The organism is Flavobacterium sp. W20_MBD1_R3 (assembly GCF_052119725.1).
Lineage (GTDB): Bacteria > Bacteroidota > Bacteroidia > Flavobacteriales > Flavobacteriaceae > Flavobacterium.
Window position 1 is genome coordinate 57,672 of the sequence record NZ_JBGQOR010000008.1, and the last position, 57,671, is coordinate 115,342.

General features: G+C 34.4%; 54 protein-coding genes and 3 tRNA genes (1 of these 57 only partly in view). 27 read left to right on the forward strand and 30 right to left on the reverse strand.

Annotated features, from left to right (window positions below; translation table 11 throughout):
* The 3 genes from ACEN2F_RS11315 to ACEN2F_RS11325 all read right to left on the reverse strand — a co-directional run.
* Window positions 1–277 carry the 5' end (the start) of a T9SS type B sorting domain-containing protein gene (locus tag ACEN2F_RS11315; protein ID WP_441739143.1) on the reverse strand. The gene continues 4,211 nt to the left of window position 1, outside the view, so only the first 277 of its 4,488 coding nucleotides appear in the window; the start codon lies at window positions 275–277; its stop codon lies beyond the left edge, outside the window.
* A 42-nt stretch (window positions 278–319) separates the two neighbouring features.
* On the reverse strand, window positions 320–856 hold the full coding sequence (locus ACEN2F_RS11320; protein ID WP_441739145.1) for an RNA methyltransferase: 537 nt from the start codon (window positions 854–856) through the stop codon (window positions 320–322).
* A 68-nt stretch (window positions 857–924) separates the two neighbouring features.
* Window positions 925–1,365, reverse strand: coding sequence for a DUF1573 domain-containing protein (locus tag ACEN2F_RS11325; protein ID WP_441739146.1), 441 nt, complete (start codon window positions 1,363–1,365; stop codon window positions 925–927).
* A gap of 159 nt (window positions 1,366–1,524) precedes the next feature.
* Here ACEN2F_RS11325 and mutS point away from each other — a divergent pair, with 159 nt between their 5' ends.
* The 4 genes from mutS (at window position 1,525) to ACEN2F_RS11345 (ending at window position 4,932) form a co-directional block, all read left to right on the forward strand.
* Complete coding sequence (gene mutS / locus ACEN2F_RS11330) at window positions 1,525–4,131, forward strand: DNA mismatch repair protein MutS (protein WP_441739147.1); 2,607 nt, start codon at window positions 1,525–1,527, stop codon at window positions 4,129–4,131.
* Between the two features lie 148 nt (window positions 4,132–4,279).
* Window positions 4,280–4,352: transfer RNA gene (locus tag ACEN2F_RS11335), tRNA-Gly, on the forward strand.
* A gap of 15 nt (window positions 4,353–4,367) precedes the next feature.
* A tRNA-Leu gene (locus tag ACEN2F_RS11340) sits at window positions 4,368–4,453 on the forward strand.
* 131 nt (window positions 4,454–4,584) lie between these two features.
* The gene (locus ACEN2F_RS11345) at window positions 4,585–4,932 is read left to right on the forward strand and encodes a DUF1508 domain-containing protein (protein WP_441739149.1); all 348 of its coding nucleotides are present in this window, start codon (window positions 4,585–4,587) and stop codon (window positions 4,930–4,932) included.
* A gap of 184 nt (window positions 4,933–5,116) precedes the next feature.
* Here the strand turns inward: ACEN2F_RS11345 and ACEN2F_RS11350 are convergent, their stop codons facing one another.
* The 4 genes from ACEN2F_RS11350 to ACEN2F_RS11365 all read right to left on the reverse strand — a co-directional run bounded on the left by ACEN2F_RS11350 (window position 5,117) and on the right by ACEN2F_RS11365 (window position 9,374).
* Entirely contained in the window at window positions 5,117–5,308 is a 192-nt protein-coding gene (locus ACEN2F_RS11350) for a hypothetical protein (RefSeq protein ID WP_441739151.1), read from the reverse strand.
* Between the two features lie 193 nt (window positions 5,309–5,501).
* On the reverse strand, window positions 5,502–7,676 hold the full coding sequence (locus ACEN2F_RS11355; protein ID WP_441739153.1) for a S46 family peptidase: 2,175 nt from the start codon (window positions 7,674–7,676) through the stop codon (window positions 5,502–5,504).
* A gap of 23 nt (window positions 7,677–7,699) precedes the next feature.
* Window positions 7,700–8,146: a GNAT family N-acetyltransferase gene (locus ACEN2F_RS11360; RefSeq protein WP_441739154.1), complete on the reverse strand. Its 447-nt coding sequence runs from the start codon at window positions 8,144–8,146 to the stop codon at window positions 7,700–7,702.
* Entirely contained in the window at window positions 8,139–9,374 is a 1,236-nt protein-coding gene (locus ACEN2F_RS11365; RefSeq protein ID WP_441739304.1) for a 3-deoxy-D-manno-octulosonic acid transferase, read from the reverse strand. The genes ACEN2F_RS11360 and ACEN2F_RS11365 overlap by 8 nt, the downstream gene beginning before the upstream one ends.
* 228 nt (window positions 9,375–9,602) lie before the next feature.
* On the opposite strand from ACEN2F_RS11365, the gene ACEN2F_RS11370 reads away from it, so the two are divergent.
* Both ACEN2F_RS11370 and galE read left to right on the forward strand, forming a co-directional pair.
* Window positions 9,603–10,733, forward strand: coding sequence for a DegT/DnrJ/EryC1/StrS family aminotransferase (locus ACEN2F_RS11370; protein WP_441739156.1), 1,131 nt, complete (start codon window positions 9,603–9,605; stop codon window positions 10,731–10,733).
* A gap of 81 nt (window positions 10,734–10,814) precedes the next feature.
* Complete coding sequence (galE, locus tag ACEN2F_RS11375; protein ID WP_441739158.1) at window positions 10,815–11,828, forward strand: UDP-glucose 4-epimerase GalE; 1,014 nt, start codon at window positions 10,815–10,817, stop codon at window positions 11,826–11,828.
* Window positions 11,829–11,992: 164 nt separating this feature from the next.
* Here the strand turns inward: galE and ACEN2F_RS11380 are convergent, their stop codons facing one another.
* Genes ACEN2F_RS11380 through ACEN2F_RS11400 form a run of 5 tightly spaced genes read right to left on the reverse strand, consistent with a single transcriptional unit; the run spans window position 11,993 to window position 20,118 of the window.
* Window positions 11,993–13,300 (reverse strand): TolC family protein, encoded by a 1,308-nt coding sequence (locus tag ACEN2F_RS11380; protein ID WP_441739159.1) that lies wholly within the window; start codon window positions 13,298–13,300, stop codon window positions 11,993–11,995.
* On the reverse strand, window positions 13,293–15,719 hold the full coding sequence (locus tag ACEN2F_RS11385) for an ABC transporter permease (protein ID WP_441739160.1): 2,427 nt from the start codon (window positions 15,717–15,719) through the stop codon (window positions 13,293–13,295). The genes ACEN2F_RS11380 and ACEN2F_RS11385 overlap by 8 nt, the downstream gene beginning before the upstream one ends.
* A gap of 2 nt (window positions 15,720–15,721) precedes the next feature.
* Window positions 15,722–18,139, reverse strand: coding sequence for an ABC transporter permease (locus tag ACEN2F_RS11390; RefSeq protein ID WP_441739162.1), 2,418 nt, complete (start codon window positions 18,137–18,139; stop codon window positions 15,722–15,724).
* A gap of 4 nt (window positions 18,140–18,143) precedes the next feature.
* Window positions 18,144–18,857, reverse strand: coding sequence for an ABC transporter ATP-binding protein (locus tag ACEN2F_RS11395; RefSeq protein WP_441739164.1), 714 nt, complete (start codon window positions 18,855–18,857; stop codon window positions 18,144–18,146).
* A 22-nt stretch (window positions 18,858–18,879) separates the two neighbouring features.
* The gene (locus ACEN2F_RS11400; protein WP_441739166.1) at window positions 18,880–20,118 is read right to left on the reverse strand and encodes an efflux RND transporter periplasmic adaptor subunit; all 1,239 of its coding nucleotides are present in this window, start codon (window positions 20,116–20,118) and stop codon (window positions 18,880–18,882) included.
* Window positions 20,119–20,258: 140 nt separating this feature from the next.
* On the opposite strand from ACEN2F_RS11400, the gene ACEN2F_RS11405 reads away from it, so the two are divergent.
* Entirely contained in the window at window positions 20,259–21,608 is a 1,350-nt protein-coding gene (locus ACEN2F_RS11405) for a sigma-54-dependent transcriptional regulator (RefSeq protein WP_441739168.1), read from the forward strand.
* A gap of 1 nt (window position 21,609) precedes the next feature.
* Window positions 21,610–22,944 (forward strand): sensor histidine kinase, encoded by a 1,335-nt coding sequence (locus tag ACEN2F_RS11410; RefSeq protein ID WP_441739170.1) that lies wholly within the window; start codon window positions 21,610–21,612, stop codon window positions 22,942–22,944.
* Between the two features lie 75 nt (window positions 22,945–23,019).
* On the opposite strand, the gene ACEN2F_RS11415 is transcribed toward ACEN2F_RS11410, so the two are convergent.
* The 7 genes from ACEN2F_RS11415 to ACEN2F_RS11445 form a co-directional block, all read right to left on the reverse strand.
* A tRNA-Val gene (locus tag ACEN2F_RS11415) sits at window positions 23,020–23,094 on the reverse strand.
* Window positions 23,095–23,179: 85 nt separating this feature from the next.
* On the reverse strand, window positions 23,180–24,400 hold the full coding sequence (locus tag ACEN2F_RS11420; protein WP_441739172.1) for a bifunctional folylpolyglutamate synthase/dihydrofolate synthase: 1,221 nt from the start codon (window positions 24,398–24,400) through the stop codon (window positions 23,180–23,182).
* Window positions 24,401–24,426: 26 nt separating this feature from the next.
* Window positions 24,427–25,284: an energy transducer TonB family protein gene (locus tag ACEN2F_RS11425; RefSeq protein WP_441739174.1), complete on the reverse strand. Its 858-nt coding sequence runs from the start codon at window positions 25,282–25,284 to the stop codon at window positions 24,427–24,429.
* A 165-nt stretch (window positions 25,285–25,449) separates the two neighbouring features.
* Entirely contained in the window at window positions 25,450–25,845 is a 396-nt protein-coding gene (locus ACEN2F_RS11430) for an ExbD/TolR family protein (RefSeq protein WP_441739176.1), read from the reverse strand.
* A 5-nt stretch (window positions 25,846–25,850) separates the two neighbouring features.
* Complete coding sequence (locus ACEN2F_RS11435; protein ID WP_441739178.1) at window positions 25,851–26,555, reverse strand: MotA/TolQ/ExbB proton channel family protein; 705 nt, start codon at window positions 26,553–26,555, stop codon at window positions 25,851–25,853.
* Window positions 26,556–26,771: 216 nt separating this feature from the next.
* Window positions 26,772–27,998 (reverse strand): Glu/Leu/Phe/Val dehydrogenase dimerization domain-containing protein, encoded by a 1,227-nt coding sequence (locus tag ACEN2F_RS11440; protein ID WP_441739180.1) that lies wholly within the window; start codon window positions 27,996–27,998, stop codon window positions 26,772–26,774.
* Between the two features lie 67 nt (window positions 27,999–28,065).
* A complete protein-coding gene (locus ACEN2F_RS11445; protein WP_441739182.1) occupies window positions 28,066–29,136 on the reverse strand; it encodes an anhydro-N-acetylmuramic acid kinase in 1,071 nt (356 codons plus the stop codon).
* Window positions 29,137–29,224: 88 nt separating this feature from the next.
* Between ACEN2F_RS11445 and ACEN2F_RS11450 the strand changes: the two genes are divergently transcribed.
* From ACEN2F_RS11450 to ACEN2F_RS11505, 12 genes are all read left to right on the forward strand, one after another.
* A complete protein-coding gene (locus ACEN2F_RS11450) occupies window positions 29,225–30,364 on the forward strand; it encodes an acyl-CoA dehydrogenase family protein (protein ID WP_441739184.1) in 1,140 nt (379 codons plus the stop codon).
* Window positions 30,365–30,451: 87 nt separating this feature from the next.
* Entirely contained in the window at window positions 30,452–31,129 is a 678-nt protein-coding gene (locus ACEN2F_RS11455; RefSeq protein ID WP_441739186.1) for a Crp/Fnr family transcriptional regulator, read from the forward strand.
* An 80-nt stretch (window positions 31,130–31,209) separates the two neighbouring features.
* Window positions 31,210–31,809 carry a peroxiredoxin-like family protein gene (locus ACEN2F_RS11460; protein ID WP_441739188.1) on the forward strand — a complete coding sequence of 200 codons (600 nt, stop codon included), beginning with the start codon at window positions 31,210–31,212 and terminating at the stop codon, window positions 31,807–31,809.
* 2 nt (window positions 31,810–31,811) lie between these two features.
* Complete coding sequence (locus tag ACEN2F_RS11465) at window positions 31,812–32,270, forward strand: YHS domain-containing (seleno)protein (protein ID WP_441739190.1); 459 nt, start codon at window positions 31,812–31,814, stop codon at window positions 32,268–32,270.
* Between the two features lie 14 nt (window positions 32,271–32,284).
* On the forward strand, window positions 32,285–32,665 hold the full coding sequence (locus ACEN2F_RS11470) for a DoxX family protein (RefSeq protein ID WP_441739192.1): 381 nt from the start codon (window positions 32,285–32,287) through the stop codon (window positions 32,663–32,665).
* A 9-nt stretch (window positions 32,666–32,674) separates the two neighbouring features.
* Window positions 32,675–33,163, forward strand: a complete 489-nt coding sequence (locus ACEN2F_RS11475) for a DinB family protein (RefSeq protein WP_441739194.1) — start codon at window positions 32,675–32,677, stop codon at window positions 33,161–33,163.
* Window positions 33,151–33,861, forward strand: a complete 711-nt coding sequence (locus tag ACEN2F_RS11480; protein ID WP_441739196.1) for an NRDE family protein — start codon at window positions 33,151–33,153, stop codon at window positions 33,859–33,861. The genes ACEN2F_RS11475 and ACEN2F_RS11480 overlap by 13 nt, the downstream gene beginning before the upstream one ends.
* 10 nt (window positions 33,862–33,871) lie before the next feature.
* Window positions 33,872–34,906: a D-alanine--D-alanine ligase gene (locus ACEN2F_RS11485; protein WP_441739198.1), complete on the forward strand. Its 1,035-nt coding sequence runs from the start codon at window positions 33,872–33,874 to the stop codon at window positions 34,904–34,906.
* Window positions 34,907–34,910: 4 nt separating this feature from the next.
* Window positions 34,911–35,558 carry a hypothetical protein gene (locus ACEN2F_RS11490; protein ID WP_441739200.1) on the forward strand — a complete coding sequence of 216 codons (648 nt, stop codon included), beginning with the start codon at window positions 34,911–34,913 and terminating at the stop codon, window positions 35,556–35,558.
* A gap of 55 nt (window positions 35,559–35,613) precedes the next feature.
* The gene (locus tag ACEN2F_RS11495; protein WP_441739202.1) at window positions 35,614–36,585 is read left to right on the forward strand and encodes a M20/M25/M40 family metallo-hydrolase; all 972 of its coding nucleotides are present in this window, start codon (window positions 35,614–35,616) and stop codon (window positions 36,583–36,585) included.
* Between the two features lie 241 nt (window positions 36,586–36,826).
* A complete protein-coding gene (locus ACEN2F_RS11500) occupies window positions 36,827–37,504 on the forward strand; it encodes an SDR family NAD(P)-dependent oxidoreductase (protein ID WP_441739204.1) in 678 nt (225 codons plus the stop codon).
* A gap of 26 nt (window positions 37,505–37,530) precedes the next feature.
* On the forward strand, window positions 37,531–38,133 hold the full coding sequence (locus tag ACEN2F_RS11505; protein ID WP_441739206.1) for a SprT-like domain-containing protein: 603 nt from the start codon (window positions 37,531–37,533) through the stop codon (window positions 38,131–38,133).
* A gap of 14 nt (window positions 38,134–38,147) precedes the next feature.
* Here ACEN2F_RS11505 and ACEN2F_RS11510 read toward each other — a convergent pair whose 3' ends face one another.
* The 6 genes from ACEN2F_RS11510 to gcvP form a co-directional block, all read right to left on the reverse strand.
* Window positions 38,148–38,909, reverse strand: a complete 762-nt coding sequence (locus ACEN2F_RS11510) for an ABC transporter ATP-binding protein (RefSeq protein WP_441739208.1) — start codon at window positions 38,907–38,909, stop codon at window positions 38,148–38,150.
* Entirely contained in the window at window positions 38,906–39,655 is a 750-nt protein-coding gene (locus ACEN2F_RS11515) for an MlaE family ABC transporter permease (RefSeq protein ID WP_441739210.1), read from the reverse strand. Before ACEN2F_RS11515 ends, ACEN2F_RS11510 begins: the two co-directional genes overlap by 4 nt.
* 79 nt (window positions 39,656–39,734) lie before the next feature.
* A complete protein-coding gene (locus tag ACEN2F_RS11520) occupies window positions 39,735–40,583 on the reverse strand; it encodes a glycosyltransferase (protein ID WP_441739212.1) in 849 nt (282 codons plus the stop codon).
* Window positions 40,583–41,107 carry a methyltransferase gene (locus ACEN2F_RS11525; RefSeq protein ID WP_441739214.1) on the reverse strand — a complete coding sequence of 175 codons (525 nt, stop codon included), beginning with the start codon at window positions 41,105–41,107 and terminating at the stop codon, window positions 40,583–40,585. Before ACEN2F_RS11525 ends, ACEN2F_RS11520 begins: the two co-directional genes overlap by 1 nt.
* A gap of 239 nt (window positions 41,108–41,346) precedes the next feature.
* A complete protein-coding gene (locus tag ACEN2F_RS11530) occupies window positions 41,347–42,405 on the reverse strand; it encodes a 3-oxoacyl-ACP synthase III family protein (protein ID WP_441739216.1) in 1,059 nt (352 codons plus the stop codon).
* A gap of 283 nt (window positions 42,406–42,688) precedes the next feature.
* The gene (gene gcvP / locus ACEN2F_RS11535) at window positions 42,689–45,538 is read right to left on the reverse strand and encodes an aminomethyl-transferring glycine dehydrogenase (protein ID WP_441739218.1); all 2,850 of its coding nucleotides are present in this window, start codon (window positions 45,536–45,538) and stop codon (window positions 42,689–42,691) included.
* 147 nt (window positions 45,539–45,685) lie between these two features.
* Here gcvP and ACEN2F_RS11540 point away from each other — a divergent pair, with 147 nt between their 5' ends.
* Both ACEN2F_RS11540 and ACEN2F_RS11545 read left to right on the forward strand, forming a co-directional pair.
* Window positions 45,686–46,498, forward strand: a complete 813-nt coding sequence (locus tag ACEN2F_RS11540; protein WP_441739220.1) for a hypothetical protein — start codon at window positions 45,686–45,688, stop codon at window positions 46,496–46,498.
* 126 nt (window positions 46,499–46,624) lie between these two features.
* Window positions 46,625–47,740 (forward strand): ATP-binding protein, encoded by a 1,116-nt coding sequence (locus tag ACEN2F_RS11545; protein WP_441739222.1) that lies wholly within the window; start codon window positions 46,625–46,627, stop codon window positions 47,738–47,740.
* A 31-nt stretch (window positions 47,741–47,771) separates the two neighbouring features.
* Here ACEN2F_RS11545 and ACEN2F_RS11550 read toward each other — a convergent pair whose 3' ends face one another.
* The 3 genes from ACEN2F_RS11550 to ACEN2F_RS11560 form a co-directional block, all read right to left on the reverse strand.
* A complete protein-coding gene (locus ACEN2F_RS11550; RefSeq protein ID WP_441739224.1) occupies window positions 47,772–48,227 on the reverse strand; it encodes an SRPBCC family protein in 456 nt (151 codons plus the stop codon).
* A 5-nt stretch (window positions 48,228–48,232) separates the two neighbouring features.
* A complete protein-coding gene (locus tag ACEN2F_RS11555; RefSeq protein WP_441739226.1) occupies window positions 48,233–48,940 on the reverse strand; it encodes a YqjF family protein in 708 nt (235 codons plus the stop codon).
* A gap of 86 nt (window positions 48,941–49,026) precedes the next feature.
* Complete coding sequence (locus tag ACEN2F_RS11560; protein ID WP_441739228.1) at window positions 49,027–51,054, reverse strand: M3 family metallopeptidase; 2,028 nt, start codon at window positions 51,052–51,054, stop codon at window positions 49,027–49,029.
* Between the two features lie 225 nt (window positions 51,055–51,279).
* On the opposite strand from ACEN2F_RS11560, the gene ACEN2F_RS11565 reads away from it, so the two are divergent.
* Window positions 51,280–51,951 (forward strand): hypothetical protein, encoded by a 672-nt coding sequence (locus tag ACEN2F_RS11565; protein ID WP_441739230.1) that lies wholly within the window; start codon window positions 51,280–51,282, stop codon window positions 51,949–51,951.
* A 50-nt stretch (window positions 51,952–52,001) separates the two neighbouring features.
* Here the strand turns inward: ACEN2F_RS11565 and purE are convergent, their stop codons facing one another.
* Together purE and ACEN2F_RS11575 are read right to left on the reverse strand one after the other, a co-directional pair.
* Complete coding sequence (gene purE, locus ACEN2F_RS11570; RefSeq protein ID WP_441739232.1) at window positions 52,002–52,484, reverse strand: 5-(carboxyamino)imidazole ribonucleotide mutase; 483 nt, start codon at window positions 52,482–52,484, stop codon at window positions 52,002–52,004.
* Window positions 52,485–52,527: 43 nt separating this feature from the next.
* Complete coding sequence (locus tag ACEN2F_RS11575) at window positions 52,528–53,694, reverse strand: 5-(carboxyamino)imidazole ribonucleotide synthase (RefSeq protein WP_441739234.1); 1,167 nt, start codon at window positions 53,692–53,694, stop codon at window positions 52,528–52,530.
* Between the two features lie 214 nt (window positions 53,695–53,908).
* On the opposite strand from ACEN2F_RS11575, the gene hpt reads away from it, so the two are divergent.
* The 4 genes from hpt (at window position 53,909) to obgE (ending at window position 57,599) form a co-directional block, all read left to right on the forward strand.
* The gene (hpt, locus tag ACEN2F_RS11580; RefSeq protein WP_441739236.1) at window positions 53,909–54,439 is read left to right on the forward strand and encodes a hypoxanthine phosphoribosyltransferase; all 531 of its coding nucleotides are present in this window, start codon (window positions 53,909–53,911) and stop codon (window positions 54,437–54,439) included.
* Window positions 54,440–54,452: 13 nt separating this feature from the next.
* The gene (locus ACEN2F_RS11585) at window positions 54,453–55,025 is read left to right on the forward strand and encodes an adenylate kinase (RefSeq protein ID WP_441739238.1); all 573 of its coding nucleotides are present in this window, start codon (window positions 54,453–54,455) and stop codon (window positions 55,023–55,025) included.
* 224 nt (window positions 55,026–55,249) lie between these two features.
* A complete protein-coding gene (locus ACEN2F_RS11590; RefSeq protein WP_441739240.1) occupies window positions 55,250–56,524 on the forward strand; it encodes a hemolysin family protein in 1,275 nt (424 codons plus the stop codon).
* A 73-nt stretch (window positions 56,525–56,597) separates the two neighbouring features.
* The gene (gene obgE, locus ACEN2F_RS11595) at window positions 56,598–57,599 is read left to right on the forward strand and encodes a GTPase ObgE (RefSeq protein WP_441739242.1); all 1,002 of its coding nucleotides are present in this window, start codon (window positions 56,598–56,600) and stop codon (window positions 57,597–57,599) included.
* Window positions 57,600–57,671: the final 72 nt, after the last annotated feature.

Here is a 57,671-nt window from a genome sequence, read left to right on the forward strand (position 1 = left end):
TAGTTACATCTAAACTCGATAATCTATTGCGGGAACACTCTAAAGAAGTCAAACTTACAAAATCTTGTATTCCGGTTAGATTAGTGATATCGTTAGCCGAAATGTCCAAGCTCGTAATTCCGCTTATATTAGCAGTAAGTACTTTCCCATCAATAACACCGCTATCAATGCCTTTATTAATCAGTGCACTTTCAAAATTCACATCTGGAATCAAAGTATTTTGGGCACAGCAAAAAAAAACAGAGAATAGTGTAATAAGAGGGTATAGCTTTTTCATAAAATGATAGAAAAAAATTGAAAAAATCAATTTAAAATAAACTTACAGATTCCAATTCATCTTTTTAAACAAATCCCAAACCACAATTCCAGCACTTACGGAAATATTCAAGGAATGTTTGGTTCCTAATTGTGGAATTTCGATACAGCCATCGCATAAAGCAACAGCTTCTTGTGCTACGCCAAATACTTCGTTACCAAAAACCAGAGCATATTTTTTGTCTTTTTCAACAATGAAATCTTGAAGAAAAACAGCGCTTTGAACCTGTTCTATGGCAAGCACGGTTACGTTTTCTTTTTTCAAATTTTCAATGACTTCGAGTACATTTTTATTATGTTCCCAAGCCACAGTTTTTGTGGCGCCAAGAGCAGTTTTATGGATTTCCTTGTTTGGAGGTGTAGCAGTAATACCACACAAGTATATTTTTTCAATTAGAAATGCATCGGCAGTTCTAAAAACAGAACCAATATTATGCAAGCTGCGAATATCATCCAGTACTAAAATAAGGGGTGTTTTTTCAGATTGTCTAAAAGCCTCAATAGATTTCCGATCTAGTTCGCTGTTTTCAAGCTTTCTCATATTTGTGAATTATTCAAAAAAAAAGCTTCCGAAATGAATGGAAGCTTTTTGTGTATTTAATTATAAATTTAGCTTTTTGATGAACCAACTGCTAAAACATTTCCTTTTATCGTAAGTGTTTTACTTGGTACAACTGCATTAGTTGTCAAAGTAACGGTTTTTGTAAAAGCTTGGCCTGCTCTTGAAGTATCATATTTAACTCCAATAACACCTTGTGCACCTGGAGCAATTGGTGCTTTTGGATACGTTGGTACAGTGCAGCCACAAGAACCTTGGGCATTAGTAATGATCAATGGTTTGTTTCCATTATTCGTGAAAACAAATTCACGACGACCATCAGAATTGTACGCAACGGTGCCGTAATCAATAGTCTCAGTAACGAAAACCATTCCTGCGCCATTTACTTTTGCAAGTGTGCTGGTCGCTTTTGTTTTTTTTGATGTTTCTTGTGCGTTAGAAGTGGTTATTCCTAAAACAACTAGTAAAGCTAAGGTAATTATCTTTTTCATGTGTATTTCAATTTAATAGAGTTACAAAACTAAAAAAAAATTAGAAAATACACTCTAAATATTTCTTAAAAAAAAGGTTAATTTTTTGAGGAGGTTATTTATTTGTTTTAAAATCTATAAATTCGCTAATATATTTTTCATTTTTTAAACATAAAACCATTGGCATCTAAAGATAAAGTAGTTAGGGAAACACCATTAATGAAACAGTACAATGAGATCAAAAGGAAGTATCCTGATGCTTGTTTGCTATTTCGTGTAGGCGATTTTTATGAAACATTTGGAGAAGATGCTGTTCGTGCCTCTAAAATATTAGGAATCGTGTTGACCAAGCGTGGAGCCGGTTCGGAGACAGAAACTGCCCTCGCCGGTTTTCCGCATCATTCCTTGAATACGTATTTGCCTAAATTAGTCAAAGCGGGACTTCGTGTAGCAATTTGTGACCAACTTGAAGATCCTAAAATGACTAAAAGCATCGTAAAGCGCGGTGTTACAGAGCTTGTAACTCCCGGAGTTTCTATGAATGATGAGGTTTTGCAATCAAAAACTAATAATTTTTTAGCATCTGTTTTCTTTGCTAATAAATCTATAGGAATTTCCTTTCTAGATGTTTCTACTGGAGAATTTTTGACAGCTCAGGGGAATGCTGAATATATTGATAAACTGTTGCAAAATTTTAATCCAAGTGAAGTTTTGATTCCTAAAAACAGTAAGAATGATTTTAGGGAAATTTTCGGGGACGATTATCACAGTTTTTATTTGGAGGACTGGGTTTATAAGGAAGATTACGCATTTGAAACCCTAACTAAGCATTTTCAGACGGTTTCTTTGAAAGGTTTTGGAATCGAAGAATTGAAAGAAGGAATTATTGCTTCTGGAGCCATTTTATATTATTTATCCGAAACACAGCATAATAAAGTACAACACATTACAGCAATTCAGCGCATTGCCGAAGATGCTTATGTTTGGATGGATCGATTCACCATTCGCAATCTAGAACTATATCACAGTTATAATCCAAATGCAGTGACGCTGCTGGATGTGATTGATAAAACGCTTTCGCCAATGGGCGGTCGTTTGCTGAAACGTTGGTTGGCGTTACCACTAAAAGACAGTCACAAGATTCAAAGTCGACACCAAGTGGTTTCTTATTTAAAAGAGAACCAAGGCGTTTTGAAAAATATCCAAAATCAAATCAAGCAAATTTCTGATTTGGAACGACTGATTTCGAAAATTGCAGCCGGAAAAGTGTCGCCTCGCGAAGTAGTCTATCTAAAAGAATCATTAGAGGCTATTATTCCAATAAAAACTTTGGCATTAGAAAGTCCGCAAGAAGCCGTAAAAGTAATCGGTGATAGTTTGCACAGTTGCGAATTGCTGCGGGAGAAAATCAAAACTGTTTTAAATCAAGATGCGCCTGTGGCTATTGCCAAAGGAAATGCGATTGCCAAGGGAATCAATGCCGAATTAGATGATTTACGGGCAATATCAACTTCTGGGAAAGAATTTCTAGAAGGAATCGAAAAACGAGAATCACAACTGACGGGAATTTCTTCGTTGAAAATTTCCTTTAATAACGTTTTTGGGTATTATATCGAAGTCAGAAACATGCATAAGGATAAAGTTCCAACAGAATGGATTCGAAAGCAGACTTTAGTCAACGCGGAACGTTATATTACCGAAGAATTAAAAGAATACGAAACTAAAATTCTAGGTGCTGAAGAGAAAATCCACAAAATAGAAGTAGAATTATTCGAGCAATTAGTCAGTTGGATTGCTACGTATATCAAGCCAGTTCAAATGAATGCTAATTTGGTGGCGCAACTGGATTGTTTGTGTTCTTTCACGCAGTTAGCTATCGAAAATAAATATGTTTGTCCTGAGCTTGATGAAACATTTGAACTGGAAATTAAAAACGGAAGACATCCTGTTATCGAAAAACAGTTAGCGGTTGGGATGCCTTATATTGCCAATGATATTTTCTTGGATAGAGAAACACAGCAACTAATTATGATTACGGGTCCAAATATGTCTGGAAAGTCGGCTATTTTGCGACAAACAGCTTTGATTGTACTCTTGTGTCAAATGGGAAGTTTTGTTCCGGCAGAAAGTGTTAGAATGGGAATTGTGGATAAAATATTTACTAGAGTAGGAGCGAGTGATAATATTTCGATGGGAGAATCTACTTTCATGGTTGAAATGAACGAGACGGCTTCTATCTTAAACAATATTTCCGATAGGAGTTTAGTGCTTTTAGACGAAATTGGAAGAGGAACAAGCACCTATGATGGGATTTCCATCGCATGGGCTATTGCCGAGTTTTTGCACGAACATCCTTCAAAACCTAAGACCTTGTTTGCAACGCATTACCACGAGTTGAATGAAATGAGTGAGTCTCTACCCAGAATTCAGAATTACAATGTGGCTGTCAAAGAATTGAAAGATACCGTACTTTTTATTCGGAAATTGGTAAAAGGCGGAAGTGCGCATAGTTTTGGAATACATGTGGCGAAGATGGCCGGAATGCCTCAAATTGTAATTTTGAAAGCGCAAAAGCTTTTAAAGAAATTAGAAAAGAATCATTCCAGCGATGCGCTGAATGGCATCAAAGCTGCGAAGGATGAGATGCAAATGAGTTTCTTTAATTTGGACGATCCATTATTGGAGGAAATCAAGGAAGAGATCTTAAATCTGGATATAAATACCATCACGCCAATGGAAGCATTGATGAAATTGAATGAAATTAAAAGAATGTTGACTAGAAAATAATTTATTTTGTTTTAAAGTTTGGGTTATCAGAACATTAACTTTAATCTGTAATTTTTTTATAAAAAAGGCTTGTGTAATTCAATAAATGTCCTAAATTTGCATCCGCAATACAGAACAAGTATCGCGGTTCTTTCTAAGAATTGAAAATGCGAAAATAGCTCAGTTGGTAGAGCGCGACCTTGCCAAGGTCGAGGTCGCGGGTTCGAGCCCCGTTTTTCGCTCTGACACCACATAATGCTCGGATGGTGAAATTGGTAGACACGCTGGACTTAAAATCCAGTGAACAGCAATGTTCGTGCGGGTTCAAGTCCCGCTCTGAGTACTAAAGCCTCTTCAATTGAAGAGGCTTTTTTTTGTTTTAATAGTTTTCAAGAAATGACTAAATCTGTTGAAACTAGTATTTACTCCTTTTTTATGATTTGTAATTTGAATTGTTTGTTAATTTAATAGACTATGGGTGCTTTTGTAATTAGTAAAAGATATAATGACCAATATAAGTTTGTTTTTACATCCAGAAAGGGCAAGGTTGTTTTTACAAGTTTGAGTTATGAACTTAAATTTGAGTGTGAAGAAGCTATTGAAAGATTTAAAACAGATATTGAGTCGGCAAGTTTTTTAAAGTTTAAATCCTCTGGTGGGAAATATTATTTTAAATTAATAGTAGGAGATAATCACTTTGCAACGAGCAGAAAGTATACCACTTCATTGCGTTTGCAAAAAGGAATCGATGAAATTGTTCGCTTTGGATCAATATCAGAAATATTAGATTTCTCAGCAAACGATTTTATATTTTTTGATTAATTTTTTTTTGATAGTAAATAAAAAGAGAGTCGCAGCACCTAGCTTACGACTCTCTTTTTTATTTTTAAACAATAGCGAATCTTACTTTAGAACTAAATACCTTTAATATTCCGAAACCTTTTCAAATAAAAACAAAAAAAAAGCTACGCAATGCGTAGCTTATTTTTTTTCTGTAATTTAAAAATTACTGAACTTCTGGAGTAACTGCAGTTGTGTCAGTAACAATAGTTGTAGAGTCTGTAACTACAGCAACAGTGTCAAGAACTACAGCAGTAGTGTCTACAGCTACAGTTTCTTCAGCAGCAGCGTCAGCTTTTTTACATGATACAACAGTCAATACAGCAACAGCAGCTAAACTTAAAAATACTTTTTTCATCTTAATTTAATATAAAAGGTTAATTATTAATTCGGGGCAAAGATATAAATTTTTTAATATGTAAAATATTTTTTTATTTTTTTTTTAAAAAATATTATTTTTTGACAACCCAGGTTTAAATTACAAAGAGTATGCCAGTTTAAGCAAACAATTAAGGAATGTTTAATAACAGCATTTAACGTCTGTTTATAGCCTATTTTTTCTTTATGTTTTTCTTTGTCAAGGGTTTAATTTTTTTTGGGTGCACTAATTTTAATTCACTGATTAGGTTTTTTGCACCTGCATATTTGTCCATAATAAACAATACGTAACGGATATCTACCATGATGTTTCTGCAAATACTAGGGTCGTAATAAATATCACTCATAGTTCCCTCCCAAGCTCTGTCAAAATTGAGTCCAATTAGGTTTCCATTTGCGTCAACTGCAGGACTTCCTGAATTGCCTCCTGTAGTATGATTAGTACCAATAAAGCAAACTGGCATTTTGCCGTTTTCGCCATATTGTCCATAATCTTTGGTGTTGTATAAGTCCACTAATTTTTTAGGAACATCAAATTCATAATCTCCGGGGATGTATTTTTCCATTACGCCGTCTAAATAGGTAATTGGGGTATAAACAGTTGCATCTTTAGGCTCATATCCTTTTACTTTTCCGTAGGTTACTCGTAATGTGCTGTTGGCATCAGGAAATATGCGGTTTTCTGTATTCAATTCTAATTGGGCTTTCATGTATGTGCGTTGTAAAGCAGTAATCCTTAAGTTAATTTCATCGTATTTTGGTGCAACTTCTGTCGCATATTTATCGGCTAATTCTTTTACTAGAAGGAATCCAGGATCATTATTTAAATTTGCTAAAACAGTTCGTGCGTCACCGGCAAGCAGTTCTTTTAAGCCCGCATAACTCTGAAGTTTAGATTTGGTATAAATTTCTGTCGTTAAATTTTTCGAATTCAAATTCACTAATTTTTCTGGTAAAAATTGTTTTGGAGATTTTTCTGCATATAATTCGATCAATTGCTCAAAAACTTTTTCATCAACCGTCGCATTAAAATTTTTGTAAAAACTAGCCATTCCGCTTATTAAGTTGTTTTTGCGGTCTGTAAACGACTGTTCTCCTTTGCTTTTGAAAACTTGTTCTAATTGGTACAATCGGTAGCCTACACTCAGCAATTCGGTATTGCGCTGTACCACTTCCGTAAAATAGTCTCTAGCTACTGCGTAAGGCGCGATTTCTACGTAATTTTTGTCAAATTCAGATAGAAGCGTACCATACTCTTTTTCTTTGCCCGCTTTTATTATTTTTTGTTGAAATAATTTTTCAGATTCTCTTTTTACCGCAACAGCATTTGATTTTTTTAATCCTTGTGTTTCTCCAATCCATTTTTTCCAATAATTGGCGATACTCGCATATTTTGAAGCATATTGAATTTTAATTGCATTGTCTTTTCGCATAAACCCATCAGCAACTTTTAGCGCTTTGTCTCTGATTTCTATTTTGGCAGGATTCAATTCGTTTGCAATTTGTTCAATGGCAACAGCAGGTAAATATTCGTTTGTTTTTCCCGGGTATCCAAAAACCAATGTAAAATCATCTTCGGCTACGCCATCAAGCGAAATCGGCAAGAAATGTTTGGGAGTGTATGGAACATTGTCTTTTGAATAAGCAGCCGGATGATTATTTTTATCGGCATAAATTCTAAACAATGAAAAATCTCCGGTGTGACGTGGCCAAACCCAATTGTCAGTATCGGAACCAAATTTTCCAATTGCAGTAGGTGGAGCTCCTACTAAACGTACATCGGTAAAGGTTTCCGTCACAAAAAGCATATATTGATTTCCTTCGTAAAAGGTACGAATTTTATTTTCCTGCCAATTTTCCTTTGGCAATGAACTTGATAAGGCTGTAATATTCTCTTGAATTTTATTCTGTTTTTCGGCTTCATTGCTAAGGGAAGTGGTTCCTTCTAGAACTTGTGTTGTTACATCCTCAATTTTCACCATGAAAGTAACGGTCAAGCCATCGTTTGGCAGTTCTTCTTCCATTTTGTAAGCCCAAAACCCATCGGTCAGGTAATCATGATCAACGGTTGAATGCGATTGAATTTGTGAATATCCACAATGATGATTGGTTAAAATCAATCCTTTTGCAGAGATAACTTCAGCGGTACAACCTCCGTTAAAATGTGGAACCGCATCTTTCATGCTCGACTGATTCACATCATAAATGTCCTTGACAGACATTTTCATGCCTAGATTTTTCATTTCGGTTTCATTCATTCCTTTGAGCAGCGAAGGAATCCACATGCCGCCTTGCTGGGCTTGCGTCTGAATGAAAAATAGTAATAAGAATAATTTTAAAAATTTCATGATATTAAATTTAGAGTGTAATTTTATTTGATTTTGTACTTCATCAATTGCCTTTTGTGAGATTCGAAACCGCTGGCAAGATACAATTTTTGTGCTTTTTCATTGTTCGGCTCCACTTCCAGATAAATCTGTTTTAACAATAATTGGTAACTTTCATTTTTAATAAACGAAATGGCTTCCTTGCCAATTCCTTGTCCTCGTGCTTTTTCGGTTACGTACAATTCATCTAAAAAAGCAATTCTTCCTTGGTATTCAAAACTAAAAACGAATGTCAAAATAATGTATCCTACAATTTCATGGTCGGATACAATCAGCCAAGCTTTTCCCAGATTATCATGGGAAATAAATTCTTGAAATAAAGTTTTGGATACGTCAATGGAAATGGGATAATTATCGATAGCATAAAATTTCTGCATCATTAAAACGATGGTGTCGATATCAGTAGCAGTAATTAGTTTGAATTTAATCATTCACGATGTTTTTTAAAATAATAGCAGTAGCACCCTTGTTCATTTTTACAAAAGTGCTGCACATGTGTCCCTTTTCGTTGCGGATGTCATCATTTCGAATCAGGTTTTCCAGCGCTTCGTTTAATTCTTTTTGATTGGCAACCGACACACAGGCGTCCATGTTGACCAGTGCAGTTGCTTCTGCAAAATGGGAATAGTTGGGACCAATAAGGATAGGAACACCAAAAGTTGCGGGTTCCAATACATTGTGAACTCCGGGATTCCCAAAACCGCCACCCACATAAGCAATATCCGCATAACTGTATATTTTTGTCAAAATACCAATTGTATCAATAATAAAAACATCGAAATCAGCCAATTGCTTTCCTTCTTTTGCAGAGAATAAAACAGTTTTTTTGGTGATGCTGTTTTTTAATTGTTGAATTTGTTCCTCTTTAATATTATGTGGCGCAATTATAAACTTAATGTTGAAAGTGTTTGAATTAATAAAATTAACTAACAAATCTTCATCTTTTGGCCATGAACTTCCCACGACAATAATCAATGTGTTGTCTTTAAAATCAGAAATAAAATCGAGTGAATTGTCTTTTTCTAAAATTGAGCCCACTCGGTCAAAACGGGTGTCTCCGGAAACGGCAACATTGGTTTTATCTAACTGCTGCAGTAGTTTTTTGGAAGTTTCATTTTGAACAAAAAAGTACGTGAAGGCATCCAGAGCTTCTCTGTAAAAACCACCGTACCATTTAAAAAACAGTTGATTCTTTCTAAGAATTCCAGAAATCAGGTAAGTTTTAGTATTTGATTTTTTGAGTTCAAATAAATAATTGGGCCAGTATTCATATTTGATAAAAAATACCAAATCCGGATGAATGAGTTTTAAAAATTGTTGGGCATTTTTCTTGGTATCCAAAGGCAAATACACCGTAACATCAGCAACAGTATTATTTTTGCGAACTTCATAACCTGAAGGGGAGAAAAAAGTTAATACGATTTTATGCGTGGGAAATTGTTCTTTAATCTTTTCAATCACCGGTAAGCCTTGCTCGTATTCACCCAAAGAAGCGGCATGAAACCAGATTGTTTTGTCAGTAGGTTTTATTTTTTGTTCCAAAACAGGAAAAACTACTTTCCTGCCATCTACAAAAAGTTTCATTTTTGGACTGAAAAGCGCAGTGATTTTTAAAAAAAACCCAGCAAGATGAACCATTAAATTATATATAAAAAGCATCATTGAAATTTTGTGGCTAAAATACGTTTTCTTTATTTTAATTTCTTCCGCAGTAATATTTAAATTTTGACGACAGGAACTTACTTTTTATTTCATTGGAATATTATCTTTTTTTACTGTGGGTTGCATTGGTTTCAACTCATAAATAACTATTTTTGTTCTTCGTTTTAAGAAAGTATTTACTTCATTTAGAATAAGTAATCTTTTGAACATTAAACAAAAATTGCAATGAAAAAAATCCAAATGGTTGACTTAAAAAGTCAATATGAAAAAATAAAAGACAGCGTTAATATTTCTATTCAGGAAGTTTTAGATACTAACACTTATATTAATGGACCTCAAGTTCATCAATTTCAGAAATCATTAGAAGAATATTTGGACGTAAAACATGTAATTCCATGTGCTAATGGAACCGATGCGCTACAAATTGCGATGATGGGACTGGATTTGAAACCAGGAGATGAGGTAATCACAGCTGATTTTACTTTTGCCGCAACAGTAGAAGTGATTGCTTTATTACAATTGACACCCGTTTTAGTCGACGTCAATTTATACAACATGAACATTTCCATTGAAGGAATTAGAAAAGCGATTACGTCAAAAACAAAAGCAATTGTTCCGGTACACTTGTTTGGTCGTGCTGCCAACATGGAGGCTATTATGGCCATCGCCAAAGAATTTAATCTATATGTGATTGAAGATAATGCACAAGCGATTGGCGCCAACTGTAAGTTTTCAGATGGTACTAAAAAGAAAGCGGGAACGATTGGACATGTAGGAGCGACTTCTTTTTTTCCTTCTAAGAATCTAGGATGTTATGGAGACGGTGGAGCGATTTTTACCAATGATGATGCTTTGGCACACAAACTTCGCGGTATTGTAAATCACGGAATGTACGAACGCTACCATCATGATGTTGTAGGTGTAAATTCTCGTTTAGACAGTATTCAGGCAGCGGTTTTGAACGCTAAGTTGCCTTTGTTAGATGAATATGGAAGAGCCAGACAAGATGCAGCCAGAAAATATTCAGCAGCTTTTGAAGGGCATAAAAATATAGTTGCACCAAGCATTTGTGATATCTGCGACTGTCACGTTTTTCATCAATATACATTGCGAATAATTGATGCTGACAGGAATGGTTTGATGCAACATTTACTGGACAAAGGAATTCCATGTGCTATTTATTACCCAATTCCGTTGCATTCGCAAAAAGCATACGCTGATTCCCGTTACAAAGAAGAAGATTTCCCGGTAACCAATCAATTAGTTACGGAAGTACTTTCGTTGCCGATGCATACCGAATTAGATGACGAGCAAATTAAGTTTATTACGGATTCGGTTTTAGAATATTTAGGATAATTTTAGTAGAGACGCGGTTTATCGCGTCTTTTTTATAAACGACAACACGCAATAAATCGCGTTTGTACAAAACAAGAAATCATGAAAATATTAGTCACAGGAGGGTTGGGTTTCATAGGATCTCATACCGTGGTAGAATTGCAAAACGAAGGATTTGAAGTTATTGTTGTCGATAATTTATCAAATACTTCTTTGACTGTTTTGGACGGAATCCAAAATATTACTGGAAAGATCCCAGCTTTCGAAAAATTAGATTTACGCGAAAAAGAGAAGGTACAGGATTTTTTCAAAAGGCATCATGATATTTCGGGCGTTATTCATTTTGCAGCTTCAAAAGCAGTGGGCGAAAGTGTAGAAAATCCGTTATTGTATTATGAAAATAATATCAGTGCATTGATTTATGTTTTGCAGGAATTGCAGCAAAAACCGGAGGCTAACTTTATTTTCAGTTCTTCTTGTACGGTTTATGGTCAAGCCGAAACCATGCCAATAACGGAGAATGCATCGATTCAAACAGCCATGTCTCCTTATGGAAACACGAAGCAAATAGGAGAGGAGATCATTACTGATACTGCAAAAGTTACTAATATCAATGCTATTTTATTGCGCTATTTTAATCCAATTGGAGCGCATCCTTCTACTGAAATTGGAGAATTACCTATTGGAGTTCCTCAAAATTTAGTCCCTTTTATTACCCAAACCGGTTTTGGATTGCGAAAAGAGCTTTCGGTTTATGGAGATGATTATCCAACTCAGGATGGAACGGCAGTGCGCGATTATATTCACGTAGTAGATTTGGCGAAAGCCCATGTAATTGCTTTGCAACGCTTACTGAATAAAAAAAATACGAACAAAGTAGAAACTTTTAATCTGGGAACGGGAACGGGAAGCTCGGTTTTAGAAGTCATTCATTCTTTCGAAAAAGTGAGCGGTAAAAAACTGCCTTATAAAATTGTAGGCCGCAGAGAAGGTGATATTACTTCGGCTTACGCCAATACGGATAAAGCGAATGATATTTTGGGATGGAAAGCGCAGTCTACGCTCGAAGAAGCGATGGCAAGTGCCTGGAAATGGGAACAGAAAATTAGAAAATAAAAAAAGAATCTCTTTTTAAAATCATAAAAAAACCTCCAAAATCAAATGACTTTGGAGGTTTCTAATTTTTAGTGGGCAATGAGGGGTTTGTTTACGAATCATTTCATGTTGGTTAAAAAAGATAGCATTACAATTTAAATGGGCTTTAATTTCATCCTAAAAGTTTAAAGACTATTCTTTTGTAACAAATTTATCTTCAGGTCTATATATTGCAACTGAAGTTCGTTTTTTAACACCTCATATTGTGCTGAAATAAATTGATTTTTCACCGAAGAATATAAAATAGCTTCCACTTTTCCGCTTTCAAATTTGGCTTGGGCAGTAGCCAAAGACGCTTTAGCATAAGACTGTTTTTCGTTCAATTTATCCTGAAACTGCCTATAATTTTTTTTGTTTTTATGCTCTAATTCAATTTGATTGCGCAAGACTTGTTTTGTCTTTTCAATAACCAACTTTGATTTTTCACTTTCTACTTTTGAAGCACTAAATTTTTTAGTATTCCTAAATCCATTGAAAATCGGAATTGTCAATTGCATCCCAATCTGATGGCTTTTATTAGCTTCTAGTTGCGTAAAAAAAGCATCCGTGTTTGAATTTATCTGATTCAATGTTTTATAATAAAAAGAGGAAAACCCATAATAGGCTGTAAGCATCGGTAAATTAAGAGCACGTTCTACACGAATCGATTTCAAACTGTTTTCGTATTGGAGTTCCGCAAGCTTTATTTTAGGATTATAGATTCCTAGATCTAAATCTTCAGTGTCTCTTTCGTTAAAATAAGACTCCAATACAATTGCATCCGAAAGACTCGCATCGCTAACATTTATCAATTGGAATAATTCCATTTTTTTAATAGCATACAATTGTTCGGTTTCTAAATTTCGGTTCTCTTCCTCCGAGAAACTCAATTGCATATCATACAAATCACTTTGTGGCTTACTGCCAATGGATACCTCTTTTGTTACTCTGTCCAAATTAAAAGTGGCTTGCACAAATTGCTCTTCTTGAATTTTTGATAACTCCTGAGTGTAAAGTGCCTGATAATAGCTTTCTAAAATTTGTAATTTATATTCGTTTTCAACCACTTCTTTCTCGGCTTTGGCCTGCTCAATATTGAGTTTATCCTTTTGAGCATTTGCAAACGCGCCGAAATCAATTAAATTAGTTCTGGCATTGAGATAGAAATTATCACTTTGAAAATTGGAACTTACCCTCGCATTCGTCGCGGGATCAATGGTGGAACCAAAAATATAACCTTGTTGTCCATTTAAATCGATAGTAGGCAATATTCGATTTAAAACCGAATTTTGTGATTTTTCTGTTCTTTTTATTTCCAGCTGTCTGATTTTTATTTCAATAGTATTCTGCAAACCGGTTTCCATACAGCGGCTTAGCGACCAAGAAGTTTCCTGAGCACTTGCCAAAGCACAAAAGGTAAAAAAGACAACGGTTAAAACGATTTTTTTATTCATATTTTAAATATTTCAAAACATCTGTTTTTGTTGCTTGATAGGCTCTTGACAAAACGATGATTAACGTTAAAACCAATAATATTATAAAACCAAAAAGGAATGGAAACAAGGTCATTTCAATTCTAAAAGCAAAATTCTCTAACCACATATTCAATAAATAATAGGTAGGAAACAAAGCAATTAAAAAACCAATGATGCAATACAAAATATATTGTTTGGACAATTCTTTCAATAGCACATTGGTTTCTGCACCAAGGGTTTTCCGAATCGCTATTTCTTTCATCCTACTTTGTATCGAATAAGAAGCCAAAGCAAACAAGCCAAAAAGAGCAATGCCAATCACCACGAAATTCAGTAATGAAAAAAGGTTCTTTTGTTTTACATAGGTTTCATAGGTTCTAGCATATTGTTTGTCTACAAAATCATATTCGAATGGATACTCTTGATCTACATTTTCTTTCCAAAATTCCTCTATTTTTGCTAAAGTTTGTCCAGAGTTATTTGCATTAATTTTTACATAGATATTGTTCAAATTTCCTAACAGCCAATCATTAGTTTTCAAATGAAAGAAAACCATAGGAGGAACTTTTGATTGCGGACTCAACAAATTAAAATCTTTGACAACCCCTATTATTTTTAGCTTTTTACCTTGCCAAAGCACCGTTTTACCAATAGGATTTTTCTCTTTCATCATGCTCAATGCTGTTTCATTTACTAGTAATGAATTGATACTATCCGAGGCTAGCTTTTCAGAAATATTTCTTCCTTCTTTGATTTTAATTTGCATCATATCGAGCATATTGTAATCTATAGCTAGGTTTTGAGCCTGAATAATTTCTCCATTATAAGAAAAGCTGCTGCTAAGATCATTTCCTCCGCCAAACTTAAAAGTTCCTGCTGAAATTTGTTTAACGCCTTGAATTTTTGCGATTTCAAATTTGATAGTTTGATATTTTTTAAAGATCAATTCATTTGCTTTTTGACTCGTGATAATATCCTTTGATTTAAACCATTTGATAGCGATTACTTGATCGCCAGCGAATCCTAAATCTTTCGTAGCTAAATAAGTGACCTGATCATAAACAATATAAGAACCGACAATAAAAAAACTAGCAATAGCAAATTGAATTATCAACATTCCGTTGCGCATCCAAACACCACTTTTGCTTCTCCCAAAATTACCTTTTAGTACTTTTAAAGTCTCAAAATTAGCCACATATACCGCAGGGAAAACTCCTGCAACACTTACAGTAATAATAAAAATTAAAATAAGCTGGATGTAAAACTGACTTCCGTATATGATTAATTCTTTGTCTAAAAATTCATTGTAAAACGGCAAACTCAATTCTACAATTACTAAAGCTAGAAATATCGAAAACAGGGTGATTAGTATAGCTTCAAAAACAAATTGAAAAACTATATTGGTTTTGGAGGCTCCAATGATTTTACGAACACCGACTTCTTTAGCTCTTTTTATAGCATTGGCTGTAGCCAAATTGATATAATTTGCGATAGAAAGAATACTAATAAGTATGGATAATCCTAGCATTATCAATAAGAATTGATAATTTCCTTTTCCTTCCGGCATTCCCGGCACTATAGCATGCAATCGAATGGTGCTTAATGGGTTGAGAACTGATTTTATGGAACCGTTACTTTGTATAGATTCTTCGACCGAGATTCCATCTGATTTTGCGTCTTTTAGTGTTTTATTTTGATAATATAAAACATTAATTTTTTTGGTTAATTCTTCTACTTTATTTGGATCTTTTAATTTTATCATCAAATGATAATAAAAATTGCCCCAATAATCTTTATCTTCTAAAAGCTGCTTTTTCATCTGGTTAATCACAATATTTGGATTAATAGAGGAATTTCCGGGAACTTTGTAAACCGCAGTCACGGTTAAAATAGTATTTCCGTAATTTATTGGTTTGCCAATTGGATTTCCTTCTTTAAAAAATAATTTAGCCGTTTCTTGATTCATCGCTACACTATTCTCTTTTAGTAAAGCAGTACTTAAGTTTCCAGCTACTCTTTCAAAAGGGAATAGTTCAAAGAAATCGTTTTGAGTATTTAGCGTTTTATTTATAAAGTGTTTTTTTTCTTTGTATTTAAAAAAATCCGCATGATACCCGTCGTGATAAACCACATTTGCTACGTTCGGTTCGTCTTTTAAATAGGTTTCTAAAGTGACAGGATTGTAAGGCCAAATTACATTTTTCCCTATATCAGTGAAAACTTTAAATACTTTGTCTTTTTCAGGATTCCATTGATCATAGCTTTGTTCATCATTCCAATACAGAATAGCAAAAATCAATCCTGCTATTCCTATGGCTAATCCTAAAATATTCAAAGCCGAAAATAGCTTCTCTTTTTTGAGATGAAATAAAAATATTCGTGTCCAATTTTTTAGCATGGTTATTCGTATTTTAAGTAATGCAAAACATTAACTCTGGTTGCGTTATACGCTTTTGAAAGTACTATTAGGATTGTTAAACTTAGCAAGATTAGGAAGCCAATTACAAAAGGAATAAGTGAAATTGAAATCCGGAAGGCAAAATTTTCAAGCCACAGATTCAATAAATAATAGGTAGGAAACAAAGCAATTAAAAAACCAATGATGCAATACAAAATATATTGCTTGGATAATTCTTTCAATAGCACATTGGTTTCTGCACCAAGGGTTTTCCGAATCGCTATTTCTTTCATCCGACTTTGTATCGAATAGGAAGCCAAAGCAAACAAGCCAAAAAGAGCAATGCATATTACCACGAAATTCAGTAATGAAAAAAGGTTCTTTTGTTTTACATAGGTTTCATATGTTCTAGCATATTGTTTATCAACGAAATCATATTTAAATGGGGTTTCGGTATCTATAGTTGTCCAAAATTTCTCGATATCTGCAATCGTATTTTCTATGTCGTCTGATTTTAGTTTTACGAAAACCTTGTCTATATTTTGAGTTACATCTACCGTTTTAAGATGATAAAAGCACATTGGCGGGACTTCAACTTCGGGACTCAATAAATTAAAATCTTTAATGACTCCTATTATTTTTAACCTTCGTTCTTTAACAATAATTTCTTGTCCAATTGGCTCTTTTATCCTCATTAATTTTTGAGCTGTTTCATTAATTAGTACAGAAGTAATGGTGTCAGAAGCGTATTTTTTATCAAGTCCCCTACCTTTTATGACTTTAATTTTCATCATTTCGAGCAAATCGTAATCTACCGCAATTGTTCGTCCTTTAAAAAGCTCTTCTTTATACAATACTCCACCTAATGAATCGTCTGAACCATCGAATGAAACCAGACCTGTGGAAGATTGTTCAACTCCTTTTATTTTAGCCAATTCTTGTTTAATGGTAGTGTATTTGTTGTAAATATTTTGTCCAACATTTTCTACTTCATAGTCTGAATTTGGAAGGTTTAAGGATATAGCGATCACCTGATCTCCGTTAAAACCAAGGTCTTTATTGCTTAGGTAATTGACTTGCTGATAAACAATATGTGATCCGATAATAAAAAAAGTGGCAATTGCAAACTGAAAAACCAACATTCCGTTGCGCAACCAAACCCCGTTTTTACTTCTGCCAAAATTTCCTTTCAGAACTTTTAAAGTTTCAAAATTAGCAACATAAACCGCTGGAAATATTCCAGCAACCAAAACGATAATGATGAAAATTAGAATTAATTGCGAATAAAATTGACTGCCCAAGATCATTAAGTTTTTGCCTAAAAAATCATTGTAATACGGCAACGCCAATTCTACAACGACTAATGCCAATAAAATAGAAAATGAACTTATGAGAATAGTCTCAAAAATGAATTGTGTAATAATATTACCTCTTGATGCGCCCACAATTTTGCGTACACTTACTTCTTTGGCCCGTTTTATGGCATTGGCTGTTGCCAAATTAATATAATTGACAATCGATAAAATGAGAATTAAAATGGATAGCCCCATCATAATTAACAAAAACTGATAACTGCCTCGCCCTTCCGGATAACCATCTGTTATCGAATGTAATCTCGCTTCTGAAAGTGGTTCTATAACTACATTAAAATAACCTATTTTCTTAGCCATTTCCTCGGGAGTAAACCCCTCCAGCTTAGCTATTCTTTCAATGAAATCGCCATTATACATTCTTTCCAAGCTCTTTCGAGTATTCTCAATTTTTGACGAATCTTTAACTTTTAAAAGTAATTTAAGGACAAAAGGAGATGTTGTATTCCCACTCATCCATTCTTTCATTTTATTCATCACGACATCTGGAGCAATTGAGGAATTCCCTGGAATATGATACACAGCGCGTACCACAAACATTTGATCCAAACATGTTATTTGTTTTCCAATTGGATTTTCGTTGCCAAAAACTCGTTTAGCAATAACATCTGAAATAGCAGCACTTGAATCATCTTTTAATGCCGAAACAGCATCTCCCTTAATAATTTCGAATGGAAAAAGCGAAAAGAAATCAGCTTCAACATTGATAATTTTATCAACTATTTCTTTCTTGCCTTTGTAGATAATTTTATCCTTTTGATACCAGCTGTCAGCATAAACGATCTTTTCTACATTAGGGTCTTTATCTAAAATAGGTTTTAGGAATAAAGCACAATCTGAAAAAACGGGCATTCCTGTTAACTCTACTAAAACCTGATGCACTTTGTCTTTTTCAGGATTCCATTGATCATAATTCTGCTCATCATTCCAATACAGAGTAGCAAAAATTAATCCTGCTATTCCTATTGACAATCCTAAAATATTCAAAGCCGAAAACAGTTTCTCTTTTTTGAGATGGTATAAAAATATTCGTATCCAATTTTTTAGCATGACTTTATTTTTTTAATTCGGTTACCAATACATCTACATTTCGCTTATTACTTTTTTCCGAAAGGATCATTCCGTCTTTCATCAAGATGGTTTTTTGAGAAAAGGAAGCATCATGATCCGAATGCGTTACCATCAAAATAGTAGCGCCGTTGGCATGTAAATCGGTCAATAATTCCATGACTTCATTTCCGTTTTTACTGTCCAAATTTCCAGTAGGCTCATCCGCTAGAATAATTTTAGGATCATTAATTAAGGCTCTGGCAATAGCCACTCTTTGTTGTTGTCCTCCAGAAAGTTGTTGTGGATAATGTTTAATTCGGTGAGAAATACCTAATCTTTCCGAGATTTTTTCTACTTTTTTCTTTCGTTCCGATGCCGAAACACCATTATAGATAAGTGGTAATTCGATATTATCGTAAACCGATAATTCATCAATTAAATTAAAATTCTGGAAGATAAAGCCAATATTCTGTTTTCTTATTTTGGATTTCTCCGACTCTTTTAAACCAAAAATTTCTTGATTCAACAAAGTATAACTCCCGTCTGAGCCACTGTCTAAAAGTCCTACAATATTTAATAAGGTCGATTTTCCACTTCCGGATTGTCCCATAATAGCTATAAATTCACCTTGATTGATGCTGATCGAAACGGCACTGAGTGCTTTGGTTTCTACTTCTTCTGTTCTAAAGATTTTTGAAAGATTTTTGAGCTGTATCATATCTTGTTATTTTTTATTACTGTTATTCTAAATTTAATATTTCGGTGTCTACATAATCCTTATAAGAGGAAGTTATAACTTTCTCTCCTGCTTTTAATCCTACCAGAACCTCATAATACAACGGATTTTCTCTGCCGAGTTTTATGACTCTGCGTTCTGCTTTATTTCCATTGACTACAAAAATCCATTTGCTGGCTGTTTCTTGATAAAAACTCCCTTTTGAAAGTACCATTATTTTTGAGCTTTCAGATAAATTCAATCGTACACTAAAACTCAATCCCTGTTGTAATTTCAAACTTTCAGAAGAGCTAAAATTCAATTCGACAACAAATCGTCCACTTTTTATTTCTGGAATGACTTTAGTAATTTGAACATGGATTGGTTTTCCATTAAAATCGACTGTTCCTTTTTGACCTTCGGTAATTTTGTTCAAATAGAACTCATCCACATCGGCAAGCAATTTGTAGCCTTTCATAACATCAATTGTCCCAATACTTAGGCCTTGTGCGTAGGTTTTCCCTAAGATAGGTTCAAAAGAAGTAAGTCTTCCTGAAAGCGGGGCTGAGATTAAAAAATGCTGCTTGTTTGTTCTTAAAATTCCCAAACTTTTATCCATGAAAGCAATTGATTGATTGAGTTGTCCAATTTGGATTTGATTTGCCCGTTTCTCTTTGGTAACACTTTCCTTGATGATTTTCATTCTTTCTTTTTGGAAACGTAAATTTTCTACTGTTTTTTCCCATTCATTTTTGGAAAGGATTTCTTGCTCAAATAATTTCTTATTTAAATCGTATAAATTTTTAGAATCCAGATAATCGTGTTCTATTGCAATTAAATCTTTGGCCAAATTCAATTCCTGATTTCTTAAATCTAATTTTGATTTGTTCAAATTATTGATTTGTTCGATAATTGCCGTTTCTTGTTGCATATAATTCAACTCAGTATTGGGATTATACAGTCGGGCCAAAGCTTGTCCTTTTTTCACCATCGCACCATTTTCAACATAAATTTCTTGAACAGCACCGCCTTCTGTAATATTAATCAATATAGAATTCAATGGTGTTACTTTTGCCTGAAACACGATAAAATCTTCAAAGAAATTATTCTCGACTATTTTAATAGTAATTTCTGCTCTTTTTACATTCAGACTCCTTTTTTTAGTTACTGAAGAATAAACCAAAAAGCCCAAAATCAAAAAAAGGGACAATGCCATGAATAGATACTTATTTTTGTTATTTTTACGAGGAAGGATGGTGTCCATTGTTATTATTTTCAAGTGTATAAAGCAATATCGTGCCGAAAATTTAAAACTTGCAATCACCTGATTTTGAAATATTTTATTTTTAATACAAATTTCAGGTGTTCAGTAATGAACACCTTTTGTCCAAAACCGAACAGTTAATGAAGAAGACAAACGCAAGCATTTTGGTGATTGACGATCAGGAAGACATCCTTTTTGCTGCTAAGATGCTGCTTAAAAAACATTTTGAGAACATTTATACACTCACCAATCCAAAAAATATAGTTGAATTATTGTCAAAAAGCACCATCGACGTGGTTTTACTCGACATGAATTACAGAATAGGTTTTGAGGACGGTAGAGAAGGTTTGTATTTACTAAAAGAAATAAAAACCCTTTCGCCAAAAACCATTGTTATTTTGATGACCGCTTTTGGCAAAGTAGAAACGGCTGTTGAAGGATTAAAATCAGGGGCTTTTGATTATATTTTAAAGCCTTGGGACAACGAAAAATTGCTCAGTATTGTTGGACAAGCGGTTAGTAAATCTCGCAAAGAACAAAAGAAACTAATCAATAGTTCCACTACTGACGATTTCTTTATTGGCAATTCAGAAGTTATAAAAAAGGCTTATATACTGGCTGATAAAGTAGCAATAACGGATGCCAATGTTTTAATCCTTGGAGAAAATGGCACCGGTAAATTTGTTTTGGCACATCACATCTATCTTCAATCCGAAAGAAAAAATAATGCTTTTATTCCCGTTGATTTAGGTTCCTTGAATGCCAATATTTTCGAAAGCGAATTATTTGGTTATGCCAAAGGGGCTTTTACCGATGCCAAAACAGATACTCCGGGACGTTTTGAATTGGCTGAAAATGGAACTATTTTTTTGGATGAAATTGGAAATGTACCACTGCATCTGCAATCTAAACTGTTGCAAGTTATCCAAACCAAAACTGTAACACGATTGGGCGAATCCAAAGCTAGACCTTTGAATGTTCGCATTATTACTGCCACCAACTTGAATTTGAAGCAAGAAGTCGCCGACAAAAACTTTAGGGAGGATTTGTATTATCGCATCAATACTATGGAAATTATTTTGCCACCATTGCGGGAACGCAACGAAGACAAAATCCCGTTAGCTCTCTATCTTTTAAGTAAAATGAGTGCTAAATACAACCGAAACGAAATCACTTTTGAAGAAAAAGTATTAGAAAAAATTGAAAATCATGCATGGAACGGTAACATTCGGGAAATGGAAAACCGGATAGAACGTGCCGTAATTCTTTGTGAGAACAATCGCATAACGGTTTCTGACTTAGATTTGGAACAAATTACTACATACGAAGAAAACCAAGAAGATATTCAACTTTCGGCCATCGAAAAATCAGCCGTCGAAAAGATCCTCTTGAAAAACAATAACAATATCAGTAAAACGGCTGAGGAATTGGGTTTGTCAAGAGGTGCATTATACCGAAGAATTGATAAATATAACATCAGCACCAACTAATATGTTTAAATCTTGGAAAATATACCATCTCCTTTTTGTCAGATTGCTATTTATTATTTTGACTGCGGGAATTTCTTTCTACCTTTTCCAAAGAGGGTTGGTTTTTACAGCTTTTTTTGGTGCCCTTGTCATTTTTACACTGCTTGTTGAAATGTATTTTTATGTAAAACAGGCCTTTTTACTTTACGACAGAACGATTACTTCTATTTTGCAAAATGATTTTACCTCGGACTTTTCAAAGCATAAATCCTATAAAAATTATTCGAACTTATTTAAATTGTATCAAAATCTAAAAAACAAACAAAATGAAGAGGTTTCAAAAGACATCATTTACCATTCAATTTTAAATAATATTGAAACGGGTATTATTATTCTGCAAAAGCAAGGAAACGATTGGAATATATTTTTGATGAATAATTATTTCTCCAAACATTTTAATGTTCCAAAAGTTTCCAAATGGAAGTATCTTAAAAATCAGTTGCCTTCTTTGTGTGAAGTTATCGAGAAACAGAATTTTCAGGAAATTAAAGCTGCATTAGAGATCCGTGTGAATCAACAAGACCGACAAACATTTGTGCTGCAGACTTCCAGAAGTGAAATTTTCAATCAGGATTATTTTATTATTTTACTCGATTCAATTCAAAATGTCATCGAGAAAAAAGAGAAAGAGGCTTGGGTCAATCTGATGAAGGTCATCTCTCATGAATTATTAAATTCAATTACTCCCATTCGGTCACTATCCCAGAATCTGCAGGATTTAGTTCAGCAGGAAACCATTTCATTAGAGGATATCGAGGATATGAAAAGCAGTGTTGCCACAATGCTAAGACGAAGCGATCATTTACAGCAATTTGTAGAAAGCTACCGCAAAATAGCCATGTTGCCGTCGCCCAAAAAAGAAAAAATAGAACTATCAAAACTAATTGAAAATAGTTTGCAAGTCATGATTCCTCTCTTTCAAGAAGAACAAATAGATGTCGCAAACAAGATAGCTTTCAAGCTACTGCTCAATGTTGACCCGCAACAAATGGAGCAAGTGCTCCTTAATCTTTTGACTAATTGCATCTATGCATTAAAGGAAACTGAAAAAAAGCACATCGTAATTTCGGCAGAAGTTAAAGAAAAAAGAACTTTTATTCGGATAAGTGATTCGGGAAATGGTATTGAAAAAGAAATAGAAACAAAAATATTCCTTCCCTTTTTCACTACTAGAAAAGAAGGTGCTGGGATAGGTTTAACGTTATCTAAAAGTATAGTCGAAGCGCACGGAGGATATCTGGCGTATCAAAATGACGGGCTAGAAACCACTTTTGTGATTTGTCTTGTCGACAATTAATTTCTTGTTTTGGAGAAGTCCTAAGGAAAAAAATAAGGCATAAAAAAACCCCATTATTTCTAATGGAGTTTTTTGTGGGCAATGAGGGGTTCGAACCCCCGACCCCCTCGGTGTAAACGAGGTGCTCTGAACCAGCTGAGCTAATTGCCCTAAACAATTTGGTTACTTTCGTTTCTGTTATTGCGTCTGCAAATATACGCTACTTTTCTAGATTTGCAAGTAAAAAGTAAAGAAATTATAAAATTTCTGCCACGACAAAGGTGCTTCCTCCAATGTATACAAAATCAGTTTTTGCTGCATTTTCAATCGATTTTTGATAAGCTTCTGAAACAGAATTGTATACTTCGCCTTTGAGGTCGAAAGTGGCTGCTTTTTGTCTTAAAATTTCAGCATCCAGTCCCCTAGGAATATTGGGTTTGCAGAAATAATAGATTGCTTTTTTAGGGAATAAAGGCAGGATTTCATCTAAATCTTTGTCATTGACTACTCCTAAAACAATATGTAAAGTATTAAAACCTTCTTTTTGTATTTGCTTTAAAACAATTTCCAGTCCATTTTTATTGTGTGCTGTGTCACAAATAACTTTTGGAAATTCTCTTAATTGTTGCCATCTTCCTTGCAGTCCGGTATTTTTTACTACATTTAATAGCCCCGATTTTATATTTTTACGAGTGATTTTAAAATCGTTCTGACTTTTTAAAACGGTAATAGTTTGTAATACTGTTTTTTTATTATGAATTTGATAATCGCCAATTAAATCAGAAGGATAAGTTTCTGAAATTAAATCAGCAGCAAAATAGATTTCCGAATTGCATTCTTTGGCTTTGTCCAAAAAAACAGGTTGGGTGTCATGAGTATATTCTCCTATGATAACAGGAATATTGGGTTTAACAATTCCTGCTTTTTCAAAAGCGATGGCATCTAATGTATTGCCTAAAAATTGCGTGTGATCTAATCCTATATTGGTAATAACGGATACTAATGGTGTAATGATATTGGTTGCATCTAATCGTCCGCCCATGCCAACTTCAATAATGGCAATGTCTACTTTTTCTTTGGCGAAATAATCGAAAGCCAATCCAACGGTCATTTCGAAAAAACTCATGTCATTCGATTCGAAAAAATTTTTATGCTCATTGATGAAATCAGTCACAAATTCTTCAGGAATATCTTTTCCGTTAATCTTGATACGTTCTCTAAAATCTTTTAGATGGGGTGAAGTGTACAGTCCTACTTTATAACCTGCCTCCTGAAGAATAGATGCTAACATGTGTGAAGTGGACCCTTTTCCGTTGGTTCCCGCTACATGAATACATTTTAGTTTGTCTTGAGGATTGCCAAGATGTTTTACCAGTAAATAGGCATTGGTTAAATCTTTTTTATAGGCTGATGCACCCTGAAGTTGATACATCGGAAGTTGGTTAAACATCCAGTTTGTTGTTTCCTGATAATTCATTTATAAAGGATAAGGACTAAAAAAGATTATTGAGTCAATTTGAAGTTGTATATTATTTTTCCGGTTTGTTTGTCTGGAGCAGCATTGTCTGATTGCCATTTGGTATTCATAGCAGCAATTTTAGCTTGATCTAATAGACATTTTGCCGTATTTGTAGTGCCTTTTACGCCTGGATTAGCACTAATGACTTTGCCATTTCGATCTACTGAAATTTGAACGACTACGGTTCCCTGTTCTTCGCACAGATAATCCGGCTGCGGCATATTGAGTGCTTTTCTGTTCCCTAATTGGTAATTTCCATTTCCGGTGCCGCTTCCAGAACCATTGCCGTAACCACTACCTGTTCCTACTCCTGATCCTGAACCTGATCCAGTTCCTGAACCCCCATTGCCATTATAGCCTCTTGCGTTTGGATCGCCATTAAGTTTTCCTTTGTTTCCTGCTGTTCTGTCGTTTCCATCACCTGATTTATTAGAGCTGTTCAGGATACTGGATAACGCATCCGAGGTTGATCGAGAAGGGCGTGGTGCTTGCTTTACAATTGGCTTTGGGTTGATTACTTTAGAATTGTTTTTTGTTTGCGAAATCACTGGCGCTTCTGCGGTTTCCTGAGTCAAAACTTTTTCTACTTGAGTAACGGTCTGAACCGGAACTGTTTTTGATTTTGGTGTAACCAAATCTTTAGATTGATAATTTTTGCCGGAACCTACTTCGCTGTTGCCAAAATTTATTGCAATTTCTCCGCCGCCTCCGCCACCTTCTAACTCTTCGGGTTTTGGATCAACAGTAAGTTTTATAAATAGCAATAACAGGAACAAGAGTATAAATAATACGCTTGTTATTGTGAATGATTTTTTTTCGTATTCGGTTTCTAAAATTTTCATCGGTATTCTATTTTTTTTAGCCCAGATGGAAGTGACAGCTTGAAGGATTTGAAATTTTATTTTTTTACTCTAAAATTGCGACCAAAGGAAGCGCATTTTTGAATGTTAAAAATAAGTTTCAAGACTGAAAGTTATAACGAACAGCTGGAATAGCTTCTGAAAAAACTATTTTGGGCTTACCGCCAAGACAACTTTAAATTTATTTCGGTAGGCGATATCCATGACACTCACGGCTCTTTCTATTGGTACACCTTCTTCTACATGCAAAAGTATGGTGGGATCCGTTTGATTATCCAGCATAGTTTTTAGCTTTTCTTCTAATGTGTTTTCAGCAAATTTATCTTTATCGATGAAATATTCCAATTTGTTATTGACACTTACCGAAACGTTTTTTACTTCTTCTGATTTACCAGATGATTTTGGTAAAACTAAATCCAACGCATTGTTAGAAACGATGGTTGTTGATGCTATCATGAAAAAGATGAGCAACAAAAATACGATATCGGTCATGGACGACATATTGAATTCTGCCGAAACTTTATTTCTTCCTCTTAAGTTCATAGGGGTTACGTTGGTTCGTTTAATAAATCTAGAAATTCAACTACATTGGCTTCCATTTGGTTGACAATTTTATCCGTTTTGGTTACCAAATGATTGTAACCTACGTAAGCAACAATTCCTACAATCAAACCAACAACTGTGGTCATCATTGCAGTGTAAATTCCTTCGGATAAAGTGCTCATTTCGATTTTATTGCTGCCGCTTTCGGCCATTTTATGAAAAGCAATAACCATACCCACAACGGTTCCTAAAAATCCGGTCATTGGACCAGCTCCCGAAATGGTCGCTAACATGCTTACATTTTTCTCTAATTTGTAAATTTCTAGTTTTCCTGCATTTTCGATTGCAGTATGAATATCAGCCAATGGTTTTCCTATTCTGGAAATTCCTTTTTCAATCAATCGTGCCACTGGAGAATTGGTTTGAGCACAAAGGATTTTGGCTGCATCAATTTTGCCTCCGGAGATGTTGCTTTTAATTTTATTCATGAAATTAACATCTATTTTTGAAGCCGAATTGATGGCCATAAGTCTTTCAAAATACAGATATATAGCAAAAAAAAGCATAATAAAAATGACGGTCATGATAGTTTGTCCTGCAAGTCCACCACTAAAAACGATATCCATTACAGACATTTCGGGTTTTACGGGAACTTGAGATATAGCTTGCGCAGCAACAGCTGTTGAATCGATTTGAAGAAATGGGATCATTAAATGGAAGTATTAGTATTAAAGATAAATTATAGTTCAAATAGGTTTGACTTATTAAAAAACGTGGAAATTTACTAAAAATTGTTAAGAGTAAAAAAGGAACTGTGATAATATAATGAGGTTGTTTTTTTGTGTTGAAAACAGAACTGGGATTAAGTCAGTTTTTTATAATCTGCTTAATCCCAGTTTCGATAAATAAAGAATGCTATTTTATGTTTAAGTAAGTTGCTTCAATGCGATTTCAAAAGCAGTGGCACTAATATTTGTTTTACTTGGGTTTAAAGCGTGTGCTTTTTCAATTGCTTTTTTGATGATTTCCGAAGTGTCTTGGAAGATAGCTTCATCGGTCATTTGTACTTTCTTTTCCATGAAGTAAGCAAAAACACGAGCCATACCACAATTAGAAATAAAGTCAGGAATCAAACTTACTTTGTGATCTACATCTTCCATAATTGGACCAAAAAAGATTTCCTTGTCAGCAAAAGGAACATTCGCACCACAAGAAATTACTTCAAGGCCATTAGTAATTAAGCTGTCAATTTGCGATTGAGTGACCAATCTGGAAGCGGCACATGGAGTGAATATTTCAGCACCAATGGTCCATATTTTTTGATTGATTTCTTCAAAAGGAATCATGTTTTTAGCAACCAGTTTGTTTCCGTCTTTGGCAAGAAATAATGCTCTAATTTCCTCGAAAGAAAATCCTTCTTCGTTGATTAATCCACCATCTCTATCGATAATACCAATTACTTTAGCACCCATTTCGGCTAAGTAAAAAGCTGCGGCCGAACCTACATTTCCAAAACCTTGTACGATTGCTTTCTTGCCTTTTACATCTCCACCATAAATCGTGTAATAATTGCGAACAGCTTCGGCAACGCCATAACCGGTTATCATATCGGCTACCGTATATTTTCTGGAAACATCAGGGGAGAATCTTGGATTTTCAATCACTTTCACCACACCTTGACGCAATTGCCCAATTCTATTGATTTTATCCGCTTCTGTAGGTTTAAAGTGACCGTTAAAAACTCCTTCTTGCGGATGCCAAACACCACATTCTTCCGTCATTGGAATCACTTCGTGAATTTCATCTACATTCAAATCACCTCCAGTTCCGTAATAACTTTTTAATAATGGGGAAACTGCCTTATACCAACGCTGCAAAACACCTTTTTTTCTTGGATCATTTGGGTCAAAATTAATTCCAGATTTAGCGCCGCCAATTGCAGGTCCAGAAACCGAAAATTTCACTTCCATGGTTTTTGCCAAAGACAAAACTTCATTGATATCCAACCCTTTTCTCATACGAGTTCCTCCACCGGCAGCACCACCACGAAGCGAATTGATGACTGTCCATCCTTCGGCTTCCGTTTCAGCATCTTTCCAATGGAAAACTATCTCAGGTTCTTTATTTTCGAATTTCTTTAATAAATCTTTCATTTGTTGCGATATATTTAATTTATGCAAATATAAAAAATTGAATAATGCGAAATATCTATTTTTAATTTTATTTTGGAGAATAAATAGTTCCTGAACTGTGATTTATTTTTGCACCTGTAACACTCTTCAAAACATTGATTTCCCCGCGTAATTTTAAAACGCCGAGTAATGCAAAAATCAATGCTTCTTTGAATTCCAGGATTTTAGCTGAAGGAATTATGATTTTCATTTCGGGTAAATGATATTGAATTCTCTCGATAAGAAAATCATTGTAAGCACCTCCGCCAGTTATAAATAGGCTTCCGTTTTTATTTGGCAAAGCCAAAGCAATTTGCAAAGCCACGTGTTCCGTAAAAGTGTGTAGTTTGTTTTCAATAGGAATCTGATAGTTTTCGATCAAAGGCAAAATAGTTTCTTTTACAAATTCGAAACCTAATGATTTAGGATGTTTCTTTTGGTAGTAATCCAAAGCATTTAATTCATTTAGCAAATCTTCATTACAAATTCCAGTTTTTGAAATTTTACCTTTGTCATCATAATCCAATCCCAGTTGATTGGCATAAAAATTCAAAACGGTATTTACAGCCGAAATATCAAAGGCAATCCTTTCGTTGTTTTGTTCAAAAGATACATTCGAAAAACCACCTAAATTCATACAATAATCGTATTCAGAAAATAGAATTCGGTCGCCAATAGGAACCAAAGGCGCACCCTGACCGCCCAATTGAACATCTTGAACTCTAAAATCACAAACTACGGTTTGGTTGATTAAAGTCGCGATTTTTGGCAAATTACCAATTTGAAGCGTGAATCCGTTTTGGGGTTGGTGCAGAATAGTGTGGCCATGGGAACAAACGGCATCGAGATTTTTTATAGCGTATTTTTCAATAAAACTTGAAATAATCGTAGCTAAAAGTTGTGTGTAGTCATAATTCAGTTTTTCGAGTTGCCCTTCAGAAAAATCGACGGCTATTTTTAATTTGTTTAACCAATCATTTGGATAAGAAATAGTTTCAGATTCCAGTATTTTAAATTCCCATTTATTATTTTTTACAGTAAAGACAATGTGTGCCAAATCTACGCCGTCCAGCGAAGTTCCGGACATGACTCCTATAATAGTATACTTTTCTTTAAACATAGGCTAAATTTACGAAATCGTTTGAAATCTGATATATAATAATTACTTTTGAGCACAAATTTAAAAACACTTAATTTACAATAAAAATATGGATTTTAATCTAACCGAAGAACATTTAATGATTCAGCAAGCCGCTAAAGATTTTGCTGTAGCAGAATTATTACCAGGTGTTATTGAACGTGATGAACATTCAAAATTCCCAACGGAGCAAGTGAAAATGATGGGCGATTTAGGTTTTATGGGAATGATGGTAGATCCAAAATACGGAGGATCTGGTTTAGACAGTATTTCCTACGTCCTGGCCATGACAGAAATTGCTAAAGTTGATGCCTCAGCGGCTGTAATCATGTCAGTGAATAATTCTTTGGTTTGTGCAGGTCTCGAAAAATATTGCAATGAAGAGCAAAAAATGAAATATTTAGTTCCGCTTGCAAAAGGAGAAGTGATTGGCGCTTTTTGTTTATCAGAGCCCGAAGCGGGAAGTGACGCGACTTCGCAAAAAACGACAGCGATAGACAAAGGCGATCATTATTTATTAAACGGTACAAAAAACTGGATTACTAACGGCTCAACGGCATCTACTTATTTAGTTATAGCTCAAACGGATATTGAAAAAGGACACAAAGGGATCAATGCTTTTATTGTTGAGAAAGGTTGGCCTGGATTTGATATTGGACCAAAAGAAAGAAAAATGGGAATCCGTGGAAGCGATACGCATTCGTTAATGTTTTCGGATGTTAAAGTTCCTAAAGAAAATAGAATTGGTGATGATGGATTTGGATTTGCTTTTGCAATGAATGTGTTAAACGGCGGAAGAATTGGAATTGCGTCACAAGCCTTAGGTATCGCAACTGGAGCTTATGAAATTGCTTTGAAATATTCGCATGAGAGAAAAGCATTTGGAAAAGAAATTTTCAATCATCAGGCAATTGCTTTCAAACTGGCTGATATGTATGTGAAAGTAACTGCCGCAAAATTATTGATAATGAAAGCTGCTTGCGAAAAAGATGAGGGTAAGGATATTGCGCATTCTGGTGCGATGGCAAAATTATACGCCTCTGAAATTGCTTTAGAAGTGGCTAATGAAGCCGTGCAAATTCACGGTGGAAATGGTTATGTTGCTGAATATCATGTGGAACGTATGATGCGTGATTCTAAAATTACTCAAATTTATGAAGGTACTTCTGAAATACAACGAATTGTAATTTCAAGAGGATTAGTTTCGTAAATAAACTAAAAATAGTTGTTTAAGCCCTTTCTAATTTCGGTTAGAAAGGGTTTTGTTTTTTTAATACATTTACGAAAATAAATTTCTATGTACGAGGATTTAAAATATTGGTATTTGCGTGATCACAAATTATTCAGAACATTGAGTTTTGGACAAATTAGACAATTGTGTATTGTTACTGGTTTTAAAAAAGCGCAGAAAGGCGAAATTATTTATTTTTCTTCATCGGATTTACCAAAAATTTTTCTTCTAAAAAAGGGAAACATAAAGATTGTGGCAATTGATGAAGACGGAAACGAAACAGTTAAAGATATTATTCAAAAAGGTGATTTATTTGGAGAACTGACTTTGGAGTCCGATAATCAGTCTAATGAATATGCAAAAGTGCTTTCAGATGATGTGGCCATTTGCAGTTTTCTAATGTCGGATTTTGAAGACTTATTGTTACGGAACCCAAGTCTGGCTTTGTCCTATACCAAGTTTGTCGGGCTTAAAATGAAACGCATTAAGAATAGTTATGCAAATCTAATTTCAAAAGATGCAAAAACAAGATTGTTTCAGTTCCTAAAAGATTGGGCGGACAACGAAGGTGTAAGAACTGAAAACACTGTTGTTATTGAGAATTATTTGACCCAAAATGATATGGCACAGATTATTTGTACTTCCAGACAAACTGCCACTCAATTACTAAATGAAATGGAGACTAATGGCACTATTACTTACAGCAGGAAAGAAATTATTATTACAGACATTCGTAAATTATAATTATTTTACAGTAACTGTAATATAGCTGACAAATCATTTCGAAATAGCATAGTAGTTTTACAACTTAAAAATGTAACACTATGAAAAATATAATTTGTTTGGTTTTGTTTGCAATTGGATTGTCTGTTCACGCTCAAAATGATTTGCCAAAACAGGCGACAGAAATCGCTCCATTACTCATTGGAGAAAAAATCCCTAATCTCACTTTAAAATCTGTTGAAAATACAGCTGTTAATCTATCGGAATTAATCAGTGAGAAAAGAACTGTTTTGGTTTTTTACCGTGGCGGCTGGTGCCCATATTGTAACCTGCATTTAGCTGCCTTAGCGGAAGCCGAAAAAGAATTACTGGATTTAGAGTATCAAATTATTGCTATAAGTCCGGATGCTCCAAAAAACTTGCAAGTTACAGATGAAAAAGAAAAATTAAATTATCTGTTATTGTCTGACAGTACAGGCGAATTGTCCAAAGCTGTTGGAATTGCTTTTGAAGCTCCTGAAAATTATAAGTCCTTAATTACTAAAGGTTCTGATGGCATGAATACTTCTTTTTTACCCGTTCCGGCGGTTTTTATTTTGAATACAAATGCAGAAATAGAGTTTGAGCACATTACACCGAACTATAAAAACAGAATTTCAAATGATTTGTTGATTGCTGTCGCAAAATCTTTAAATAAATAAACATGAAAAAGCTACTGTTTATTCTAACTGTATTGTGCACTTTTTCTGTCTTTTCGCAAAAAGATAGTAAACGTGTAACTCATTTTAATATTGAAAAAAATATTGCTATTCAAGGATATGATCCGGTAGCTTATTTTAAACAAGGGAAAGCTGTCAAAGGGAAAAAAGAAATAGCAGCAACGCATGAGGGAGTGGTTTATTATTTTTCTATGGCAGTTAATAAAGAATATTTCTTGAAGAATCCTTCAAAATTTGAACCGCAATATGGTGGTTGGTGTGCCTTTGCAATGGGAGATTCTAATGAAAAAGTTTCGGTAAATCCGGAAACTTTCAAAATTATTAATGGGAAGTTGTATTTGTATTACAATGCTTTCTTTAATAATACATTGAAAAGCTGGAACAAGAATGAATCTGGATTGATGATGAAGGCTGATGCAAATTGGAATAAAATAGTTAAATAAAAAAAATAGAAATCATGAAACTATCTCTGTTTTTCTGGATACTACGAATTGTTGTAGCTGTGATTTTAGTGCAAACACTGTACTTTAAATTCACAGCAAGTGAAGAATCTGTTTATGTTTTTTCGAGTTTGGGAATTGAACCTTACGGAAGAATTGGAATAGGAATTGCGGAGTTGATTACAGCAATTTTGATTTTGATTCCCAGAACTTCATTATTTGGCGCTGTAATGGGTTGTGGGGTCATGCTTGGTGCGATTTTTGCTCATCTGTTCGTGCTTGGTATCGAAGTGAAAAATGATGGTGGCACACTTTTTATTTTGGCACTAATTACCTTTCTTTGTTGTCTTATTTTAGTTTTTAAGGAGAGAACTAGATTGATAAATTTATTGAATTAAAACTTAAATATGTTAATACCTTCTATTAATAATAGCTTAAACGAGTTAATTGATTTGATGAATCAATTGTCTCAAACAGAATATTCAAATTCTTGTGCGGAGTTAAGTAATGCTACTATTGGCGAGCATACCAGACATATTATTGAGATGTTTCAATGCTTGGAGAATCAATATGATTCAGGTGTTGTTAATTATGATAAAAGAAAGCGAAACACGCGTATTCAAACGGACACGGCTTTTGCCATTGAAAATATATTATTGATTCAACACAATCTAGATAAAAAAAATAAAAATATCGAGTTGTTACAAATCATTGATGGTGAAGAAATCCGAATTGAAAGCAACTACTTTAGAGAATTATTGTATAATTTAGAGCATTGCATTCACCATCAAGCGCTTATAAAAGTAGCTATTTTGCAATGTGAAACGGTTACAATTGATCCTAATTTTGGTGTTGCACGCTCCACTATAGAATATAGAAATCAATGTGCACAGTAAGTTTTGTAGCAACGAATGATAAAATTATCATTACTTCCAATCGGGATGAAAAAACAGTAAGACCAAGTGCAATACCACCAAGGAATTATACCGTAAACGGTAAAAATCTTATTTTTCCAAAGGATTCAAAAGCAGGAGGAACGTGGTTTGTAGCTAATGCAGAGGCAACAATTTTGGTACTGCTAAATGGCGCCGATGAAAAGCATGAAGTACAGCTTCCGTATCGAAAAAGCCGTGGCTTGATTGTTTTAGACATGATCAGTAGCTTATCGCCAAAGGATTTCTGGAATGAAATTGATTTGGACAACATAGAACCTTTTACATTAGTTTTATTTCAAAACAACGCTCTTTTTCAATTGCGCTGGAACGGAAAAGAAAAGAGGACAACTCCTTTGGATATACATCAAAATCATATTTGGTCTTCATCGACTTTGTATTCTTCATCGATTCGTGAAAAGCGTGCCGACTGGTTTCATACTTTTATGAATCAAAATCCTGAAATAACGGAATCAAAAATGCACGATTTTCATCGCTACACCGAAGAAGAAAATGATGAAAACGGTTTGGTTATCAATAGAAATGACGAAATGAAAACTTTAAGTATCACACAAGCGGTTATTGAAAAAAATAAAGTGGCTATATTGCATTACGATTTGATTGCGCAACAGGATTTTTCGACCTCATTTATCACCATTTAAAGAAAATACTGTGAAACTATTTCTTCATAAAATTACGCATTGGGAATACTGGCCTTTCCAGATTGTTTATATTCCTATTTATTTTCTATGGTCCTATTATTCAATCAAGGCAAAATCTATTTTTTTCTTTAATGCGTCAAATCCAACCATAAAAAATGGTGGCTTTATGATGGAGTCCAAAAAAGAAATCTATAATTTGATTCCGCAACACTATTACCCAAAAACGGAATTAATAAAAGAAGGAACTGCTCTTCAAGAAATTTTAAATACTATTCAAGTATCAAAAATAAAATATCCTTTGATTGCAAAACCAGATATTGGACTGCGAGGATCTGGAGTCAAAAAAATTAACGCCGTTCAGGATTTAAAAGAATATGCTGAAAAAGCAAATTTCGATTATGTAATCCAGGATTTAATTCCATTTGATAATGAAGTTGGAATTTTTTATGTGCGTTATCCTCATGAAATAGCGGGCAGAATTACCGGAATAGTTTCAAAAGAATTTTTGATTATTACCGGAAATGGATTCTCTACCGTTGAGGAATTAATCAAAGAAAATCCGCGATACGAATTGCAATTAAAGGTTTTGAAACAGGAATACGGAAAAAAACTACTTGATATTCTTCCAAAAGGAGAAAAATTGAATTTGGTACCTTATGGGAATCATGCACGCGGGGCAAAATTCATTGATGGAAGTCATTGGATAACACCAAAATTGACACAAACCATTAACGAAATGTGTCTGCAAATTCCGGGTTTTTATTTTGGCAGATTGGATGTGATGTATAATTCTATAGCAGAATTAGAGCAAGGATTAAATTTTTCAGTCGTCGAACTTAATGGTGCTGCAAGTGAACCCACCCACATTTACGATCCAAAGCATTCTTTGTTTTTTGCATGGAAAGAACTTGCGCGTCACATTACCTTTATGTATGAAATAAGTGTGGCAAACCATAAAAATGGTGCTCCGTATTTACTTCATAAAGACGGTATGAGAGAATACAGAATGCATCTGGAACAGAGCAGTAAAATTGTAAATTTCTAAAATTATGAAGGCATTAAAGAACATTTTTGTTGGTTTTTTAGTGAGCTATATTGGTTCCATACCGTTGGGATATTTGAACGTTGTTGGTTTTGAAATTTTTTCAAAGTTAGGAATGAACAGCTTGGTGTTCTTTTTATTGGGAGTCATCAGTGTGGAGATGTTTGTGATTTATTTTACTTTAATTTTTGCAAAGCAATTGGTCAACAACAAAAAATTAATGAAGATTATTGATTTTTTTGCCATTTTATTTCTGTTGATTATAGGGTACTCTTTTTATGCCAGTGCGAATCAAACGATGGAACAGCAAGGTCTCTTGGAAAAGTATGCAATGTATTCTCCGTTTTTAATAGGTATTTTTTTGAGTGGTATAAATTTTCTTCAAGTACCATTTTGGACCGGTTGGAATCTGTATTTGGTCAATGGGAATTATATTTCTATTGTAAATAAACTCAAACTGTATTATATTGCAGGGACTTTAATTGGTACATTCGCTGGAATGTTGAGTTTAGTTTTGATATTAAACACCTTGGCTCAAAACACAACTAGCTTTTCAAAATATGTAATTCCTATTGTGATTCCGCTATTTTTTGTTGTTTTAGCTTTTTTTCAAATGGTTAAAGTGTACAAAAAATACTATCGAGAAAAAGTCTGAATATAAAAGTTAATGTAAATCATATCATTTTACTAACCAAAAATCCGCTTTAATTATGAAAAAAGTTTTTCTGTTACTTCCATTTCTTTTCTTGTGCTGCAAACCAATTTCTTCGGCTATGGATGATACAGCTACAAGTCAACCACTGTCAATTGCGTATAAAGTAAAAGAAACTGATGTCGCTAAAACATTGAAATATTTAGCTTCGGATGAATTAGAAGGAAGAGAAACCGGAAAAGCAGGAATGGTAAAAGCTGCGGATTATTTAGAACAATTTTTTAAGGACAACAACGTAAAACCGTATTTTAAATCGTATCGTGATACTTTATCCACTTTTAAGGAAACGGCTTTTAATGTTGTAGGTTTTGTTAAAGGAAATGACCCGGTTTTAAAAAATGAATTTATAATTCTAAGTGCACATTACGATCATATAGGTTTCGATGAAAAAGGGGTTAACGGTGATTTTATAAACAATGGTGCTAATGATGATGCATCTGGAACAACTGCAGTTGCTGAAATGGCAAAGTATTTCAGTGCTGCCAAAAATAATAAACGCAGTATTCTTTTTGTATTTTTTACAGGAGAAGAAAAAGGCTTGCTGGGTTCTAAACATTTAGCCAAAAAACTCAAAGCACAAGATTTTAAATTGTATGCCCAGTTCAACATTGAAATGATTGGTGTGCCAATGAAAAGAGATTATCTAGCTTATATTACCGGTTTTGATAAGTCGAACATGGCAGGTAAAATCAACGAATATACAGGAAAAAACACGATTGGTTTTCTTCCAAAAGAAGCCGAATATAAATTATTTTATAGGTCAGACAACTACTCTTTTTACGAACTTTTCAAAGTTCCTTGCCAATCTGTGAGTACGTTTGATTTTGAGAACTTTGAATTTTACCACCATGTTTCAGATGATTTCAGTGCTATGGATATTCCGCACATGACTTCTTTCATTCAGGAATTACTCCCAGCTGTAACGCAAATGGCAAATTCGCCTACACAAGAAATAATAATGCTTAAATAGTTTAAGAAACGGCCACAGTAATATCGTAAGCCAAAATAAAATACTCATTAGTATTGAATTGATAATCTTCAACAATAGTTCAATTTAGTTTTTCGGTGTGTACTTTTTTTATCTTAGGAAAATTCAGAGGTTAACTACTTTGTCAAAAATAAGTGAATTAGAGAAAACTTTTATTTTTATTACAACAAGAATCCTTTGCGTAAAGCATTACTTTTTTACTGTTTTTGTTTATTTTTGTGTTATGAAAAACATTATCATTACAGGAACGAGTAGGGGAATAGGATTTGAGTTGGCATTGCAATTTGCTAATGCAGGACATCAAGTTTTAGCCATTTCAAGAAAAATTCCTCAAGCTTTATTGGGTAACGAAAATATTACTTGTCTTTCAGTTGATTTATCAAATGAATCTGAATTAGTGAAAGTAACTGATTTTCTTTCCAAGTCTTGGAAACAAATTGATGCAGTCATACACAACGCAGGAAGTTTATTGTTGAAACCATTTTCAGAAACCACTCAGGAGGATTTTGAAAATATCTATAAAGTAAATGTCTTTGGTGTTGCTAATTTGACACGAGTTTGTCTGCCCTATTTACAAAAGGGGAGCCATGTAGTCACTATAAGTTCTATGGGCGGAATTCAGGGAAGTTTGAAGTTTGCCGGATTAGCTGCTTATAGTTCGAGTAAAGGAGCGGTTATTACATTATCAGAGTTGCTAGCAGAAGAATATAAGGAATGTGGTATTTCTTTCAATGTTTTAGCTTTGGGTTCCGTGCAAACAGAAATGCTGGCAGAAGCTTTTCCAGGTTATCAAGCACCAATAACTGCGGGTGAAATGGCAAATTATATTTATGATTTTACTTTGACTGGCAATAAATTTTTCAACGGGAAAGTTTTGCAAGTTTCTTCTACCAACCCGTAATTCCTAACTCATAATTTCTAATTGTTTTGAGCGAAACACTTTCAAGATATATTCCAGAGCATGCGGTACAACCCGTTTTCGAACTTATTGTTGCTAATCAGGTTCATCTTAAGATTGTCAACGAGCGTCAAACGCGTCATGGAGATTATCGGAAAGGCTTGAATGGAAAACATGAAATCACGGTTAATTCAAATCTTAATAAATATAAATTTTTGATTACACTGATTCATGAAATCTCGCATTTGGTTGCATTTGAAAAATTTGGCAGAAACATTAAACCGCATGGGAACGAGTGGAAATATTCTTTTCAGCGGTTGATGATTCCATATATTCGTCCGGAAATTTTTCCTAATCAATTGTTGCCTTTGCTAGCGAGACATTTTAAAAATCCCGCGGCCAGCAGCGATACTGATGCTACTTTAGCTTTAGCCTTAAAACAATTTGACCAGCAAAATGATAAGAATTATGTATTTGAAATTCCGTACGGTAGCATTTTTAGAATCCAAAACGGGAAGATTTTTAAGAAAATGGCTGTAAGAACTAAGCGTTTTGAATGCTTAGAAATAAGTTCAGGAAAGATCTATCTATTCAATCCTAATGCAGAGGTAGAATTATTAAAAGTCAGTTAAATTTTAAAGATAATTTACTCTTTAAGATAGGCTTCTCTTACTTTTTTAAATAGATTAGACGAATAAACAAAGGATATTACCGCTTCGTTTTCAGTTCTAAAAATTTCTTCTTTGTTTCCCTCCCAGGCCTTTAAACCATCTTTTAGGAATAAAATATTCTCTCCAATTTCCATTACAGAATTCATGTCATGCGTATTTATAACCGTTGTGATGTTGTACTCTTCAGTTATTTCTTTGATGAGGTTATCTATTAATATAGCCGTATTTGGATCTAAACCGGAGTTTGGCTCATCGCAAAACAAATATTTTGGATTATTGACGATTGCACGAGCAATTGCAACACGTTTTTGCATTCCTCCTGAAATCTGTGAAGGAAGTTTTTTGTGCGCATCTGTGAGATCTACTCTTTTTAATACAAAGTCCACGCGTTCCTGAATTTTAGCTTTGTTGTTTTTGGTGAACATTTTTAATGGGAACCCAATATTTTCTGCAACCGTCATGGAATCAAATAAGGCGCTACCTTGAAAAACCATTCCAATTTCAGTACGGAGTTCACGTTTGTCATCAGGGCTAAGATCCGAATAAATTCTGCCATCAAAGGAAATAGTACCGGATTCTGGGGTATGAATGCCTAACAAACTTTTAAGTAACACTGTTTTTCCTGATCCACTCTGGCCAATAATTAAATTGGTTTTTCCGGTTTCAAAAACCGTCGAAATACCTTTAAGGATTTTATTGCCGCCAAATGATTTCTCTATATTTTTTACTTCTATCATGCTCCTAGTAACAATTGTGTTAGTATATAATTGAATAGTATTATGGAAACTGATGTCCAAACGAATGAAACGGTACTCGCTTTTCCTACTTCAAGTGCGCCACCCTTCATATAATAGCCGTGAAATGATGGAATTGTTGCCAATAGCATCGCAAATATTAGTGTTTTTATGAATGCATAAACAATATGGTACGGAATAAAATCCATTTGGGTGCCCGTGATAAATTCATTGCTTGAAATGAAGCCACCGTACACACCGGCCATCCAACCTCCTAATACACCTAGAAACATGGCTATACCGATTAAAAATGGATACAACAATAAGGCGATTATTTTAGGAAAAACAAGATAATTTAAGGAGTTTACACCCATAACTTCTAACGCATCAATTTGTTCTGTAACTCTCATTGTACCAATACTTGATGTTATAAAGGAACCCATTTTACCGGCCATAATGACAGATATAAAAGTTGGTGCAAATTCTAATATCACTGATTGACGCGTTGCGAAACCAATAAGGTATTTTGGAATTAACGGATTTGTTAAATTTAAAGCGGTTTGAATGGCAACAACACCTCCAACAAAGAAAGAAATGAAGGCAACTATACCAAGAGAATCAATGATCAAATCATCAATTTCCTTGAAAATCAAGTTTTTCATTACAGACCATTTGGTTTGTTTATTAAAAATCTCTTTCAGCATTAAGAAGTATCTTCCTATTTGCGTTAAATATCGTATGAGCATCATAAGTTTTGCGAATATGGGCTAAATTACAAAAATTGTTAGGAGTTATCCATTTTGATTTAGCAGTTTTATATTTCCGAAGCTAAAATAGCTTTTCTTTCATTTTCTTCATTCGATAGTTCCGAATGAATCTGGCTTGTTCCGCCGTTACTAATAAGGGTGTTTTCGCTGTTTTTGCTTTCCAAAAACCTGTGATATAATCTACAAAGAGTTGTGGTTTTTTTTTCATTATAGCCAGTTTTGCTGAAGCTATTGATGTAATAAGAAATCCATAACCTAAGGTATAGAATGCTTCGCCTTGCTTGTATCGGGCTGTTTTGTTATAATTTGCTCCGGTTGGTTTTAAATGTTTTACTAGTAGTGAAGAATCTGTAACCACTTTCCATCCATAAAATTTGGATAACAATTCATCAACAGTGTCCCAGCCCATTGCTGGTTTTAAATTCCCTATTTGCTGGAAACACTCTTTTCTATATGCTTTGAAGGCGCCACGAATATGGTCTTTATCAGTAAGATTTTCCAGAATCCATTCGCCATTTTTTTCTATGTAAGCAAATCCGCCAGCCATTCCTATCGTTGCATCTTTTTTGAAAATATTTAAAATAGTTTCAAAGTAATTATTTGGTAAAATTAAGTCGGCATCTAGTTTTACAATTACGTCGTACTCTTCATCCAATGTTTCATATCCTTTATGAAAAGCTTGAATTACTTTACTTCCGGGCAAATGAATTGCTTCAGAAGTTTTGTTGACTAAAGTGATAAAAGGATTTTCTTTAGCGAAAGTAGTCACAATTTCAGCAGTTCTATCCGTTGAATTGTCATTGACAACGACGACTTTTTTAGGCAAAACGGTTTGTGAAATTAACGAATTTAAAGTTAAAGCAATAAAAGATTCTTCGTTGTGTGCTGGAATGACTATGTAGTAATTCATTATTTTATTTTTTCAGCGTAAACAATATAATATCTGGGGGTAAATTTTCGTAGTAATGGTCGAAGACCAAATTTCTTAACAGGATTCGTCCATTTTTCTCGGTCAATTATTCTCCAACCGGTTTTTTCCAAAAGCCAGTCGAGTTGCCAGTCTTCAAATTCATGGTAATGCCTGTCCCACATATCTGTTTTGCTGCGGTAAGCGGGTGAAAACCATAATCTCAAAGGAATAGATATAAAGAGTTTATCAGATTTAATTTCGCTTAAAATAGTAAAGGGATTTAGTAGATGTTCAAAAATTTCAAAAGCGGTTACGATGTCTCTTTTATTATTTGAAAATACAGATTGATCTAGATCTAAATCTTCTCCACTTGTATTGGTAACTGAAAATCCATCAGTTTTCATGATTTTAGAGAAAGGGTTTTCAACTCCTAGATCTAATATGGTATCTGATGTGGTGACGTGTTTTTTTAGAAATTCTAAAGTATGTTTGAATCTTTTATTGGGAAACGTTTTCTCGTACATTTTTTTTTTGATTTTTCCACTTGGGAACGAAGGCACAAATATAGTAATAAATGTGTTTTTTGGACATTGTTTTTTAGCCCGGATGGGAATGAAAATCCCGGAGCTTCAAAATGTAGTTTTTCAAGGTGCAAAAAGCGACTAAAAGAAGCTTTATTGCACCTTAGAAAAACAAGTTTTGTAGTGAGGAATTGTAATGTACAGCCGGATTAGGTCCTAATTACTAATTTCCTAAAAACGATTTAATATCGGTAAACAAACGCATTAATGTTCATTCCTGCTCCAACTGATGCAAAGATCATCACATCGCCTTTGTGGATTTCTTGATTTTCGATTTCGCCGCGTATCAACAAGTCAAAAAGTGTTGGAACGGTAGCTACACTGCTATTTCCAAGTTCATGAATGCTCATTGGCATGATGTCTTTAGGGACTGTTCTGTCGTATAATTTATAGAAACGGTGGATTATCGCTTCGTCCATTTTTTCGTTAGCTTGATGGATTAGAATTTTTTTCACATCATCAATACCCAAACCGCTTTTATCTAAGCAGTTTTTCATGGCTGCCGGAACTTGATTTAAAGCAAATTCATATATTTTACGTCCGTACATTTTTATGTATCGAATGTCGGGATTTAACTCAGGATTGTATGATTTGCCAAAGAATAAATAACCAGCTTCATCGTTTGCATACGTTGCACTTTCGTAGGCTAACATTCCAGTTTCGTCATCAGAAGCTTCAATAATAGATGCGCCGGCTCCATCCGAATAGATCATTGAGTCTCTATCGTGGGTGTCTACTACTCTGGAAAGGGTTTCAGACCCGATTACCAAACAGCGTTTTGCCATTCCGGATTTGATGAACGCATTGGCTTGAAGCACGCCTTCGATCCAACCGGGACAACCAAAAAGAATATCAAAAGCGACACATTTAGGGTTTTTGATTTGTAATTTATGTTTGACTCTGGTAGCTAAACTTGGAATCATATCTGACTGATTTGTTCCAAATTTCACATCACCAAAGTTATGAGCAAAAATAATGTAGTCAATTGTTTCGGGATCAATCTCAGCATTTTTTATCGCTTTTTGAGCGGCAAAAAAAGCGAGATCGGAGGAGTTTAAATGATCTGGAGCATATCGCCTGTGTTCTATTCCTGTGATGCCTTTAAATTTATTGATTACAACTTCGTTTGGATAGGCAAAAGCGGTTCCATCCTCGTTTAAAAAAACATGTGCGCTAAAATCTGTATTGCTTACTTTTTTCTCAGGAATATAACTTCCTATTCCAGCTATTTTTATTTTCATTGCGTTAATTTTCCAAAAATTTATGCTAAATTAATCATTAAATTTTTAGTACCATCATAATATTTACTATGCATGCATATAATTATGAAATAATAATTTATTGGCAAAAATATTGATTTTTTTTCTTTAAAATGATAGTTTTACTGCGATTCTTGTTTGTGGATCGTTATCTGTCACGGATTCTACAATTTTCAACATTTTTTGAATTGAAAATGGTAGTATTGGATAACTAAGATATTTTTAAAAGAAAATGTCTCGATTTCTCGAGACATTTTGTAGTATTTTAGCTTTCTATGTAGGCTTCAATTGGTGCACAAGAACAAACTAAGTTTCTGTCACCAAAGGCGTCATCGGCTCTTCGTACGGTTGGCCAAAATTTGTTTTCGGCTACGTAATCTAGCGGAAAAGCAGCTTGTTCGCGGGTGTAAGGAAAGTTCCAAACCTCTGTGGTCAGCATGGCTAAGGTATGAGGTGCATTTTTCAAAACATTATTTTTGTCTTCTAATGTTGAAGCTTCAATCTCTTTGCGAATCGCAATCATTGCATCACAAAAGCGGTCTAACTCTTCTAAATTTTCACTTTCGGTAGGTTCAATCATTAAAGTTCCTGCGACTGGAAATGAAACGGTAGGAGCGTGGAAACCATAATCCATCAAACGTTTTGCAATATCAGTTACTTCAATTCCTTTTTGTTTGAAAGGGCGGCACTCTAAAATCATTTCGTGTGCGGCACGACCTTTTTCACCAGAATATAACGTATCGTAATGACCGTTTAATTTTTCTTTAATGTAGTTTGCATTTAGAATTGCATATTGAGTAGATTGTTTCAATCCCTCAGCGCCTAACATGCAGATGTAGCTATATGAAATTAAACATACTAAAGCAGATCCCCAAGGCGCAGCTGAAATAGCTGTGATCGCTGATGTGCCTCCTGTGTGAATTAAAGGATTAGAGGGTAAAAATGGCACTAATTGTGGTGCAACACATATTGGTCCTACACCTGGTCCACCGCCGCCATGAGGAATAGCGAATGTTTTGTGTAAGTTCAGGTGACACACGTCAGCACCAATAGTTGCTGGGTTTGTTAGTCCAACTTGTGCATTCATGTTGGCACCATCCATATATACTTGTCCACCATTGTCATGGATTAATTGAGTGATTTCTCTAATAGCACTTTCAAAAACTCCGTGAGTGGATGGATAGGTTACCATCAAACAGGCGAGATTATCTTTGTGTAAAAGTGCTTTTTCACGTAAATCTTCGACGTCTATATTTCCGTTTTCCAATGTTTTAGTAACAACCACTTTCATTCCTGCCATTGCCGCTGATGCTGGATTTGTTCCGTGAGCGGATGATGGAATCAAGGCTATGTTTCTGTGGTGATCTCCTCTTGAGTGGTGGTAGGCCCGAATGACCATCAATCCAGTATATTCTCCTTGCGCACCTGAATTAGGTTGTAATGTTGTCCCTGCAAAACCAGTAATAACATTTAATTGTTGTTCTAATTTGGTCAACATTTCCTGATATCCTTGTGCTTGATCTAATGGTACAAACGGGTGAATGTTGTTCCATTGTGGCATGCTTAGTGGCAACATTTCGGAAGCGGCATTCAGTTTCATTGTACAAGAACCTAATGAGATCATCGAGTGGTTCAAGGCTAAATCTTTTCGTTCTAACATTTTGATGTAACGCATCAAAGCAGTTTCTGAATGGTATTTATTAAAAACGTCGTGCTGTAAGAAAGTAGATGTTCTGTTTAAGTTTTCAGGGAAATGATTGGTTTTTGATAGAGTTTCGATTAGTGTCAGCGGAGTTCCATTTGCGGAGGCGAAAACAGCAATGATCTTATTTAGATCAGCAATACTAGTTGTCTCATTTAAGGAAATTGAAATTGTATTTTCATCAATGTAATAGAAATTAATTTCATTTTCTTCCGCAACGGCTCTTACTTTTTTGGCATCTGCCTGAATAACAATAGTATCAAAAAAAGCAGTGTTCGTTTGCTTAAACCCCGATTTTTCTAGTGCATTTGCTAATGTAGCTGCTGAAGCGTGTACTTTATCAGCAATGTATTGCAATCCTTTTGGACCGTGATATACAGTATACATTCCAGCCATCACGGACAATAATACTTGTGCCGTACATATATTTGAAGTGGCTTTATCTCGTTTGATGTGTTGCTCACGAGTTTGTAAGGCCATGCGCAACGCACGATTTCCATCGGTATCAACGGTTACACCGATTATTCTTCCGGGCATGCTTCGTTTATATTCGTCTTTTGTGGCAAAGTAAGCAGCGTGTGGCCCACCATAACCTAACGGAATTCCGAAACGTTGTGTTGTTCCCAGAACAACGGCAGCACCCATTTCTCCTGGAGGCGTTAGTTTAGCCAAACTTAAAATATCAGCAGCAACGGCTACTTTTATTTCATTTTCAGCAGCTTTGGCAATAAAAGCGGCATAATCATGAACTTGTCCAAATTTGCCGGGATATTGTAGGATTGCTCCAAAATAGTCTGCTGAAAAATCGAATGTTTCGTGGTTTCCTACGACTAATTCGACACCAATTGGTGCAGAACGTGTTTCTAAAACCGATAATGTTTGAGGTAATATTTCTTCAGAAACGAAGAATTTATTGGTGTTGTTTTTCTTTTGATCACGGGAACGAACATCAAAAAGTAAAGCCATCGCTTCTGCAGCGGCAGTTCCTTCATCTAATAATGAGGCATTGGCAATTTCCATACCGGTCAATTCTATTACCATTGTTTGGAAGTTTAGAATAGCTTCTAGACGTCCTTGCGCAATCTCGGCTTGGTACGGCGTGTAAGCAGTGTACCATCCCGGGTTTTCAAAAACATTTCTTTGGATTACCGCAGGAATAATGGCGGCATTGTATCCTAAACCAATGTAGGATTGATAAACTTTATTTTTATTCCCTAATTTTTGAATATGATTTGCAAACTCATATTCGGTCATCGCAGGTTCTAGATCCAGATCAGATTTTAAACGAATATCGCTAGGAATCGTTTCTTGAATCAGTTGTTCCAGCGTCGTTGCTCCAATTGTCTTCAACATGTGTTCTAGATCATTTTCTCTTGGGCCAATGTGTCTTAATGCAAAAGCGTCTGTTTTCATTGTATTTAAAATAGGTTGTGTGTTTCTTGTTTTAAAAGGTGGTAAATTTAAATATTAATATGCTAGTAATTGCCTTTTTTGACTTGATTTTCTGTGAATTTTTCAACTAAAAGCCATTCTTATTAACACTTTGATTAATTTTGTCTAATGAGGATTTTTAGACGAATATTCGATTTTTACATAAATAGCAGTATTCACGTGGGCTTTTCTTGTTATGCCTTAGTTCGAATGACACAATATATGTTCCACATTCCAGTCAGTGAACCAGTTGCTAGTTTTGCTTTTTTTGGAACGATTGTAGGATATAATTTTGTTAAATACGATGCTTTGGCTCGAGCCAAAAAAGTAAAAATGCGTAAAGAGTTAAAAGCAATTGCATTGTTTAGTTTTTGTTGCTTTCTTCTTGTTTGTTATTATTTCTTTTTGCTAGAAAAAATCACTCAGATTACGGCAATTGTTTTTTTGAGTATTACTTTATTATATACGCTCCCTTTTTTTCCAAATAGAGTTAATGCAAGAAATTGGGCTGGTGTCAAAATATATATTGTAGCATTATGTTGGGTAGGTGTAACGTTAGGATTGCCACTTTTAGATGCAGGTACGCCAATAGGCCTTGATTTTTATCTGAAATGTATGCAGCGTTTTATCTTGGTTTTTGTTTTAGTACTTATTTTTGAGATCATTGATTTGGCTAATGATGATCCACATCTTAAAACTGTTCCACAACAAATAGGGGTAAAACGAACTAAAATAGTAGGTCTGTCACTTTTACTGCCGTTTTATTTTCTGGAGTTCTTCAAAAGTAATTTAAATAAAAATCAATTGATAATCAACTTGATTTTAGTGCTGATGATTGCATTGTTTTTGATTTTCGCCAATGAGAAACGGTCTAAATATTATACTTCTTTTTGGGCAGAAAGTGTCCCGATTATTTGGTGGTTGTTACTACTGTTATTTTAAAAAAGTATTTAATTGGTGAATACGCTCACCAATATTAGTATAAATTTGGTGAATACGTTCACCAATATTAGTATATATTTGGTGAATAGAGTATATTAGTAGTATATTTGAATAAAATTTACCGTCATGATTGTTAGAGATTTAACCCCAGTAATAAAGAGTAACATCGATAAAGGAAAAGTTATTGTCTTGATAGGACCGCGTCAAGTAGGTAAAACTACATTGGTGAATTCTTTATTAAAGGATATTCCGTTTCTATTTCTTGATGGCGATGATGCAGTTGTGTCAGATACTTTAGCAAATGCAAATACAGAAACCTTAAAAAACATTATTGGGAATTATAAATATGTCTTTATTGATGAGGTGCAACGCATTCCTAATATTGGTTTGAAATTAAAGATTATTGTTGATCAAATCAAAAATGTACAAGTAATTGTTAGCGGCTCTTCAGCTTTTGATATTAATCACGTTACCCAAGAGCCATTGACGGGTCGGAAATTTGAATATCGTTTGTATCCCATTTCGTGGAGTGAATTTGAGAGTAATGTAGGGTTTATAAAAGCGCAACAACAATTAGAGTTGAGGTTGCTTTATGGTATGTATCCGGATGTCATAAACAACTTTGGGAATGAATATGAAATTTTAAAAAATCTTGTTTCCAGTTACTTATACAAAGATGTTTTGAGCTTAGCGGGTATCAGAAAATCAGAAGTTTTAGAGAAAATTTTACAGGCATTGGCCTTTCAGGTTGGTAGTGAGGTAAGTTATAATGAAATTGCACAATTAGTTGGTGTAGATAAAAACACAGTTAACAACTACATAGATTTGCTGGAAAAAGCTTTTGTGATTTTTAGATTAAATAGCTTTAGTAAAAACGTAAGAAATGAAATAAAGGCGAATAGAAAAATCTATTTTTACGACAATGGTGTTCGTAATATGTTGATTGGAAATTTCAATTCTTTAGAATTTCGTCAAGATAAAGGAGCTCTATGGGAAAATTTTCTGGTATCAGAGCGACTTAAACAGCTTTCTTATACTCAAAGTTTGTCAAAACCTTATTTTTGGAGAACCACTCAGCAACAGGAAATAGATTATATCGAAACTAATGCAGATGCAGTAAGTGCTTTTGAATTTAAATGGTCTTCAAATAATAAAATCAAATTACCTAAATCATTTCAAGAGGCTTATCAACCTAGTTTTCTTGTAATAAGTAAAGAGAATTTCAGGGAATTTTTTAAATAGTTTGGGCTTTTGTTCCCACAATGTGATTATTTTAATGCTTACTTTCAGATAACGTTTTTAATACTTTATTTCTTTCGAGAATAAAATTGATTAGGTGACTTTTTAGAAACAAAAAATTAAATAATTCACCAAAGACGCCAAAAGGCACTTCATAATGTATTTTGTCCTTCATTATTGTAAAACCGTTTTTTTCTTGAAAAACATGTTCGTGACGAAAGGATTTAAATTTTCCTTCTTCCATTTCATCCACAAAATAATCATATAGGTTCATTGTGGTAATTCGGCTTTTATGAGTTAAGTAGAAACCAAAATGTTTGCCGCGCCAAGTGACTGTTTCATTATAATTTATTAATCCAGAAGTGATCCCTTCAATAGCTAATTCTTTTGTCGCACTAGCTAATTTTTGGTGAACGTCAATGTCTCTAGAGAGATCAAAAACAACTTGTAACGGAGCTTTTATCTTAGTCCGAATTTTTATTGTAGTCATTAAAATTATATTTTTCGTTTGTCTTCAATTGTGATTTTAGAGCCAATAGCCAGAAATACAGAGGTTGGTTTTAAATCTTTAATAAAAGCAAATTCTTTTCCATAAACACTTTCAAAATCAATGACAGACTCGTTTTTAAGCACTTCAAATTGTTGCCATCTAGGATGTGTGACTTGGTATTCAAAAGTCTTGTTTTCGTTAATTTTGGCATAACCAAAATAATGTTCCGTGATAAATTCAGCTTCGGTATCAGGGTCAATTGCAATGGGATCTTTACTGGTTTCTACATGAATGGTGTTCCACCTATTATTGACCTTCCATTGGTAGATGAATTCTCTGGAGTTTTCATTAATTTTCAATGTATGTTTCATTGGAAACGTCCGGTAGTTCTCGTTGTAAAATGTATTGGCAACAAATGAAATAGCATGTTTAGGGACAATTTCACTGATAAAAACCGCACCTCTTTTCCATACGCCGTTTTCAAATCGTCGCACATAAAACCTAAGATTTACTTCTTCAAAATCAGAATGGAACGGAATTTTTATTCCCAAAACGCGTACGTTTTCAAACAAGAAACCTATAAAACTAACATAACATTTGCCGTTCCATAAATCGATTTCTGTTCCTCTTGGGACATATTTTTGTAAAATTTCTGGATTAACTTCGTAATTAATCATCGCTAAATTATTCCATTCGGCTTTTAAAAAACTCATTTTTTTTGGGTTTAATTTATTGTAAGTCTCTTGAGGATGTATTGAAAACCCGAACTTTTATTATCGAGTTTTCAATAGTAATGAATTTATACTAATCCTGCTCTTCGTAGCAAAGCTTCTGGTTTTGGTTCCTGTCCTCTAAAACGTTTGTATAAAATCATAGGATGTTCAGTTCCGCCTTTAGAAAGTACGTTTTCTTTGAATTTGGTAGCGACTTCTTTATTGAAAATGCCGCATTCCTGAAAATATTCAAAAGCATCAGCATCCAACACTTCAGCCCATTTATAACTGTAATAACCGGACGAATAACCACCTTGAAAAATATGAGAGAATGAAGTACTCATTGCATTTTCCTTGACATCAGGATATAATTGCGTGGCTTCAAATTGTTCGTTTTCAAAAGCCTTAATGTCTTTGATATGCGAAGGATCTTGCGCATGCCATCCCATATCCAACAATCCAAAACTCAATTGACGCATTGTTGCCATTCCTTCTTGGAAACTTGCACTTTCCTTGATTTTATGGACTAATTCCATCGGAATCATTTCGCCAGTTTTATAATGATACGCAAATAATGCAAGTGCTTCCGGTTCGTAACACCAGTTTTCGAGAATCTGACTTGGTAATTCTACAAAATCCCAATATACTGAAGTTCCTGATAAACTTGGATACGTCGTGTTAGCTAACATTCCGTGTAATGCGTGGCCAAATTCATGAAACAAAGTAGTTACTTCATTAAAGGTCAATAACGATGGTTTTGTGTCAGTAGGTTTCGTGAAATTACACACAATAGAAATGTGTGGTCTTTCATTAATTTCGTTTTTGATGTATTGTGATTTAAAAGAGGTCATCCAAGCACCGTTTCTTTTGCCTTTTCTTGGAAAGAAGTCAGCATAAAAAACAGCAACTAATTGGTCGTTTTCATCTTTTACTGCGTATGTTTTTACTTCTTCATGGTATTTATCAATATCAAAAATTTCATTGAAAGTGATACCATATAATTTTTGCGCTACTGCAAAAGCACCGTCCAAGACTTTTTCTAGTTGAAAGTATGGTTTCAATGTTTCATCATCCAAGTTGAATAATTGCTGTTTCAATTTCTCGGAGTAATACGCGCCGTCCCATTTTTCGAGTTGCTGGATTCCGTCCATCTCTTTTGCGAAAGCGGTCAATGCGTCAAATTCTTTCAAAGCGGCCGGCTTGGCTTTTTGTAGTAAATCATTCGAAAATGTTTTTACTTTCTCCGGATTTTCGGCCATGCGTTCTTCAAGTACAAAATGAGCATGAGATGCATATCCTAAAATTTGAGCTCTGTCAAAACGCAATTTGGCAATTTTCAGCACAATTTCCTGATTGTCAAATTCGTTATTTTGAAAACCTTTAGCACCAAAAGCAATTGCCATTTTCTTACGAAACTCACGATTATCAGCGTATGTCACAAACGGTACGTAACTTGGATAATCCAATGTAAAAATCCAACCTTCTTTTTCTTGGCTTTTAGCCAAAGAGCCAGCGGCTTCGATGGTTCCGTCAGGTAAACCTGCTAAATCTTCTTTGTTGGTAATATGCAATTGATACGCTTGTGTTTCAGCTAAAACATTTTCGCCAAAGTGCAAACTCAATTTCGATAGTTCTTTGTCAATTTCTCGCAATTGATTTTTTTTATCTTCTAACAAATTAGCTCCATTTCTGGAAAAGCTTTTGTATTTTTTATCTAAAAGCGTGGTTTGCTCTGGATTGAGATTCAGTTTTTCTCGTTGCTCGTAAACTGTTTTTACGCGCGCAAATAACTCTGGATTAAGACGAACATCATTTCCAAATTCAGATAATAATGGAGAAACTTCCTGAGCTATTTTTTGGATTTCGTCATTCGTTTCAGCTGAATTCAAGTTGAAAAATATACTTGAAATTCTATCTAAAACATCTCCACTGAATGCTAATGCTTCAATCGTGTTTTCGAAATTTGGTTGCATTGTGTTTTGTACAATAGCATCGATTTCGGCTTTTGCCAATTCAATTCCGGTTACAAATGCGGGAAGGTAATCTTCATTTTTAATTTTCGAAAATGGGGCAGTATTATATGTTGTATTGAAGTGTTGTGTCAGAATGCTCATTTGTATTTTTTTTAGTAAAATAATTCAATGTTTATACCCATCAAAGGTACGGTTTTAATAAAAAAAACACGGTATTCAAGCAATTGATTTGATCTAAAATAGGGAAGTCAATTGTGTTATTTAAATGTTATTTTTTTCTTTTGGAAATAATAAAGTCTTAAATTGTCAAAAGATTCTGTTTAAAGCTAACAAATCATAGAAAATTATAATTAACGAAAAGAAAATATGAATTATCAGATTACAATAAATAGGGCAAATACCGTAGATGAAATTGAAGAGTACTGGACAAACGAAGATTATATTAAGCTCTTAGAAAAGTTTGATTATCCAGATGCTGCTGATGCTGACGCAAGTACTTTAAGAGAGTTATTGTTCATGGCAATTTCGGATTTTGAGCCCAAGGATGCTGCTGCGATTATATTAGAATACAAATTGTCAGACCATTTAAATGAAGGTCAAATTCAGCAAATTTCAAATGACATGCTTTTGGACAAAGTATGTGAAGAATACCCAGAAATTGGCTTACATTCGATATTGTTTCATACGAATCAATTGCTCTTTAAAGCATTCAACGGTACTTTTCCTAATGCAAAAGCGACTATAATCGAATGTAGTTTTACACCAACAGAAGGTGAAAGTGAAGGTGAATTGACTAAGGAAAGTATCTTGAAATTATTAAATAACGGATTGTCAGGTAGTAATTTAATTAAAAGATTATTTGATCTTCAGATGAGTGAAAATGCTCCTTTTCCTGAAGCAGAAGATATTTTGTGGTATGTTACAACTACTGATAACGTGAATTATAAGGTAACAACCTCCGAATATTGGTTGAGTAAAGAAGATATTATTGCTTCAGATTTTGAAGGAGTATTGGAAATTGTACTTGACGCGGAATAAACTATTTTAAGACAGTAATTAATGAAAAAAGCTCCATTGAGGAGCTTTTTCTATTTCTGTAAACTTTCAGAGGCGATGTTAACAGCTTCTTTCAATCCTATTTTGTATTTAATGACTTTTTCTAACACACTTTTGTTGTGACATCCCATAATTTGAGCAGCAAGGATTCCTGCATTTTTTGCGCCATTTAGGGCTACTGTTGCAACGGGAACTCCGCTTGGCATTTGTAGAATAGACAAGACGCTATCCCAACCATCGATAGAATTACTTGATTTTATAGGAACACCAATGACGGGAAGTGGCGACATTGAAGCGACCATTCCAGGTAAATGTGCAGCTCCGCCAGCACCGGCAATAACTACCGAAATGCCGCGAGTATGTGCGTTTTGACTGAAATCAAATAATTTTTCAGGAGTTCGGTGTGCCGAAACGATATCGACTTCGATCTCAATTTCAAATGCTTTTAGGATATCTATTGCTTCTTGCATGATTGGCATATCTGAGATGCTTCCCATTATTACGGCTACTTTCATTGTGTTTTATTTAATGATTAAGAAAAATTCAATGCAGGTTACATCAGGAATCTTTCAATGAACTGATTACTCTAATTGTATTCTTTACCTCTTCGGCAATTCTTCGGGCTTCAACGATGTCTTCATTTACGATCGTTACATGTCCCATTTTTCTAAAAGGACGCGTTTGTTTTTTGCCGTAAATATGCGGTGTTACACCATTCCAGCCTAATATTTTTTCGATATTTTCATAGACTACATTTCCAGAAAAACCTTCGGCACCTACAAGATTAACCATAATTCCAGCTACTTTGCTTTCTGTATTCCCCAAAGGTAAATCAAGAATAGCACGCAAATGGTTTTCAAATTGCGAGGTATAACTGGCTTCAATTGAATAATGTCCAGAATTATGAGGTCGTGGAGCCACTTCATTCACTAGGATTTCATCATCTTCGGTTTGAAACATTTCAACGGCTAATAAACCAACGTGATTGAATTTTTTTGAAACATTTAATGCGATGGCCCTTGCTTTTTCGGCTACTTTATCATCAATTCGAGCAGGACAAATTACATATTCTACTTGGTTGGCTTCGGGATGAAATTCCATTTCTACCACAGGATAGGTTTTGATTTCACCAGAAGGACTGCGACAAACGATAACCGCTAGTTCATTTTTGAACGGAATCATTTCCTCGGCAATGCATTCAACATTAGCTAAATTATCCAAATCCGAAATATGGCGAATCACTTTGACGCCATTTCCATCGTAGCCAAATTCCGTACATTTCCATACAAATGGAAGTTTTATTGTCGAATCTAAAATGTCAACCACTAAAGTTTTTAGATTGTCAAATCGTTTGTAATTTGCAGTTGGGATTGTATGGTTGATATAAAAATCTTTCTGAACTCCTTTGTTTTGTATCAGTTTCAAGGTTTTTGGCGAAGGAAAAACCTTCACTCCTTCTTCTTCGAGTTTTGCTAAAGCTTCTAGATTGACCAATTCGATTTCGAAAGTTAAAACGTCTACTTTTTTACCAAAATTATAAACCGTTTCAAAGTCCATTAAATCCCCTTTGAAGAATTTATCACAAGCAATTTTGCATGGCGCTTCATCGCTTGGATCTAAAATATAAGTTTGTATATCAAATTTTCTGGTGTCAAACAACAGCATTTTGCCCAATTGTCCGCCGCCGAGGATTCCTAATTTAAAATCTGAAGAAAAGTAATTCATGGTCTAGTTGTGTGTTTACGCAAAGATACTTTATAATGATGGAATCCAAAAACACATTTTTATTTTCTAATGGATTTCTGAATTAAATTTTCTTGCCTCGATACATAATTAGATCTTTTTGGAAAAATGTACATAAAATTACAAATTAATGGCCATTTATCAATTCACAAATTCGAATTCTGTATCTTTGACCATTATTTTAAAAACGAAAATAATGATACAACTTCACGATAAACAATTTGTTCCGTTTATTTCTGCTAAAGAAATAGAGTTCGCCATTACAAAAATGGTGCAACAAGTGGAAGACGATTTTATAGATGAAATACCAGTATTTGTTGGGGTATTGAATGGCTCTTTTATGGTTGTTTCTGATTTTATGAAACAGTATAAAAAACCCTGTGAAGTATCTTTTATAAAAATGGCTTCTTACGAGGGAACTTCATCCACAAATGAAATAAAACAATTAATAGGATTGAATCAGGACTTAACAGGGCGCAGCGTTGTTATCATTGAGGATATTGTTGATACGGGTAACACTTTAGTAGAACTCAAAGAATTATTCAAAAAACAAAATGTAAAACATTTCAAGATTGCCACACTGTTCTTCAAACCGGAAGCATATACTAAAGACATTAAAATAGATTACATTGGGATTCGAATTCCAAACAAATTTATTGTAGGATTTGGTCTGGATTATGATGGTTTAGGCAGAAATTTACCCGAAGTATATAAACTAAAAGAATAACGACCAACACATTATGACTAACATTGTTTTATTTGGAAAACCAGGAGCAGGGAAAGGAACTCAAGCAGAATTTTTGAAAGAAAAGTATCAATTAACGCATATTTCCACAGGAGATGTTTTTCGGTTTAATCTAAAAAATGATACCGAATTAGGTAAGCAAGCAAGAGTATTTATGGATGCTGGAGATTTAGTCCCAGATGAATTGACTACAAAAATGCTGATTGATGAGGTAAATAAACATCCCGATACAAACGGAATTTTGTTTGACGGATATCCAAGAACACTATCACAAGCCGAAGCTTTAGATTCATTTCTTACTTCAATCGATTCTCAAGTTGCAGCAACAATTGCGCTTGAAGCCGATGATGAGATTCTAGTAAAACGCTTATTGGAACGAGGTAAAACAAGTGGCAGAATTGATGATCAAGACGAAGAAAAAATCAGAAATCGGTACCAAGAATACAACGAGAAAACAGCACCTTTGATGGATTATTATGCAAAACAAGGAAAATTTCATGCTGTAAACGGAATAGGCTCAATTGCCGAAATTACCCAAAGAGTAAGTAATGTAATTGATAATTTATAGGAGCAATTCCAGCTGTACGTTACAAGTCCTCAATAAAAAATCTATTTTTCTAAGTCATAAAAGGAGCTTCCGCTGGTCGCTCTTTTTTGACAAGAAAAAACAGCTTTTTTATCTGCGGGCTTTTCACTGCCATCAGGGCTATAAATACAACTGACTAACAACGATTTCGAAAAATAAAAAATTAGAAATCTGATTTTAAAATAGTAAACGAATCAACTAAGAAATTGGAAATAGTAATAATATTTTTTCTAATACTGCTGAATGGAGTTTTCTCCATGTCGGAAATCGCATTGATTTCAGCACGAAAAAATAGACTGGAAACAGCAGCAAAAAAAGGTAATAAAAGTGCTAAAATAGCTTTGGATTTAGCAAACTCGCCAAACAAATTTTTGTCAACCGTACAAATAGGAATTACCTTAATTGGAATTCTTACTGGTATATATAGCGGAGACAAAATAACAAAAGATGTTGAAACCTTCATTCAAGGATTTGAAACATTGACTCCTTACGCTCATCCTATCGCCGTAGGTTTAGTTGTTGTGGTCTTGACATTTTTTTCACTTGTATTAGGGGAGTTGTTGCCTAAAAGAATAGGCTTAAATCATCCGGAAGCAATAGCCAAAGCAGTGGCATTACCCATGAAAATTGTTTCAATTATTACGGCACCATTCATTTGGTTGCTAACACATTCTACGGATTTTTTATTGGATATTTTACAGATAAAACCTACCGCTGATGGTAAAGTAACCGAAGAGGAAATCAAAGCAATTATCAAAGAAGGAACTGAGGGTGGCGAAGTCCAGGAAATAGAGCAAGATATTGTAGAGCGCGTTTTTCATATTGGAGATCGAAAAATAAATTCATTAATGACACACCGCAAGGCGGTAGTTTTTTTACCTTTGCATTCTGATAAAGAGCAGGTTAAGGAGTTTATGCTTAAGGAATTACATTCTATCTATCCCGTTTATGGCGAGAATTATGATGATATTGTAGGGGTTGTAAATCTAAAAAATATTTTCGCCCATTTTGAAAATGAAAATTTCAATTTGGCGAATATCATGACCGAAGCTCCTTTTATGATGGAGCAAACCACCGCGTATATTGCTTTAGAAAATTTCAAAAAAACCGGAATACATTACGCATTTGTGTCTGATGAATATGGCGTTTTTCAGGGTGTTATTACACTGAATGATATTTTGGAAGCTTTAGTTGGTGATGCTTCAGATTTTTATAAAGATGATTTTCAATTGATAGAAAGAGAAGATGGAACGTGGCTGGTTGACGGACATTATTCATTGCACGATTTCTTGACGTACTTTGAATTGGATGAATTAATCAATGATTATGAAGTGACCACAGTTAGCGGACTAATTATGACAGAGCTTTCTCATATTCCAAAACAAGGGGAGAAACTAGTTTGGCAAAAATTTGAGTTAGAAGTTATCGATATGGATGGCGTGAAGATTGATAAAGTAATGGTGAAAGCCTTAAAGGGTTAAAATTTAGTTTAAGGTTTAAAGTTAGTTGGGAGTTCTGCTAAACTTTAAATTTCAAACTTTTAAACAAAAAAAAATGACAGAAGGGAATTTTGTAGATTATGTTAAAATATATGTTTCTTCCGGTAAAGGAGGGAAAGGATCTACGCACTTACACAGAGAAAAATTTATTGAAAAAGGTGGGCCTGACGGTGGTGATGGTGGTCGTGGGGGTCATGTATATTTAGTGGGGAACAAAGGTCTTTGGACACTATTTCACCTAAAATTTGCCCGTCATATTAAAGCTGGAAATGGCGGAGATGGAAGTGGTGACAGAAGTACAGGTGCTGATGGAGATGACAAATTCATCGAAGTGCCTCTAGGTACTGTTGTAAAAGACAAAGAAACCGGTGAAATATTATTTGAAATTACCGATGATGGTGAAAAACAAATTCTATCTCGTGGTGGAAAAGGTGGTCTTGGAAACTGGCATTTTAGAAGCTCAACCAATCAAACTCCAAGATATTCTCAACCAGGATTACCTGGCTCAGAAATGGATGTGATTTTAGAATTGAAAGTATTAGCTGATGTGGGTTTGGTAGGTTTTCCGAATGCTGGAAAATCAACATTATTATCTGTTTTAACATCTGCTAAACCAAAAATAGCAGATTATCCGTTTACAACTTTAAAACCAAATTTAGGAATTGTCGCCTACAGAGATTTTCAGTCTTTTGTAATTGCTGATATTCCGGGAATTATTGAAGGAGCTGCCGAAGGAAAAGGATTAGGACATTATTTTCTGCGTCACATTGAACGTAATTCGACTTTGTTATTCTTAGTTCCAGTTGATACTCCTGACATCAAAGCAGAATATGATATTTTGGTAAACGAATTGACAAAATACAATCCTGAAATGCTTGATAAAGAGCGTTTGTTGGTAATTTCTAAATGTGATATGCTTGATGATCAATTAAAAGCAGAATTAAAAACGGAATTAGATGTCGCTTTCAAGGACATCCCATACATGTTTATTTCTTCTGTTGCTCAACAAGGTTTGACAGAATTGAAAGATAAATTATGGAAAATGTTGAATGACTAATATTTGATATTCAGAATAATAAAAAAACCGCTTCTTATATTTTAAGAGGCGGTTTTTTTATGATAAATTGTT

What these genes read in the sequence shown, in the direction of transcription:
- ACEN2F_RS11470 (WP_441739192.1), top strand. Translation starts at nt 32,285, where the DNA reads ATGAAACTATCTCTGTTTTTCTGGATACTACGAATTGTTGTAGCTGTG.
- ACEN2F_RS11585 (WP_441739238.1), top strand. Translation starts at nt 54,453, where the DNA reads ATGACTAACATTGTTTTATTTGGAAAACCAGGAGCAGGGAAAGGAACT.
- ACEN2F_RS11465 (WP_441739190.1), top strand. Translation starts at nt 31,812, where the DNA reads ATGAAAAAGCTACTGTTTATTCTAACTGTATTGTGCACTTTTTCTGTC.
- ACEN2F_RS11495 (WP_441739202.1), top strand. Translation starts at nt 35,614, where the DNA reads ATGAAAAAAGTTTTTCTGTTACTTCCATTTCTTTTCTTGTGCTGCAAA.
- galE (WP_441739158.1), top strand. Translation starts at nt 10,815, where the DNA reads ATGAAAATATTAGTCACAGGAGGGTTGGGTTTCATAGGATCTCATACC.
- ACEN2F_RS11550 (WP_441739224.1), bottom strand. Translation starts at nt 48,227, where the DNA reads ATGACTACAATAAAAATTCGGACTAAGATAAAAGCTCCGTTACAAGTT.
- ACEN2F_RS11420 (WP_441739172.1), bottom strand. Translation starts at nt 24,400, where the DNA reads ATGAATTATCAGGAAACAACAAACTGGATGTTTAACCAACTTCCGATG.
- ACEN2F_RS11510 (WP_441739208.1), bottom strand. Translation starts at nt 38,909, where the DNA reads ATGATAGAAGTAAAAAATATAGAGAAATCATTTGGCGGCAATAAAATC.
- ACEN2F_RS11360 (WP_441739154.1), bottom strand. Translation starts at nt 8,146, where the DNA reads ATGATTAAATTCAAACTAATTACTGCTACTGATATCGACACCATCGTT.
- ACEN2F_RS11425 (WP_441739174.1), bottom strand. Translation starts at nt 25,284, where the DNA reads ATGAAAATTTTAGAAACCGAATACGAAAAAAAATCATTCACAATAACA.
- ACEN2F_RS11445 (WP_441739182.1), bottom strand. Translation starts at nt 29,136, where the DNA reads ATGTTTAAAGAAAAGTATACTATTATAGGAGTCATGTCCGGAACTTCG.
- hpt (WP_441739236.1), top strand. Translation starts at nt 53,909, where the DNA reads ATGATACAACTTCACGATAAACAATTTGTTCCGTTTATTTCTGCTAAA.
- ACEN2F_RS11320 (WP_441739145.1), bottom strand. Translation starts at nt 856, where the DNA reads ATGAGAAAGCTTGAAAACAGCGAACTAGATCGGAAATCTATTGAGGCT.
- ACEN2F_RS11560 (WP_441739228.1), bottom strand. Translation starts at nt 51,054, where the DNA reads ATGAGCATTCTGACACAACACTTCAATACAACATATAATACTGCCCCA.
- ACEN2F_RS11395 (WP_441739164.1), bottom strand. Translation starts at nt 18,857, where the DNA reads ATGATACAGCTCAAAAATCTTTCAAAAATCTTTAGAACAGAAGAAGTA.
- ACEN2F_RS11515 (WP_441739210.1), bottom strand. Translation starts at nt 39,655, where the DNA reads ATGATGCTCATACGATATTTAACGCAAATAGGAAGATACTTCTTAATG.
- ACEN2F_RS11355 (WP_441739153.1), bottom strand. Translation starts at nt 7,676, where the DNA reads ATGAAATTTTTAAAATTATTCTTATTACTATTTTTCATTCAGACGCAA.
- ACEN2F_RS11435 (WP_441739178.1), bottom strand. Translation starts at nt 26,555, where the DNA reads ATGATCCCATTTCTTCAAATCGATTCAACAGCTGTTGCTGCGCAAGCT.
- ACEN2F_RS11480 (WP_441739196.1), top strand. Translation starts at nt 33,151, where the DNA reads ATGTGCACAGTAAGTTTTGTAGCAACGAATGATAAAATTATCATTACT.
- ACEN2F_RS11325 (WP_441739146.1), bottom strand. Translation starts at nt 1,365, where the DNA reads ATGAAAAAGATAATTACCTTAGCTTTACTAGTTGTTTTAGGAATAACC.
- ACEN2F_RS11530 (WP_441739216.1), bottom strand. Translation starts at nt 42,405, where the DNA reads ATGAAAATAAAAATAGCTGGAATAGGAAGTTATATTCCTGAGAAAAAA.
- ACEN2F_RS11520 (WP_441739212.1), bottom strand. Translation starts at nt 40,583, where the DNA reads ATGAATTACTACATAGTCATTCCAGCACACAACGAAGAATCTTTTATT.
- ACEN2F_RS11545 (WP_441739222.1), top strand. Translation starts at nt 46,625, where the DNA reads ATGATTGTTAGAGATTTAACCCCAGTAATAAAGAGTAACATCGATAAA.
- ACEN2F_RS11385 (WP_441739160.1), bottom strand. Translation starts at nt 15,719, where the DNA reads ATGCTAAAAAATTGGACACGAATATTTTTATTTCATCTCAAAAAAGAG.
- gcvP (WP_441739218.1), bottom strand. Translation starts at nt 45,538, where the DNA reads ATGAAAACAGACGCTTTTGCATTAAGACACATTGGCCCAAGAGAAAAT.
- obgE (WP_441739242.1), top strand. Translation starts at nt 56,598, where the DNA reads ATGACAGAAGGGAATTTTGTAGATTATGTTAAAATATATGTTTCTTCC.
- ACEN2F_RS11365 (WP_441739304.1), bottom strand. Translation starts at nt 9,374, where the DNA reads ATGCTTTTTATATATAATTTAATGGTTCATCTTGCTGGGTTTTTTTTA.
- purE (WP_441739232.1), bottom strand. Translation starts at nt 52,484, where the DNA reads ATGAAAGTAGCCGTAATAATGGGAAGCATCTCAGATATGCCAATCATG.
- ACEN2F_RS11430 (WP_441739176.1), bottom strand. Translation starts at nt 25,845, where the DNA reads ATGAACTTAAGAGGAAGAAATAAAGTTTCGGCAGAATTCAATATGTCG.
- ACEN2F_RS11350 (WP_441739151.1), bottom strand. Translation starts at nt 5,308, where the DNA reads ATGAAAAAAGTATTTTTAAGTTTAGCTGCTGTTGCTGTATTGACTGTT.
- ACEN2F_RS11370 (WP_441739156.1), top strand. Translation starts at nt 9,603, where the DNA reads ATGAAAAAAATCCAAATGGTTGACTTAAAAAGTCAATATGAAAAAATA.
- ACEN2F_RS11540 (WP_441739220.1), top strand. Translation starts at nt 45,686, where the DNA reads ATGAGGATTTTTAGACGAATATTCGATTTTTACATAAATAGCAGTATT.
- ACEN2F_RS11525 (WP_441739214.1), bottom strand. Translation starts at nt 41,107, where the DNA reads ATGTACGAGAAAACGTTTCCCAATAAAAGATTCAAACATACTTTAGAA.
- ACEN2F_RS11500 (WP_441739204.1), top strand. Translation starts at nt 36,827, where the DNA reads ATGAAAAACATTATCATTACAGGAACGAGTAGGGGAATAGGATTTGAG.
- ACEN2F_RS11460 (WP_441739188.1), top strand. Translation starts at nt 31,210, where the DNA reads ATGAAAAATATAATTTGTTTGGTTTTGTTTGCAATTGGATTGTCTGTT.
- ACEN2F_RS11490 (WP_441739200.1), top strand. Translation starts at nt 34,911, where the DNA reads ATGAAGGCATTAAAGAACATTTTTGTTGGTTTTTTAGTGAGCTATATT.
- ACEN2F_RS11555 (WP_441739226.1), bottom strand. Translation starts at nt 48,940, where the DNA reads ATGAGTTTTTTAAAAGCCGAATGGAATAATTTAGCGATGATTAATTAC.
- ACEN2F_RS11380 (WP_441739159.1), bottom strand. Translation starts at nt 13,300, where the DNA reads ATGAATAAAAAAATCGTTTTAACCGTTGTCTTTTTTACCTTTTGTGCT.
- ACEN2F_RS11405 (WP_441739168.1), top strand. Translation starts at nt 20,259, where the DNA reads ATGAAGAAGACAAACGCAAGCATTTTGGTGATTGACGATCAGGAAGAC.
- ACEN2F_RS11440 (WP_441739180.1), bottom strand. Translation starts at nt 27,998, where the DNA reads ATGAAAGATTTATTAAAGAAATTCGAAAATAAAGAACCTGAGATAGTT.
- ACEN2F_RS11390 (WP_441739162.1), bottom strand. Translation starts at nt 18,139, where the DNA reads ATGCTAAAAAATTGGATACGAATATTTTTATACCATCTCAAAAAAGAG.
- ACEN2F_RS11410 (WP_441739170.1), top strand. Translation starts at nt 21,610, where the DNA reads ATGTTTAAATCTTGGAAAATATACCATCTCCTTTTTGTCAGATTGCTA.
- ACEN2F_RS11575 (WP_441739234.1), bottom strand. Translation starts at nt 53,694, where the DNA reads ATGAATTACTTTTCTTCAGATTTTAAATTAGGAATCCTCGGCGGCGGA.
- ACEN2F_RS11475 (WP_441739194.1), top strand. Translation starts at nt 32,675, where the DNA reads ATGTTAATACCTTCTATTAATAATAGCTTAAACGAGTTAATTGATTTG.
- ACEN2F_RS11455 (WP_441739186.1), top strand. Translation starts at nt 30,452, where the DNA reads ATGTACGAGGATTTAAAATATTGGTATTTGCGTGATCACAAATTATTC.
- ACEN2F_RS11565 (WP_441739230.1), top strand. Translation starts at nt 51,280, where the DNA reads ATGAATTATCAGATTACAATAAATAGGGCAAATACCGTAGATGAAATT.
- ACEN2F_RS11400 (WP_441739166.1), bottom strand. Translation starts at nt 20,118, where the DNA reads ATGGACACCATCCTTCCTCGTAAAAATAACAAAAATAAGTATCTATTC.
- ACEN2F_RS11345 (WP_441739149.1), top strand. Translation starts at nt 4,585, where the DNA reads ATGGGTGCTTTTGTAATTAGTAAAAGATATAATGACCAATATAAGTTT.
- ACEN2F_RS11450 (WP_441739184.1), top strand. Translation starts at nt 29,225, where the DNA reads ATGGATTTTAATCTAACCGAAGAACATTTAATGATTCAGCAAGCCGCT.